The 54,810-nt window shown below is 51.1% G+C and carries 39 protein-coding genes and 1 pseudogene (1 of these 40 cut by a window edge); 14 read left to right on the plus strand and 26 right to left on the minus strand.

Annotation, left to right across the window (positions count from 1 at the left end; genetic code table 11):
- The 4 genes from ACFFK0_RS26800 to ACFFK0_RS26815 all read right to left on the minus strand — a co-directional run.
- Positions 1 to 184: the beginning of an alpha-L-rhamnosidase-related protein gene (locus tag ACFFK0_RS26800; RefSeq protein ID WP_377473761.1), read on the minus strand. 1,514 nt of this gene lie to the left of the window's left edge; only the first 184 of its 1,698 coding nucleotides appear in the window; its start codon is at positions 182 to 184; the stop codon falls past the left edge of the window.
- Between the two features lie 236 nt (positions 185 to 420).
- Complete coding sequence (locus tag ACFFK0_RS26805) at positions 421 to 1,905, minus strand: aldehyde dehydrogenase family protein (protein ID WP_377473763.1); 1,485 nt, start codon at positions 1,903 to 1,905, stop codon at positions 421 to 423.
- A 1,011-nt stretch (positions 1,906 to 2,916) separates the two neighbouring features.
- Entirely contained in the window at positions 2,917 to 4,044 is a 1,128-nt protein-coding gene (locus tag ACFFK0_RS26810; protein WP_377473765.1) for a response regulator, read from the minus strand.
- Between the two features lie 122 nt (positions 4,045 to 4,166).
- Positions 4,167 to 6,047 carry a bifunctional diguanylate cyclase/phosphodiesterase gene (locus ACFFK0_RS26815; protein WP_377473840.1) on the minus strand — a complete coding sequence of 627 codons (1,881 nt, stop codon included), beginning with the start codon at positions 6,045 to 6,047 and terminating at the stop codon, positions 4,167 to 4,169.
- Between the two features lie 437 nt (positions 6,048 to 6,484).
- On the opposite strand from ACFFK0_RS26815, the gene ACFFK0_RS26820 reads away from it, so the two are divergent.
- The 5 genes from ACFFK0_RS26820 to ACFFK0_RS26840 all read left to right on the plus strand — a co-directional run bounded on the left by ACFFK0_RS26820 (position 6,485) and on the right by ACFFK0_RS26840 (position 13,236).
- Complete coding sequence (locus ACFFK0_RS26820) at positions 6,485 to 9,532, plus strand: ATP-binding protein (RefSeq protein WP_377473767.1); 3,048 nt, start codon at positions 6,485 to 6,487, stop codon at positions 9,530 to 9,532.
- A 98-nt stretch (positions 9,533 to 9,630) separates the two neighbouring features.
- Positions 9,631 to 10,893 carry a sulfurtransferase TusA family protein gene (locus ACFFK0_RS26825; protein ID WP_377473768.1) on the plus strand — a complete coding sequence of 421 codons (1,263 nt, stop codon included), beginning with the start codon at positions 9,631 to 9,633 and terminating at the stop codon, positions 10,891 to 10,893.
- A gap of 31 nt (positions 10,894 to 10,924) precedes the next feature.
- Positions 10,925 to 12,052, plus strand: a complete 1,128-nt coding sequence (locus ACFFK0_RS26830; RefSeq protein ID WP_377473769.1) for an acyl-CoA dehydrogenase family protein — start codon at positions 10,925 to 10,927, stop codon at positions 12,050 to 12,052.
- A gap of 39 nt (positions 12,053 to 12,091) precedes the next feature.
- Complete coding sequence (locus ACFFK0_RS26835) at positions 12,092 to 12,913, plus strand: phosphate/phosphite/phosphonate ABC transporter substrate-binding protein (protein WP_377473771.1); 822 nt, start codon at positions 12,092 to 12,094, stop codon at positions 12,911 to 12,913.
- 107 nt (positions 12,914 to 13,020) lie between these two features.
- Entirely contained in the window at positions 13,021 to 13,236 is a 216-nt protein-coding gene (locus tag ACFFK0_RS26840; RefSeq protein WP_377473773.1) for a hypothetical protein, read from the plus strand.
- Positions 13,237 to 13,314: 78 nt separating this feature from the next.
- Here the strand turns inward: ACFFK0_RS26840 and ACFFK0_RS26845 are convergent.
- Positions 13,315 to 13,449, minus strand: a pseudogene (locus ACFFK0_RS26845) (ClpB D2-like domain containing protein); the annotation flags it as partial.
- A gap of 205 nt (positions 13,450 to 13,654) precedes the next feature.
- On the opposite strand from ACFFK0_RS26845, the gene ACFFK0_RS26850 reads away from it, so the two are divergent.
- Entirely contained in the window at positions 13,655 to 14,749 is a 1,095-nt protein-coding gene (locus tag ACFFK0_RS26850; protein WP_377473775.1) for an alpha-hydroxy-acid oxidizing protein, read from the plus strand.
- A gap of 49 nt (positions 14,750 to 14,798) precedes the next feature.
- Positions 14,799 to 15,380 carry a DUF421 domain-containing protein gene (locus tag ACFFK0_RS26855; protein ID WP_377473777.1) on the plus strand — a complete coding sequence of 194 codons (582 nt, stop codon included), beginning with the start codon at positions 14,799 to 14,801 and terminating at the stop codon, positions 15,378 to 15,380.
- Positions 15,381 to 15,497: 117 nt separating this feature from the next.
- Here the strand turns inward: ACFFK0_RS26855 and ACFFK0_RS26860 are convergent, their stop codons facing one another.
- The 15 genes from ACFFK0_RS26860 to ACFFK0_RS26930 all read right to left on the minus strand — a co-directional run bounded on the left by ACFFK0_RS26860 (position 15,498) and on the right by ACFFK0_RS26930 (position 36,289).
- Complete coding sequence (locus ACFFK0_RS26860) at positions 15,498 to 18,374, minus strand: hypothetical protein (RefSeq protein WP_377473779.1); 2,877 nt, start codon at positions 18,372 to 18,374, stop codon at positions 15,498 to 15,500.
- A 458-nt stretch (positions 18,375 to 18,832) separates the two neighbouring features.
- Complete coding sequence (locus tag ACFFK0_RS26865) at positions 18,833 to 20,104, minus strand: ABC transporter substrate-binding protein (RefSeq protein ID WP_377473781.1); 1,272 nt, start codon at positions 20,102 to 20,104, stop codon at positions 18,833 to 18,835.
- The gene (locus ACFFK0_RS26870) at positions 20,101 to 21,675 is read right to left on the minus strand and encodes a response regulator transcription factor (RefSeq protein WP_377473783.1); all 1,575 of its coding nucleotides are present in this window, start codon (positions 21,673 to 21,675) and stop codon (positions 20,101 to 20,103) included. The genes ACFFK0_RS26865 and ACFFK0_RS26870 overlap by 4 nt, the downstream gene beginning before the upstream one ends.
- A 35-nt stretch (positions 21,676 to 21,710) precedes the next feature.
- Entirely contained in the window at positions 21,711 to 23,453 is a 1,743-nt protein-coding gene (locus tag ACFFK0_RS26875) for a sensor histidine kinase (protein ID WP_377473785.1), read from the minus strand.
- A 127-nt stretch (positions 23,454 to 23,580) separates the two neighbouring features.
- Entirely contained in the window at positions 23,581 to 24,420 is an 840-nt protein-coding gene (locus ACFFK0_RS26880; protein ID WP_377473787.1) for a carbohydrate ABC transporter permease, read from the minus strand.
- Positions 24,420 to 25,262: a carbohydrate ABC transporter permease gene (locus ACFFK0_RS26885; protein WP_377473789.1), complete on the minus strand. Its 843-nt coding sequence runs from the start codon at positions 25,260 to 25,262 to the stop codon at positions 24,420 to 24,422. The genes ACFFK0_RS26880 and ACFFK0_RS26885 overlap by 1 nt, the downstream gene beginning before the upstream one ends.
- An 89-nt stretch (positions 25,263 to 25,351) precedes the next feature.
- Complete coding sequence (locus tag ACFFK0_RS26890; RefSeq protein WP_377473791.1) at positions 25,352 to 26,761, minus strand: ABC transporter substrate-binding protein; 1,410 nt, start codon at positions 26,759 to 26,761, stop codon at positions 25,352 to 25,354.
- A gap of 277 nt (positions 26,762 to 27,038) precedes the next feature.
- A complete protein-coding gene (rhaS, locus tag ACFFK0_RS26895; RefSeq protein WP_377473793.1) occupies positions 27,039 to 28,109 on the minus strand; it encodes a rhamnose ABC transporter substrate-binding protein in 1,071 nt (356 codons plus the stop codon).
- Positions 28,110 to 28,222: 113 nt separating this feature from the next.
- Positions 28,223 to 29,218, minus strand: a complete 996-nt coding sequence (locus ACFFK0_RS26900; protein WP_377473796.1) for an ABC transporter permease — start codon at positions 29,216 to 29,218, stop codon at positions 28,223 to 28,225.
- 2 nt (positions 29,219 to 29,220) lie between these two features.
- The gene (locus tag ACFFK0_RS26905; RefSeq protein ID WP_377473798.1) at positions 29,221 to 30,195 is read right to left on the minus strand and encodes an ABC transporter permease; all 975 of its coding nucleotides are present in this window, start codon (positions 30,193 to 30,195) and stop codon (positions 29,221 to 29,223) included.
- An 18-nt stretch (positions 30,196 to 30,213) separates the two neighbouring features.
- On the minus strand, positions 30,214 to 31,740 hold the full coding sequence (locus ACFFK0_RS26910; RefSeq protein ID WP_377473801.1) for a sugar ABC transporter ATP-binding protein: 1,527 nt from the start codon (positions 31,738 to 31,740) through the stop codon (positions 30,214 to 30,216).
- A gap of 135 nt (positions 31,741 to 31,875) precedes the next feature.
- A complete protein-coding gene (locus ACFFK0_RS26915) occupies positions 31,876 to 33,363 on the minus strand; it encodes a sugar ABC transporter ATP-binding protein (protein WP_377473803.1) in 1,488 nt (495 codons plus the stop codon).
- A 54-nt stretch (positions 33,364 to 33,417) separates the two neighbouring features.
- Positions 33,418 to 34,260, minus strand: coding sequence for a DeoR/GlpR family DNA-binding transcription regulator (locus ACFFK0_RS26920; protein WP_377473805.1), 843 nt, complete (start codon positions 34,258 to 34,260; stop codon positions 33,418 to 33,420).
- 176 nt (positions 34,261 to 34,436) lie between these two features.
- A complete protein-coding gene (locus ACFFK0_RS26925; RefSeq protein ID WP_377473807.1) occupies positions 34,437 to 35,663 on the minus strand; it encodes an epoxide hydrolase family protein in 1,227 nt (408 codons plus the stop codon).
- 179 nt (positions 35,664 to 35,842) lie between these two features.
- Complete coding sequence (locus ACFFK0_RS26930; protein ID WP_377473809.1) at positions 35,843 to 36,289, minus strand: MarR family winged helix-turn-helix transcriptional regulator; 447 nt, start codon at positions 36,287 to 36,289, stop codon at positions 35,843 to 35,845.
- A gap of 208 nt (positions 36,290 to 36,497) precedes the next feature.
- Between ACFFK0_RS26930 and ACFFK0_RS26935 the strand changes: the two genes are divergently transcribed.
- Complete coding sequence (locus ACFFK0_RS26935; RefSeq protein ID WP_377473811.1) at positions 36,498 to 36,797, plus strand: aminotransferase class I/II-fold pyridoxal phosphate-dependent enzyme; 300 nt, start codon at positions 36,498 to 36,500, stop codon at positions 36,795 to 36,797.
- A 75-nt stretch (positions 36,798 to 36,872) separates the two neighbouring features.
- Here ACFFK0_RS26935 and ACFFK0_RS26940 read toward each other — a convergent pair whose 3' ends face one another.
- Together ACFFK0_RS26940 and ACFFK0_RS26945 are read right to left on the minus strand one after the other, a co-directional pair.
- Positions 36,873 to 37,685 (minus strand): glycoside hydrolase family 16 protein, encoded by an 813-nt coding sequence (locus tag ACFFK0_RS26940; protein WP_377473813.1) that lies wholly within the window; start codon positions 37,683 to 37,685, stop codon positions 36,873 to 36,875.
- Positions 37,686 to 38,100: 415 nt separating this feature from the next.
- Complete coding sequence (locus ACFFK0_RS26945) at positions 38,101 to 39,147, minus strand: LacI family DNA-binding transcriptional regulator (protein ID WP_377473815.1); 1,047 nt, start codon at positions 39,145 to 39,147, stop codon at positions 38,101 to 38,103.
- Between the two features lie 177 nt (positions 39,148 to 39,324).
- Here ACFFK0_RS26945 and ACFFK0_RS26950 point away from each other — a divergent pair, with 177 nt between their 5' ends.
- The 5 genes from ACFFK0_RS26950 (at position 39,325) to ACFFK0_RS26970 (ending at position 45,201) form a co-directional block, all read left to right on the plus strand.
- Positions 39,325 to 40,653 carry a sugar ABC transporter substrate-binding protein gene (locus tag ACFFK0_RS26950; RefSeq protein WP_377473817.1) on the plus strand — a complete coding sequence of 443 codons (1,329 nt, stop codon included), beginning with the start codon at positions 39,325 to 39,327 and terminating at the stop codon, positions 40,651 to 40,653.
- 59 nt (positions 40,654 to 40,712) lie between these two features.
- Positions 40,713 to 42,026 carry a carbohydrate ABC transporter permease gene (locus ACFFK0_RS26955; RefSeq protein ID WP_377473819.1) on the plus strand — a complete coding sequence of 438 codons (1,314 nt, stop codon included), beginning with the start codon at positions 40,713 to 40,715 and terminating at the stop codon, positions 42,024 to 42,026.
- Positions 42,023 to 42,847 carry a sugar ABC transporter permease gene (locus ACFFK0_RS26960; RefSeq protein WP_377473821.1) on the plus strand — a complete coding sequence of 275 codons (825 nt, stop codon included), beginning with the start codon at positions 42,023 to 42,025 and terminating at the stop codon, positions 42,845 to 42,847. The genes ACFFK0_RS26955 and ACFFK0_RS26960 overlap by 4 nt, the downstream gene beginning before the upstream one ends.
- A gap of 32 nt (positions 42,848 to 42,879) precedes the next feature.
- Positions 42,880 to 44,667, plus strand: coding sequence for a glycoside hydrolase family 13 protein (locus ACFFK0_RS26965; protein WP_377473823.1), 1,788 nt, complete (start codon positions 42,880 to 42,882; stop codon positions 44,665 to 44,667).
- Positions 44,668 to 44,823: 156 nt separating this feature from the next.
- On the plus strand, positions 44,824 to 45,201 hold the full coding sequence (locus tag ACFFK0_RS26970) for a DoxX family protein (RefSeq protein WP_377473825.1): 378 nt from the start codon (positions 44,824 to 44,826) through the stop codon (positions 45,199 to 45,201).
- Between the two features lie 180 nt (positions 45,202 to 45,381).
- On the opposite strand, the gene ACFFK0_RS26975 is transcribed toward ACFFK0_RS26970, so the two are convergent.
- Complete coding sequence (locus ACFFK0_RS26975; protein ID WP_377473826.1) at positions 45,382 to 51,198, minus strand: rhamnogalacturonan lyase family protein; 5,817 nt, start codon at positions 51,196 to 51,198, stop codon at positions 45,382 to 45,384.
- Positions 51,199 to 52,103: 905 nt separating this feature from the next.
- Between ACFFK0_RS26975 and ACFFK0_RS26980 the strand changes: the two genes are divergently transcribed.
- Positions 52,104 to 52,763, plus strand: coding sequence for a stalk domain-containing protein (locus ACFFK0_RS26980; RefSeq protein WP_377473828.1), 660 nt, complete (start codon positions 52,104 to 52,106; stop codon positions 52,761 to 52,763).
- Here ACFFK0_RS26980 and ACFFK0_RS26985 read toward each other — a convergent pair.
- The 3 genes from ACFFK0_RS26985 to ACFFK0_RS26995 all read right to left on the minus strand — a co-directional run.
- On the minus strand, positions 52,716 to 52,970 hold the full coding sequence (locus tag ACFFK0_RS26985; protein ID WP_377473830.1) for a helix-turn-helix domain-containing protein: 255 nt from the start codon (positions 52,968 to 52,970) through the stop codon (positions 52,716 to 52,718). The genes ACFFK0_RS26980 and ACFFK0_RS26985 overlap by 48 nt on opposite strands.
- A 145-nt stretch (positions 52,971 to 53,115) precedes the next feature.
- Positions 53,116 to 53,862: a type I methionyl aminopeptidase gene (gene map, locus ACFFK0_RS26990; protein WP_377473832.1), complete on the minus strand. Its 747-nt coding sequence runs from the start codon at positions 53,860 to 53,862 to the stop codon at positions 53,116 to 53,118.
- A gap of 401 nt (positions 53,863 to 54,263) precedes the next feature.
- Positions 54,264 to 54,810: hypothetical protein (locus tag ACFFK0_RS26995; RefSeq protein WP_377473834.1), on the minus strand; the 547-nt coding region annotated here is incomplete at its 5' end.

The raw sequence follows: 54,810 nt of genomic DNA on the forward strand, positions 1-54,810 counted from the left end.
AGACGCACACCTGTTCCATCGGCAGGCTTAATACGGATTGACCGTCCCGTCCGGCAAGGAGCAGCTCCGGACGTTCAAGTTTCGCTCCCACATCTTCCGATTGCCAGACAATCCGCACCGGATCGACGTAGTATTGGGTCCTCGGTTCTTTATGCAGGTTAAGGCTTTTCCACGAAGGAATCATGGCTGCACTCCCGTTTCTAAATGACATTCCTTTCTTTAATATTGATTTTACCGTCAGTGCTTGGCAGGGACAATCATAAAGTTGTGATCAGGAATATAACAAAATTGATCATCGATTTCAAAATGACGTCGTCCCAACTCCTTCGGCTGATGCGAAACTCATGACAGAAGACTTCCGATGAATAGGGGATGGCAGGTTTCGATCCGAAAATCCAAACCTGCCGGAACGAACGAAACTTATTCGGGGATGTACGGCAGCTCGAGCATCGTCGGAATATTAATGACATGCGTTTCCGTGTACGTGAGCATGCCTTCAACACCGTACTCCCGGCCGACCCCGGATTGCTTGACTCCCCCGAAAGGAAAACGAACATCCAGCCCCTGGACTGCAGCGGTATTAATCATCGTCGTGCCGGCCTCGATCCGCCGGGCAATCCGCACGGCGTCTTCTTCCTTGCCCCATACCGAGCTGGTTAGACCGTATATGCTCTCGTTGTGCAGCGCAATAACCTGCTCTTCGTCGTCGAACGGTAAAATCGGAACGGTCGGGCCGAATTGCTCCTCCACGACAATCGGGTCATTGTAATCACAGCCCAAAACCAGTGTCGGCTGCATGAAATTCCCTTGATCATTAATATCCGGATCGATGACTTTGCCGAGTTTGATAACCTCGGCGCCGCGGCTCTTGGCATCGTCGATCAGACTCTGCACATATTTGACTTGACCGGCGTTATTCACGGGCCCTATCGTAACGTTCGGGTTAAACGGACTGCCTACGCGAATCCATTTGTTGGCGGCATCTATATATTTGGTTACGAATGCTTCATAAATGGAGCGATGCACATAAACACGTTTGGCGATCATGCAGATTTGACCTGCCGTGAGGAAATTGGAGATGACCAGACGTCGCATTGCACGCTCGTCATTCACATCGAAGCTCTTGAGAATAATAGCCGCATCGTTGCCGCCTAATTCCAGCGTCATCTTTTTAATCGTTTCGGAAGCGGCCTTCATGATGCTTTTCGCAGTTTTGGTGCCGCCGGTGAACGCAATTTTGGCTACCTTCGGATTGGATGTCAATTCAACCCCTACGTCGGCTTCGCCATGAACGAGGTTCAGAACACCCGGAGGAAACTCGGAGGAGATGATCTCCACCACCTTGCTGACAGCAAGAGGAGCGAACGGGCTTGGCTTCAACACCATCGTATTCCCTGCCAGCAGAGCGGGTGCAATCTTTATGGTAGACAGTGAGATCGGGTAATTCCACGGCGTAATCGCGGATACGACACCGATCGGGTCGTGCGTGATGATCGTTTTTCCCTTCTCATGCTCCTTCACTTCTTCCTGAAGCACTTCCTTCGCATTGTCGCAGGCGAATTCCATCCACATCAGGGACACGGCAAACTCACCTTCGGCGTCATACAGCGGTTTCCCGTGCTCCAGAGAGAGAAGTCGGGTTAGCTCGGGCATTGCGGCCTTCACTTTAGCAATAGCTCTGCGCATACGCTCGATTCTTTCCTCCACCGGTACCCACTTCCATGTACCAAAAGCATGATAGGCGGCTTCAATCGCTTCGATCGCTTCTTCTTTCGTGTTGACGGGCGCATAGCCTGCGACTTCTTTGAGATTCGCCGGGTTTTCACGGGTATACCGCTTTTCTGTCAGCACCTGTTTCCCACCAATGATGGAATGTACGACGATCGGCTCAGTTGCAACGGTCATAGGGCATGTCCTCCATTCATATGTGCTAAGACTATGGTTTGGTGGCAAAGGAAAACTTATGCAACCATCTCCAACATCCGGCGAATCCATGGGTATTAGTAACAGTTCTTATAAACGAGTGAAACGTTAAAAAAGGCCAAGTGAGTACACTTGACCTTACTTCACCGAAGCCTGTAGTCACTTCTCTTGTCAACAGCCCCGTTCTCACTACACTTTCTCGAAGATGTCGGCTGAAGCCGGCCAACATTTGTACAGAACTCGTGATTTGCTCCAGCAACCGCTTATTTGCATCATTCGCCTCAACCGCTTCAAGCGTCCGTCTTTCCGCATGCAGAAACAACTGTCGATTTAGCCTCGCAACCGTCACTGCAACAGCTGTAAGGAACACGACGAACAGGATACTGCCCGCTGCTGCGGAACTTGGATCAGCAAGAATATCGTTCCATATCAAATCAGCAACTGGCTGAAACCTGTCCACAGGAAGAATCTACTTTCATTGCGACGCACATAAGTCCGAAACCTATCAAATGTACTAGAGCATTCAAGAGATGAGCGCGACTTTGTTCTACGGGGCATGGCGTGACTAATGCGGCTCGTTTACGGATTTGGAGGGCCTTATTTTACCGCTATCGCAATTTTCATTCAAAATAGGAGACTTTGACGGCGCTATCAAATATCAATTGATGAAATCGGGCATGATTTTTCCCGATTCCTGGGAAATAACGCCTTCATAATCCGCTAAACTTGTAAGAGATCAAGTCTCGAGCCAAATAACGGTTTTGGAAACCGTTATAGCTCATAAGAGTTTCCGCCTACCGGGTTGTTTGGACGGATTTGGCTGCGCCGTTCCAATAAATGAATTTTCGGAACCGCGCCGTTTTCGATTGCGGCAGTGAACCGTCCAGCACAAAGAATGGAAAGATATATCTCTTTTCATGCTGGGCTTATCCACGCAGGCTCCATATTTCCCCAAACAAAAAAGCCCCTTTTCAGGGACTAGTGATACTGCGCCTATTCTTGTTTATCCGCTTTCCAATCCCTGTACCACTCGGTTATATAAGGGCTTGGACGCTCGTTTAACTCTTGCTCCAGCACGGACACCAGCAACCGGTATTGGCGATTGACCGCCAAAACATTCCCCTTCGACGCATAAATTTGCATGAGGCAGAAATGGGCTTCTTCCGCCAGTTCATGTCTGCTGCATATGTGAAGATATAACTCTATAGCCTCATCCAAATCATTCGATTTCCAGTACCACTGCGCCATCTGCAAGGAGGTGCGCAACCATAACGTTCTCAATCGGTGACGTTCGCTTTCCGCCCACCAAAGATCAAGCTCTTGTAAATAATCGCCCGTGTATAATTTCATAATGTCCCGATAATCTCGGATCGTTTCCGGAGAGATCGGAGGGGCTGAGTTCAGTTTTCGCTCCCATTCCTCAGCGTCCAGGCGCACATGGTGCAAGGTCAGCACATATCCGTCTGTTGAATTGGCAATTTGAAAATGATCACCGAATAGCTTTAACGATTTACGGACGTGATAAACCGCCGTGTACAGCTGAGAATACACGTTGCCGGATTCATATTCCGGCCAAAGCACCTCAACCAGTACGGACTTACGAACCCATTGACCCCGGTGTTGAAGCAAATATAAAAATAACTCATAGGCTCGCGTGGTCCTCCATTGAACGTGAATGACTTCTCCTTTTGACGTTTCTATGGACACTTGCTTGAGCATAGTCATTCGAATACATTCATTCTTAGCAAGGGGAGCTTTGGCATCTAATCTTGTCTCAATACGGTGCAAAGTTTTAGCTAACCGCTCCGGTGAGATCGGTTTTACAATATAGTCAATCGCCTCCAGTTCAAAAGCTTTCACTGCATATTCATCGTAGGCCGTGACAAAAACAATATGTATATTCGGGTTTATCTCCAAGAGGTGCTCCGCTAGCTGGATCCCGTCGATTTCCGGTAAATTGATATCGAGAAAAATAACATCAATGCCGCCTTCCGCCACTCTTTTCTTGGCAAGCATCGGGTCTTGGAATTTTCCGACAATGGTGATATCTGAAGCTTTCTTCAGCTGCATCTCCAGATAATCCAGAGCCAGACGTTCATCGTCAACTAGGATAACTTTCATTGAGCTCTCCCCGTGGTGCTTTTTTGGTAACTCCAATATATCACTCTTTTTTTGTATCATACAAATTGTGACATGTGATCCGATTGAAGGGTACTAAACGCACATAAGAAGCGGCCCCTCTATCAAGGAGCCGCTTCATCCGGTACGTTATGCTGCTGCGGTAATCCAAAAGCCCTGAACCACTGCTCTAACATATCATTCTTCATTGGTTTTCCATAGTAATACCCTTGCATGACATAACAGCCTAATTGGGTCAAGAAGTCGATATGTTCCTGCTGCTCTACTCCTTCGGCGATAACATCCAAATTCAAATTCTCCGCCATTAAAATAATGGCATGAATGATCGCCCTCTTACTCGGAGTGTCCAAATCGTTGGTAAAGAGACGATCCAATTTGAGAGCGTCGATGGGAAGCCTGTCCAGCAGCCCAATGGACGAATAGCCTGTACCGAAGTCATCCATAGAGACGCGTACTCCCAGCTTCCTGATGCTGTCGAGCTGACGAATAATATCGTTGATATCGTAGAGGACCATGGACTCGGTAACCTCCAGTTCCAGATAGGCCGGATCGAGCCCTACTCTGCTCAAGACGGATTCGATCAGCTCGGTCAAGCTGTCGGTTTGAAACAAGCGAACCGATAGATTGACCGATACGGGCTGCGAGATTCCTTGCAGCTGCCATTCTTTATTTTGTCGGCACGCTTCTTCCAGGGTCCATCGGGTTATGGGAATGATTAAACCGGTTTCTTCGGCAATCGGTATGAACTCACCCGGGGAAATCAACCCAAGCCGGGGGTGCTGCCAGCGAATCAAAGCTTCGAAGCCGTACAATTGATTGGTCTTCACATTCCATTTGGGCTGATATACGATAAAGAATTGGTTATCCTCCAGGCCTCGCTGCAAATCCTTCTCCAGTTCCATTTTACGTACGGCCAGGGTACCCATCTCCTCCGTATAGACGCTGTACTGGTTTTTCCCCTGCCCTTTGGCCCTATACATGGCCGTATCCGCGGTTTTCAGAAGAATGGAACGATCGGAATCCTGAATGGAACCGATGCTTATGCCGATACTTCCTGTCACATAAAGCTCATTACCTTCGATATAGTAGACCTTCTTGATCGAGCGAAGAATATCTTGGGCTAACCGCTCCGCCCGCTCCTGATCGCATCGTTTGACAATGATAAGGAACTCGTCTCCCCCGATCCGGAACGCCTGCTGGTCGCTGCGAACGAACTCGCGCAGTCTTGCGCCGACCTCCCGCACCAGGAGATCTCCGATATTATGTCCAAGGGTGTCATTGATGGCTTTGAACCGGTCCAGATCAAGGAACAGAACGCCGAGGCTTTCCTTGCCGATGTGTGTGTCAAAAAAACGGTTCATTTCGTTGCGATTAGGCAGGCCTGTAATGGAATCTTCGTAAGCCATCCGCTCGAGTACATGCCGGTCGAAGAACATAGCTCCCCATGATACGAAGAGAATGATGAATATCGTGACCGTCACTCCGTACAGAAGAAACATATCGATGTCATGCTCGTGCTCCATCATCGCGCCGGCATGAACATGAAAGCGTGCGGCCTTCATCCCCGTATAGTGCATCCCGCAAATGGCGAAGCCCATTATGACGGCCGACAGCCATTTCAGCCAGCTGGTGGAAGACTGATTGCGGAAGCGCAAAAACAAAAATAAAGCCGCATAGGAGGCCGCAAAAGCGATGAGGGCCGAAAGCGTCCAAAAAAACTTATCATACGACAGATCAGCGGACATGATCATGGCTTCCATGCCCATGTAATGCATCGTCACAATTCCGCTTCCCATAATAAAGCCGCCGAGTGCGATCTTATACCAATTGATGTTCTTAGGCATTGTAATGTAGAACGCGATAAAAGAAGAGATGATACTAGCCGCCATAGAGAGCAAGGTAAGCCAGACGTCATATTGGACCACAGCATGAAGATGGAAGGCTAACATGCCGACAAAATGCATGGACCAAACCCCGTTGCCCATGACAAACGCTCCCGCCAGCAGCCAAAAAAAACGGCTTTTTCCGCTGGAGTACGAAATCTTGGCCGTTATGTTAAGCGCCGAATACGACGCCAGGATCGCGATAACTACTGATAAAGCGACTATGATATAGTTGTAACTTCCTTCTACGTTCACATCAGATCAACTCCTTAATTGCGCAACCGTTGGTAACTCTTCCATTTTCCCGTCACAAGGACAGCCTTTTCGTTCCTGCACGCCGCGGGAGAACATACCCATTATTTTGGAATGTCCGACTCTACAAATTCTCGACAATTACCTTGTGCATTCGGCAATCTTCTATCGAAATTTGCAATTTATTCTAAAATCAGCTAATAGAAATCTTCAGATAATGGTATGATAGGAGGAAATGATGTCCATGAATTGAGGTTGTCCGATTGCCGTTCACGAGGAAATTGCTCATGACTATAGCCCTATTTCTATTCGCAATTACGGGGCTGCGCTTAACCGTGTACAGTATTCTAAGACCGGTCGAGCATCCGCCCGCGATCGAAGGGGTGCTTGATTTGCGCGGCTGGGACTGGCCCTCCGACCGGACCATATCTTTAAACGGCGAGTGGGATTTTTACCCGAACCAGCTGGTAGCTTCGTCCGATCGGCATCAAGATCCCGCGTCGAATACCGGCAACACTTATATCCAAGTGCCTGGCCCCTGGGAGCTGTCTTTCCCTTCTGTTCCCGCTTCCTCCTATCGCTATGGGACTTATCAATTACGAATTTTGCTTGACGAACGCCAAGCCGGGGATTTCAAGCTCAGGCTCTCTTACATCTCAAGCGCAGCAGCCGTCTATCTCAATGGGCAGCTCGTCGGCTCATCCGGGCACCCTTCCGACAAGCAAGGAACCTATACGCCCCGGAAGATGCCGTTTACGGTTAATGTACCTGCCGGGAGCCAAACGCTTGACCTGTCCATACAAGTCGCCAATCACGCCGGTGAGGGCGGAATAACGAGGCCCATTTATTTCGGTACGGATAAAGCGATAGAGAATCGGATCCTGTTGTCCATGGGAATCCAAATTGTTCTGTGTCTCGTGTTTTTCATCCATGGAGTCTACTCCCTCATGCTGTTCTTCTTGGGGGCTGCCAATAGAGGGATCATTTATTTTACGATCGTTATGATGTTCGCCATCGCGAGCGTGCTTGTCGCCGATGACAGGCTGTTGTTCGTTCTATTGCCGATGCCATTCGAGCAAACCGTGAAAATTTCTCTCCTTTCCTATGTCGGCGTCGTGATTTTCCTGCCTTCTTTGCTTCAATTCATGTTTCCTGAGTATAGAAGGCGTAATCTCGTTCGGCTGTATACCATATTCAGTTTGCTTTACGCGCTCTTCGTCTTATTCGGGCCCTCCGTGTATACACTTCCAACCCTGAAAGACGGGAGCTTGCTCGCGGTCCTCTTGTTTTCCGTCTTCCTTTGCATCCATATTCTGTACTTTGCCATCCGCAAACAAGAAGACGTCATCTATGTGCTGCTTGCATGCGTCAGTCTGGGTACGAATATCGTTTGGATTGTGATCATCAATAGGACGAAACTGGATACGTATCATTATCCCTTTGACTTGATTATTACCGTCTTTGCTTTTGCCGCCTTCTGGTTTAAACGATTCATTCGAACCGGCACCCAAGCAAAGCAGCTTGCCGAGAAGCTCCAATTAGCTAACGAGCGAAAAGACGAATTTCTGGTTACGACCTCTCATGAGCTTAAAAATCCTCTTCACGGCATGATGAACATCGCGCAAAGCATCCTCGATGCCCCTTCCCAACCGACGGGCGATGAGCTGAAAAACAAATTGAAGATTCAGGTCGACATTGCGAAACGGATGTCCCTATTGCTGGATGATTTGCTCGATGTAGCACGGTTGAAAGAAGAAACGCTCCGCTTGCAGTTCCAGAGCGTAAACTTACGTTCTGTTGTCACGGGTACGGTCGATATGATTCATTATATGCTTGAGAATAAACCGCTTGCGTTACATATCGAAATTGCGGATCGCTTCCCATCTGTTCGAGCCGACGAAAACCGGTTGATTCAGATTTTATTCAACTTGTTGCATAATGCAGTGAAATTCACGGACAATGGCTCCATTACCGTTAGGGCTCAGGCTGCAAACGGAGAAGCCGTAATTCAAATCATAGATACGGGCATCGGTATGGACGAGGAAACGAAGAACCGGATTCTCCAGCCCTATGAGCAAGGAAGCGCCGATATGGGAGAAACCTATGGCGGACTTGGACTCGGGCTGACCATCAGCCAGCAATTGATTCAACTCCACGGGGGAAGCCTGCAGGTGGCTTCTTCCCCGGGCCAGGGGTCTACCTTCTCTTTCACCCTACTGCTTGCCGATGAAGCGGAAACCGGCAGGGAAGCGGATCGGAGCGCTTCCTCCGAACCTTTCCTCGCTGCTAGCCAGGATGGGAGCGGAGAGACTTCCGGCCATTCCCGACAAGCGACAGGCTGCAATCCGAAAATTTTGGCTGTCGATGATGATAATTTGAATTTAAAAATTCTCATGGACATCCTTGGCCCGGACGAATACGAAATTGACACTGCTACTGGCGGAACAGAAGCCATTGCAAAGCTGGCAAACGCTGCTTACGATCTTATTGTTATGGACGTTATGATGCCTCATTTGTCGGGATATGAAGTCACCAGGACGATAAGGGAGCGATTCTCCATGTCCGAGCTCCCTATCCTATTGTTGACCGCAAGGACCCGTTCGCTCGACCTTGCTGTAGGGTTTCAAGCGGGAGCCAACGATTACGTCATCAAGCCCGTAGATGCCACCGAGTTAAGATCGCGCGTACGAGCCTTGACTGAGCTAAAGCTTTCGATCGAGGAAAGACTTCGAATCGAAGCGGCGTGGCTGCAAGCACAGATCCAGCCCCATTTTCTCTTTAACACGATCAACACGATCGCCGCTCTCGGATCCATTGACATGTCGAGAATGCAGACGTTCTTGGAGCATTTCAGCAATTACCTGAGAACGAGCTTCGATTTCCATAATTCTGACCGCTTTGTGTCGATTGAACGCGAACTGTCTCTCGTTCAATATTACTTATTTATCGAGAAAGAGCGGTTCGGGGAGCGGCTTCAGGTGGAGTGGAATCTGGATACCGGCCTGGTATTCTTCTTGCCGCCGTTATCCGTCCAAACCTTAGTGGAGAATGCAGTCCATCACGGATTGCTTCGTCGTTCCAAAGGGGGGAAAGTATGGATCAGCACTGCTCAGGCTGGCGAATGGATTGAGGTTTCCGTTCATGATAATGGAGTGGGTATGAGTCCGGATGATCTGACCCATTTGCTGGATCATCGATCCAGCACCTCGAAAGGAATTGGCCTTAAAAATACAGACAGACGGCTCAAGCAATTTTATGGCAGAGGCCTTACCATCGTTAGTGCCCCGGATCAAGGAACCACCGTTTCGTTCCGGATACCGAAAAGTAAGGACTGAAATCTAAGGTTGCTTTGCCGCTATTTTTCATGGAAAATAGTAGAAGACAACCGCTAGGTTAGGAGAGATTCGCCATCAACGAGCAACAGGAACATCAAATGGACGTTCACGGTTTGACGCCGGACCGGCAGCTGGATCTGGGTGATTTTTCCTCCGGCGCCGACATGTTTCTTCTTGTCAAAAATGCACTGCAGAGAATGGAACAAGGCCAGGTTCTGGAAATCGTTAGTACGAACCCCGCCGTCAAGGACGACTTGCAAAGCTGGTGCAGGCTGAACCGGCATTCGTTCTTCATGGCGCTCGATGCAGGCGATCACTTTCGCTTCCTGATTCGAAACAATCCCGTCAAGGCGCTGGAGCAGCCCGACTGGGGCATCAAGCTTCCGCTGCGAAAAGGCGGGAGACTCGATATCCGGGACTGGTTTCAAGGCCGGGGCGGCGAATTGCAGGAGCATGCGCCGGCTTATGTCGGCTTCGTTCCGCGCGGGGCCGTGGCGGAGCCGGGGGTCCCCGATTTCGGATTCACCTTGAACAAGAAGGACGACGTATGGTCCCATAATTTGCTCGATTTGTACGAGCAAGCCAAGGAAAACCAATGGAATGCCACGACGGATATCGCTTGGGACCGGCTTCCGGAGCTGCCGGAAGATTTGGAGTGGGCCGTCTGCCAGATCATGACGTTCCTCGCCGAGAACGAGTATTCGGCATTGTACATCCCCGCCAAGTTCATGGCGCAAATCAATCCCCATTATATTGAAGCGCTCATGTATTTATCCACACTGGTCCAGGATGAATCCCGACATATCGAAGCGTTCATGAAGCGTGCATTGGCCGGAGGCGGAGGCTTGCAATATTCGTCTACGCTTACCGAGCGCTCCTTGCTCAGCTTGTTCGTTCAGGAGGACTATTTCAAATCTTCCTTCCTCTTGCATGTACTTGGGGAAGGTACCTTTCTTGACCTGCTGACTTTTGTCGAAGAGTACGCTCCCGATCCGGTCACCAAACAAATCGTCACTTTGGCCAAAATCGACGAAGGCCGCCATGTCGCTTATGGCATCGGGCATGTTCGGCATATTCTCGAGCGAAATCCGAACATGGTGAAATCCTTAATCGAGGCCGCAGAGGAACGCAACGAATATTTGAATGCGGCGGATGCCGGAGAGAACACCCATTTGATGGAGGCTATGGCCATACTTGCGGGCGGCGGCCGCAGCCCGGACCGGCTGAAAGCCGGCTTCGAGCGGGTCAGGAGATTGAAAGCAGTGATGCACGACCATCGCATTCAGCGGCTTCTGCAAATCGGATTGGACCGTGAAACAGCTGAAGCCATTTCACAGACCCATACGCCCAACTTTATGTAATCATTACTTTTGATAAGGAGTTGTTTCCGAAATGTCAACAGCTGTTGAACTCGCCAAGCAGATTACACAGGAAGTGATCGCCCCGCTTGCCGCGGAAATCGACCGCGAGCGGAGATTTCCTAAAGAGGCGATGGAGGCTCTTGGAAAAGCTCGGCTGCTCGGCCTGCTCGTCTCCGAGGAACTAGGCGGATTAGGCGGAAACTTATCGGATTTGGCGGCCGTTACGGAGATTATAGCGGAGGCTTGCGGTTCTACGGCGATGTGCTATTTGATGCATTCCTGCGCAACGATGGTCGTTGCCTCCAAGGCGACCCCGGACCAACAGCAGCGGTATTTGCGCCCGATCGCCCGTGGCGAAAAGCTGGGTACTTTAGCTTTCAGCGAAACAGGAACCGGCGCTCACTTCTATTCCCCTGAAATTAAGGCGGTCAAGGATGGCGGCCAATTTGTGCTCAGCGGAAAGAAAAGCTTTGTTACAAACGGCGATAAGGCGGATTTCCTCGTCGTAGTGACCAATGCGTCTTCTGCAGAGCTGGGACTGGACATGCTGATTGTCGATTCATCGGCTCCCGGGGTTCGGTTCGATGGCAAATGGGAAGGTATCGGGCTGACAGGTAACAACAGCATTGCGCTGTATATGGATCAAGTGAAGGTGCCCGCGGAGCAGCTGGTCGGAGCGGAAGGCGACGGCATGGGGATCATCTTCCAGGTGGTGGCTCCGACGTTTATTCTCGGGGTTTCCGGCGTTAATGCCGGGCTTGCCAGAGGAGCCTATCAAGCCGCGCTTAATCACGCGCAAACGCGGAAATACGCGGACGGCCGCAGCCTCGCGGACATCCAGGCCATTCAATTTTATTTGTCCGATATGTTCGGCAGCGTCGAATCGGCTTCCCTCTTCGTTCGGAATGCGGCAGCCAAAGCCGTTCAAGGCGATGCGGACGCGATCCTGCATGTGATGCAGTCGAAGGTGTTCGCCTCCGAGCAAGCGATCAAAGTGACGAATCTCGCCATGCAGGTATGCGGAGGCCAGGGCTATACGGGGGCGCTGCCGGTGGAGCGTTATTTGCGGGATGCCAGAGCCGGCGCTGTGATGGCTCCGACCACAGAAGTGCTGAAGGAATGGGTAGGCAAGTCGGTGGCTGGAGTTCCGTTATTTTAACGGTATTAATTCTATACGAGAGGGTGCAGTCTGACGCATATGAGCACGCGAAAAGCATTGATGGTAGGAGCGGTCGCATACGACCCTAAAGTGATTCCTATTTGGGATATTATTCGTGATTATTACCAGAAGAACGATTTTCCGATCGATTACGTGCTATTCTCCAATTATGAGGCGCAGGTCGATTCGCTGTTGAATGGATTTATCGATATTGCCTGGAATACGAACGTGGCGTATGTACGCATCCAGCGCCTGCTGGAAGGGAAAGCGAAGGCACTGGCGATGCGCGACACGGATATTGGCTTCACCTCAAAAATCATTGCCAGAACGGATAAAGGCATCTCGTCTCTGGCGGATTTGAAGGGCAAGCGGCTGGCTCTTGGCAGCGCCGATTCGGGCCAGGCAGCGATCCTGCCGTATCATTATGTAAAGCAGAGCGGCATCGATCCGGAAACGGATTTGACGCTGCTGCGTTTCAATCTCGATGTGGGCAAGCACGGTGACACCGGAACGAGCGAGCTTGAGGTCGTGCGAGCCTTGAAGCAAGGAGAGGCGGACGCCGGAGCGATCGGTGAATCGACCTGGATTCGGCTGCTGGAGCAGGGCCAAGTGAATACGGACGAAATCCGTTCCGTGTGGACTTCTCCGGGATACAGCCACTGCAACTTCACGGCACTTCCCAATCTGGACGATACGCTGGCACAGCGGTTTACGGACCTGCTGTTTGCAATGGATCCGACCGAGCCGGATATCCGCAAAATGATGGAGATGGAAGGCCTGAACGAATGGGTGCGCGCCGAAGGGGCAGGCTTGGACGGATACCGCGTTCTGTTTGAGGCGATGCAGGATCAAAAATTGTAGAGGCTTTTTCCTGCGCCGGCGCCAAAAAAATTCAACATGCCCCGAAGCGGTTCTGGGAATACTATCGGTGTCATGTTAAGAATTTGGCCGCTAAGGAGGAAAATGGCTTGTTAACGAATGACCGATCGGACAACCGTAACCGTACAGAGGAAGTCGTCACCTCCTTGAACGCCGATACCGGAGAAGCCTTAGGCTCCGTTAGAAAGGATATGGCGGGTGCCAGTGACGGTATTGTCAGCAACTTTAGTGCCGATACGGGCGATGCTTTAGGGAGTGTAGGCATGCCGGGAATCTCGCAAGTCGAATCGGCCGAAACCGAATAGCTGAAGCGAATAACGACCTGCCGCAAATCATTTTGGGCAGGTCGTTTATTTTCGTTCTAAGATTAAGCTTTTTCAACTTTAGACATCGATTCGGATGCGTTCCACCTTCTCATCCTCGAGCACAATGTCCGTTATTGCGTCCTCCACGTGCCGCTGAATCACGCGGCGCAGCGGCCGCGCACCGAATGACGGATGATATCCGAGCTCGGAGAGTATGAAGGGACGCGAAAGGTAAAAGATATCATGGAAGTCAAGTTCCCATTTATGTGTTCACCACACGTATCAATAAAGGTAACAAGGGCAGACTACCGAAAGCCAAATCGGCACTTACTACGGCTTAGGAGGCATTAGTTTGCACACGGACGGGTCTAAAATCCAAATGTCTTATTATAGAAGGCACGAGGAGGACGGAATCAGCTTGCCGATTGACTTTCACGATTGGGAAAATGAGGCCAGGAAAAAACTGGGTGCAGGCCCTTTCGGGTATGTGCACGGCGGGGCCGGTGCCGGTGACACTATTAAAGCGAATTCGGAAGGTTTTCAAAAATATCGTCTTATCCCGCGGGCTTGCTGTAATGTAGCGAATAGAGATTTAACCATAGACCTTCTCGGGCATAAATTCAAATTTCCTTTAATGATGGCTCCCATTGGAGTCAATTCCATCTGTCATCCTTCTGCTGAGCAAATACCGGCGGAAGTCGCTGCAGAGCTGGAGGTACCTTACATACTCAGTAATGTGTCGACAATTTCTTTGGAAGAAGCGGCGCAGCATAATAAAAATGGGGTCAGATGGTTTCAGTTATATCCCCCCAAGGATAAAGATCTGACCAAAAGCTTCATTGATCGGGCTCAAAAGGCCGGTTATACCGCCATTGTCGTTACCGTTGACTCGAAATTACTCGGTTGGCGTGAGGAAGATCTGCGGAATCAATTCCTGCCTTTTTTATCCGGTCAAGGTATGGGGAATTATTTTTCGGACCCTGTCTTTCGTTCTAAGCTGAAGAAATCACCGAAGGAGGATCTTCACGCGGCAGTAGAACTGGCCTTAAGCGAAGGGAACAATGAACAATTTTCTTGGGAAGACTTTTCGTTGATTTGCCGCTATTCAAAGCTTCCCGTTTTATTGAAAGGCGTTACGCATCCTGAGGATGCATTGTTAGCCGTTCAACATGGTGCTTCCGGTATCATCGTGTCCAATCATGGCGGCAGGCAGTTAGATGGCGCAATCGGCACGCTTGAGGCTCTTCCTGATGTAGTCGAGAAAGTGAAGGACGAAGTGCCTGTTCTCATGGATAGCGGCATTCGCAGGGGGGCCGATGTTATCAAGGCGATCGCGCTTGGGGCGAAAGCCGTACTTGTCGGGAGACCCTATATTTATGGATTGGCTGTAGCCGGGAAAAAAGGGGTCACCTATGTTTTGGAGAACCTCATTGCTGAAACTGAGCTACAAATGGCGATTTGCGGACGCAGCAGCATCAAAGATGTGGATAGCCGTCTGATTAAGAAAATATGATGCTGTTGAAGATCCTGGAACCGTATTCCGCCAAAGGGGATCTTATCAAATGGATATAACATGGAACATCATCTGGAAATGTGCAATGACCGTTTTGACCGGGATTCTCCTCATGCGCCTGTCTGGCCGCAAATCGATCGCCCAAATGACCGTCGCCACCACCGTCATCATGATCTCTATAGGCGAGCTGCTGGCATCGGGCATCATCGACAACAAGATCTGGCGCGCCACGGCCGCCGTAGGCTTGTTCCTGCTCACCCTGGTGATTCTCGAATGGCTGGAGGTAAAGTCGACCCTTTTCCAGAAGTGGATGTCCGGCGAGCCGGTCGTTGTCATTCGCGATGGCCAGGTGGACGAGCGGATGCTCCGCAAGATGCGAATTACCCATCAACAACTGAACATGCGTCTCCGTCAAAAGGGCATCGCCAGCCTTTCCGATGTTAAGATCGGGACCATCGAGGTCAACGGCGAGCTGGGCTTCGAGTGGTCCCCTCACGCAAAGCCGGCAACCTTGGGCGACCTGGAGAAGCTGCTGGCTGCATACCATTTACTGCCGGCGAACGACAATAGTCCGCCCCTAACATCCGATAAGCCCCAGGACGCTCAAGACGGACCATTAACTTTACATTAGCCGCTACTTTGTTACTAATATCACTGTAATCGGTCATATTTCCAGCAACGCTGAAGAGGCCAAGTCTTGTGTATTTGGCCTCCTTTTGCATCAAGATATTCGATTTCCCGGAGTATCCTAAGGGTTCACTTCATATCGAGTTCCATCGATCCTAAGTTCAGCGAAAGACGAAATACCGGGATATGCAGGATCCGTAGGAATACCGGGGTAATCCACTTGGAACTTCAAATATCGAAAGGCTTCGTTCAATAACGATTGTTTCACTCGAAGGGTCTCCATTGCTTCCGTATTGGTCGTGTAAGTTTCCGTTAGCAGTATCCAATTCACTCCATCATTGGACCCGTAAACGTTCATTCCTTCGGACCGGTTTGGGAACCCTCTCCTGGCTTGGAACGAAAATGCTTTCGCCGAGATCTTATACTCCGCTCCAAAATCAAACGTGCTTGGAGCTCTCATATCCCCGCTGAAGGTTGCGGTATCGTTATCGACCAGCCTTTTGAGATTGTCCCTGTTCATCGTGGTTACATTCGATATCATAGAATCATACGCATAATAATTCAAGGTTCCGTCCTCTAATTTCGGATTCAACAGTTCCAGCGCCTGTAAGCTGTTCACGAATCCGCTTAAAGCTGATAAGAAAGTACGATCTTCTACCTTCCCCTTCAACAATGCTTGTATTGCCTCTTTACGTTTCGAAAATTCCAGATAACTTTTGTGTGTGTAAACCTGGTCCGGATCATGCGTGGATAATACCGTTTCATATGCTTGATGCGGATTATTGGAAACAACGAATCCGATTTGCTGTGTATTGATCACCGTGCCGTTATCGGCGGCGACGATAACCGTAATGGGTTCTTCTGTCTTCTTATCCGGCGTCCATCGGAGCATTCCGTCACTGTCTATCGACATGCCATTCGGAGCATTGAACAGACTTAATGTAACGTTGTCGGCATTCTCCAGCTCCACCTTTTGTTCAAAAGGAACTTTTTTAAGAAGATAATGCACCTGTTCCCCATTCCCTTTAAAAGTCGGCACATTCGTGATCAAGCCGCCGCTTGCATTCACATATTGCAGGCGATCGAAGTCTACTTGAACATCCGTATCGGAAATGACGGAGTAAAAGTCCATATTGGCCAATTGTCGAGCCGTCCTGGAAATTTGCTTTTTCTCATTCGTGTTATACACGATATGTTTCCACTGTCCGTTTGTATTGGGGATATTCAATTCCTGATAAGCTTCGCCAAAATAATTATTGCTGCTGATGAACAGCTTGGCCGTACCGGTTGAACGAATCCGCAAGGACAGAAATTCGCTTTCAGGCTTGTTGATCTTGATTAATGAGGGCAATGCAATCTGATTGCCTCCGCGTACCGTTGTTGTGTCGTTCGGGAAATGAGAGTCGTATTCCGTTTCTTTAATCTGATCTTGACTCTTTGCAGATTTTACCCGGATGTAAGTTGCTCCTTCTTCAGTGATCGCAGCAGCCAAGCCTTTATCTAAAATGGCCCCTCTCTCGCCGAATGCAACAGAACTATCTGCAGCTTGTGCCGCAATAGCGATCCCCTTGTCCGCATTACGCTCGCTTGGAAGGGATAACCAATACTCGCATCCGATTTCCGTCATTTTATTATCACTGAAACTTCCCCAAAAATTTACTTTGTTCGTTCCGTTATAAAAGATCGGTGAAGTTAAATGCTTCGCCATTACCGTTAGAGTAGGGGCCCTTGTTTCCAGCTCTTCTTCTGTCATCCCCTCCAAATATCGATAAGCATCGTACAGCTCGCTCATATTAAAATATAATCCCGTTCGGCCGCGATAAGCTTCCGATACTTTTCCGCCGAAATCCTGATAGCCCAGCTCCGTCCAGGGGATCGTGTACCCTGCCATATATCGATAAAAATTTTCGGATCCGTCCAATATACGCTGATTGAGAAAAGCATAAGGAGTCTGGGCATACGTGGCTGTCGATACGGTCCCTTTCTCCGGATCCAGCTTCGTTCTCTGCTGAGTCAGAATACGTGCGATGCCCGTAAAATTGATAACGTCACCGGCACCATGAGCTTGGTCGCGTCCCATCTCCAAATGCTGTACGTAGGTTTTGCCCGTAGGATTTCTTGGATCGTTTGCCTCTATCAAACGGAATTGATTTTGTAAGGCGCCGTTGATGTCCGGCTTTGTCGTCGTAGAGTTGACCATGGCCCATTCGACCGCTTCTTCATAACGTGCCTTATCGTCTTTGAAAATATATCCGGCCATAGCCCCGATTACCGGGTAAAGGTGCTGATTCATATACCGGTAATTGGTATACAAGAATGTGCTGATTACGGGATCGATAAGGTTTGCAGTCAGTTTCTCTGTATCTTCTTCCGTCCATTTCAAGCTGTAATTCATAATACCGTTCGGTATATCATCGTACTCTTCGTCTACGACTGACGTGTAGCGCAGCAGCTCCGCTGCACTGACCATATAGTAAAACGGTGTGCCTACATGAATATGGGAATCGGCATAATACTGATATGCATGCGGGTTCATATTTTCCCATATCCGGACAAGCCTTAAGGCATTATAGCGATATTGGCTGTTACCTGTTAAATAATACAGCACGGCCTGCGTATACGCCCGAAAACCGTCGCTGCTTAAATTCACGTTCGCAGCGGCCTTGGTAAATGTCGAATCTTTAGGGGTATCGATCGTCCCTGCCTTTAAGTTAGCCGATTCGAACTTTAACGAGGCGTATTTCGTTTCTTTCATTGCGTTATAATAGCTAAGCCAAGGATCGTTCCCTTTCATCAATTCTCGTCTCGTATTCTCTAACTTTTGCGGATCGACGCTGATTCCCGGATGAACGAATCCGTCTTTTTCCTCGATAATGAGTTTTACAGCCTCAGTCACATCAGACGTATGTTGTTGTTCAGCGGAGACTACACTTCCTAATTGCAAGCTCCCGATTGCTACAAATATGGATAATAATAACGGAATCCACTTTTTGTCCATAAGTTTTACCTCCACTCGTCATCTAAAACTGCCAATGCAGTTTTCGTCCTTTCCGTTGAACCACCTTACTGATGTTCAATCCGATATAATTTGAAACCGCTTACCGGTTTGTCCGTACTAAATCCCCCCTATCCGTCGTTTCTGTTTCCCGAAAACATCCTGCCTGAAATGTTTCGCCATGGCGTCTTTAGACTACCATACCCCCATTTTCTGTTAAATGCTGTTTTTTAAGCTCCGTGTGCGGTCTTTTAAGATGTTGCGCGGGTACCGATCGGATGCAAAAGGGGGACAGCCTCTTCCGACTGCACGGTGAAGAGGCCAAGCCGGCTGCGCTTGGCCCTTATTTTTTCGCATAGCTGCAGTTCTGCTAAGCTGTCGCGCCCGGGGCGGCGGACATGTTCAAGGTTTGAGCCGCATGTTAATGGCCACTCTCTCGTGCCCCTTCCTGCCGGGCCGGCTCACTCATGGTGAGCTTCCCAGAGGCGCTGCAATTCCGCAACAGCTTGCTCCCGATTCAGGACACCCCCGACATAAGCTTGCAGCGTAGAAGAAAACTCCTGTATCGTCCCCGAAGGCCACCAAGCGTGCGCCCACGGAATCGTCTTCTGGGCGGCGGCATATGCGGTAAGGTCTGCGGCCAGCGGCCCCAGTTCCTCCGTGGTATGCAGATCGGTGAAGGCCGGAATGGATTTGAAGGAATCCACCAAATACTTCTGGCCATTATCATGCAGCCAGTTTAGAAACTTTTTGCTCTCCTCGAGATGCTTGGAGTCCTTATTCACGACATAGTAGCCGGGTACTCCGACCGGCAATTTCGTATCCGCGGGGTCGTCGCTGAGTGGAATCGCAAACATGCCCATGCGGATATTCGGATTGATTTTGCGGATCGACTCGAGGGTCCAGACCCCCTGCTGCATCATGGCCGTCTGACCGGATGCGAAGGCATACACCTGCTCATCGTAGCTAACCCCGACCGACTCCCGCCCTTTCCCGTATTCCAGCGTCATGTCGAGTACATCAAAGAATCCGTCGATCTTGGCTAAATCGGCGATCCGTTTCTCCCCCCGATTGATCTGTTCAATGAAGCCGATCGGCTCCTTCTCGTACGCGAAGGGCAAATTGAGCAGGTGCTGGCCGAGCACCCACCACTCCTTGTAGCCTTCCGAATAAGAGACGATCCCCGCCGCTCTCAGCTTCCGGTTCACCTGCCGCAGCTCGCTGATCGTAGTGGGAACTTGCCTAACGCCGGCTTTAGCGAACAGGTCCTTGTTGTAAATAAAACCGTATGCTTCAACCGACATCGGAAAGCCCAGCTGCCTGCCGTTAACCGTCATCCCTCGGACGGCGGAGGGAGATACCTTGCTCATCCACGGCTCCCCCGATAAGTCGGCCAAGAAAGGCGACCAGTCCTGCACGTCGGTAAACGATTTGATGCTGAAAATATCCGGCGCCTCGCCGGCAGCGAAGCTCGTGACCAAGGCGATATCATAGTCCTTCAGCACTTGTGCGTCGATGACGACATCGGGGTTTTCAGCCATATACTGTTTCGCCATATCCAGCACTTGTTCCGTGATTTCCGCTTTGAACTGCAGCAGCTTGATCGTGACCTTAGGCGCTTCGGCCGCACTGCCGGACGGAACATCCACCTTCGCCGTATTCGTTGTTGTGCATCCTCCTGCGGCGAGAGCAAGTAAGGCGCTAACCGACAGCAGCACGAGCCATTTTCTCATCGCGTATCCCCCTTCTGTTCCTGTCTCCGATATTGAAACGGCGTCACGCCCATATGTTTCTTAAACACTTTGCCGAAATAGTTTTCATCCGTATAGCCGACCGCCTCCGAAATTTCCAGCAGCGACATACCGGTATGAGCCAAGAGCGATCTCGCCTTCTCCATGCGAAGCTCGGTCAAATAGGTCACAACCGTGGTGTTGAACTCTTCTTTGAACTTCTTGGCGATATACTGCGGGCTGAAGTGGAACCGCTCCGAAAGGCTTGTGAGCGAGATGTCCTCTTGATAATGCCCATTGATGTACTGGCGCATCGATTCCACCGCATGATGGCCGTTGCTTTCCGAACCTGAGCTCTCAATCAGCCGCCACCACTGCTGTACAAGCAGCCGTTCCCATTCATCCAAATCGCTGATCCACAGCGGCAGGTACAGATCGGCCAGCTCTTTGCCTGATAAGCCGGCCAAGTTCGCCCGCTCCAGCAGCAAGTTCGCCTCCAAGGTGCAGGCTTGCAGCTCCTTTAGTGTCAGCTTCCCGCGCGCCCGCAAGCTGTCGGTGAATGAGCGGATCAGTTCCGCCGCATACGCCTTGTTGGCTCCGGCCACCGCAGCTTCGAGCAGCAGCCTTTGGTCGGACAGCCTCGGCAGATCATCGGCCGGCTCCGGCGGGGCTTCAACAGCAAGAATGTTGGATTTCAAGAGAGAGGCCTTCGCTTCGCTCAATGCTGCGGGCAAGCTTTCCATCCGCACTTCGCCGCCGGAAGCACCGATGAAGGCGGATAAGCCCAATGTCCGGCACCACGCATCCGCTAAACGGGCGAGATAAGACTCGAATTCGGACGGCGGAATGTCCTGGCTCTGGCGCGTTACCAGCAGCACCCACCGCTGAGGATCAAGCCGGCAAAACAGATGGGGGCCGAACGGCTGCAAAATTTCATGCGCAATGTTGTTAACCGCGAAGATGAACAATTCCCCGTCCCCGTCAAAGCGACCGCTCACCAGCTCGATCCGGTTGCGGGGAACAACAAGTGCAACCTGGAAGCCGCCGTTCGCATCGGACAGCTTGTGCAGAAGGCTGCGGATCCCGTGGTGGAACGGAACTTCCCCCTTCAGGTAGTCAGCCAGCTTCTGCTCTTCCAGCAAGGCATCCCCCTTCTTCAGGCGATATTCCGTCTCCCGGTCGTCGCTCTTGCTGCTCTGTCGATCGTGCCATGCTGCCACGGCGCGGGCAACCGCCTGCTCCAGGTCGCTCTTCCGAAAAGGCTTCAGCAAATAGTCGACACCCCAAGCCCGAATCGCAGCCTGCGTATAGTAAAAATCGTCATGCCCGCTGATGACAATCACTTGCGTCTCGCCATTCTCCTCCCGCAGCTGCCGCAGCAGCTCAGGACCGTCCATGCGGGGCATGCTCATGTCGCAAAATACGATCATCGGATTATGCTCGCGAATAAGGCTTAACGCCTGGGCGCCGTCCTCCGCCATGAGCCGCTGCGAGATGCCGAACTTCTCCCAATCGACGGATAGTTCTATCGCTTCCCGTACGTGCTCTTCATCGTCAACAATCAGCGCTTTCATGCTGTTCCTCCTCTCTATGGATGTCGCCAAGCTCATCACTGAAGGCTGATTCGCAGTGTAATCACGGTAGCTTCATAGGGAACGCTCTTTAGCTCCCACACAAACTTGTCGTCATACCGCAAGCGCAGCCGGGTAAGCACGTTGATCAGCCCGATTCCCCGCTCTTGTCCGCTGGCCGGCAGCCGTCCCTCGTATTCCCATCGGATCTTCGTTATCGTCTCTTCATCAATGCCCTTGCCGTTATCCATGACGCGGATAACAAGCTCATCCGTCAGTTCGATGCCGATATGCAGAGTCCCGAAGCCGTTTCCTTTCTCAATGCCGTGAATGATGCTGTTCTCCACCAGGGGCTGAAGAATCATCTTCGGCACGGGAATGTACCGGGCTTCCTCGGCGCAGGACATGGTGAAGGAGAGCCGATTCTTGAACCGCGCGCCCTGCAGCGACAAGTAGGCTTCCATATGCTCAATTTCTTTCTGCAGCGGCACCGTCTCCGTGTTCAGATCCATGCTATAGCGCAGAATGCTGCCCAGCTCCGCAATCCGGTCATTAATCTCCGAAGCGCCGTGGCGCAGCGCCAGCGTACCGATCGACTGCAGGGAGTTGTAGAGAAAATGGGGATTGATTTGGGCCTGCAGCATTTTCAGCCGGGCGGTCGTCAGTTCCAGCCTGCTCCGATATTCGCGATTCATGAGATCATCGAGTCCCCGCACCATGGACTGAAACCGCTGCTCGAGCACTCCGAGCTCATCTTCTCGCAAAGGGACAGGCTGCGTTTCGAAATTGCCGGTCTCCACCTTTGCCATGTTACGGACCAATCGCTTGATCGGAACGACCAGCTTGTAGGTCAGCGCGAACGCGCATACGAATACGATGACGGTCATGAGAAACGGAACCACGAGCGATTTGCGCAAAGCCTGGTCTGCGGCATCATTAATCATGGCGGAAGGGATAAACTTGACGAGCGTGAGCGGCATACCTTTAAATTCGTCGATGAGGTACAACACGACGCCGTTCTGGCCGTCCAGCGTCATCTGCATCGAGCCGCGTTGACCGATCTCCCCTTCCGCCAGGAGCGGTACACTGTCCCCGGACTGACCGCCCATGGCATACAGCAGCTGACGATCCTGGCGTATCATCAGATACATTCTTTCCCCTTCCGCAGCCGTGGAAGAGAACGGCCGGACCAAGCGCTCGAACAGCTCCGGCCCTACGTAGATGGACAGAACGCCGAGCAGCGTCGGCCGCGGATAATCGAACATCGGCTGGTGAAACGCGAGCAGCTTCTGCCCGTTTAGCGTCACAACGTTGTAGCCGTGCGACCCCGTCCAACCGGCCGGGTCCGTATCCATCGTCGACCCGGTATCCAAGTGGTCGTCCTCGCCCAGCTGCAGAAAATTGACGCTCGTAAATACTAGGCCGGTCGGCGTACTGGTGAACCGCGCCGCGCGAAACTCCGGGCGCGCCTTGGAGACGGTATATACCTGATTGGAGATATACTGCCTCTTATTATAATCCATCTGCGTCTTCGACCGCAGATAATCCATTATCGTCGAATCGTAATAAAACTGTATCGATACGTGACTCAAATCGTCCAAGTAACGTTTCAGCACATACATGCTGCTCTCCATCGCATGCTGGTTCAGGTCGATGACTTGATTTTGCACGGATTGGGTTGTCGTCCGATAAGAGATCGCAATCGTAATTATCAGCGGTACAACGGCCGAGATCAGCATGCCGACGATGACTTTGGACAATAAACTTCTCTTAAACCACATAGGACCTCCTGCAGCCGGTGCTCTCCTATCCTGGCGTACATCTTTCTATTCTACAACAAAACCCCCTTTCCCTTCACTTGGGGTGCCAAGTAAAAGAACAAGGGGTTCGAAGTAAGGAAGCGTCGGATCAGCCTTTGACGGCCCCCGCAACGACTCCTTCAATGATATATCGCTGGCAGAACAAATAAAATATGACAACCGGCACGATAGCCAGCACCAGCATCGCCATCATCGCGCCCATATCGATCGAACCGTAGCCGCCTTTCAGATATTGAACCGCGATCGGAATCGTCTTGTATTCCGTACCGATGACCAGATAGGGCAGCAAGTAGTCGTTCCAAATCCACATCACGTTCAGGATGGCAACCGTTATCGAAATCGGCTTCAGAATCGGCAGCACAATCAGGAAGAAGGACTGCTTCGGGCTGCCGCCGTCCATCATCACGGCCTCTTCGATCTCGAGCGGAATGCCTTTCACAAAGCCGGAATAGAGGAACACCGACAATCCGCAGCCGAAGCCTAAGTAAATCAGGATGATGCCGATCGGATTATCGAGATACAGCACGTTTGCCACCTTCGTCATCGTGAACATCACCATCTGGAATGGGACGATCATCGAGAAGACGAACGCGATGTACAACAGCTTCGTATACTTTGTCTTCACCCGCGTAATATACCAGGCCGTCATCGCCGTGAAACCGACGATCACCAGCACCGAGCACACCGTAATAAATAGCGACATGCCGAACGCGCTGAAGAAATTCGTCTTTTCCAGCCCGCTCGTGTAGTTGTCCAGACCAGAGAACGTCTCGCTGTTCGGGAACTGAAACGGCGTGTCGCTAATGAAGAATTTCCCCTTGAACGAGTTCAAAAGCACAATCAGAATAGGGGATAAGAATACGACAATGACAGCTAGGAAGAAAATGAAAATCATATTGTCTTTGGCAGTCATACGTGGGGTTGGCATCAGTGCTCAATCTCCCTTCTTCTCGTAATGGACACTTGAATCATGGAGATGATCGCCACCAGCACGAAGAAGATGACCGCCTTCGCTTGCCCGACGCCCTCCCAGCCCGGAGTGCCGTAGAACGTGTTGTAAATATCCAGCGCCAGCATCGTCGATTGCTTCGACGGTGCTCCGGCTGTCAGCGCCAAGTTCTGATCGAACAGCTTCAGCGAATTCGCCATTGTCAAGAACAAGCAAATCGTAATCGCCGGCATGATCATCGGGATCGTTACGTAACGCATCACATCAAGCCGTCCTGCGCCTTCGATCTTGGCCACCTCCAGCATATCCTTCGGAATGCCCTGGATCCCTGCAATATAAATGACCATCATGTAGCCGATCATTTGCCAGCTCATCAGCACGACCAGGCCCCAGAACCCGTACGTAGCTTTAAAGGTCAGCGTCACCTCGAAATTGTACAGAATGCCGTTAAGAATGAGCTGCCAGATGTAACCGAGGACAATACCGCCAATCAGGTTCGGCATGAAGAACGCCGTACGGAAAAAATACGTTCCCCGCTTCCCGCGAGTCAGCAGCAGCGCCAGCAGGAACGCCAGTACGTTGACCGTAACGACGGAAACGACCGTAAATTTGCCGGTAAACCAAAGCGCATTCTGAAAATCCGTATTCGAGAACGCCTTTACGTAATTGCTAACTCCGACCCATGTCGCATCGTTGACTGTAGTAAAGCTCGTAAACGACAAATAAATACCGAGTACGAACGGCACGACGAACGCGATGGTAAAGGCCAGCAAGGTGGGAAGGGTAAAGAACAGTACGTGTCTTTTTATTAATCTCTCCATAATCAATCCCCTATCGCCGTCAATCTTGAATAGGGTTCATGCCACCGCGTGCCGGATGGCTGACAGTGGCATGAACTGAGGTGCCGCACTTATTTCTTCGTTTTCGCCTTCTCGCTCTTCCAAGAATCGGTCACCAAGGTAACGACCTTGTCCCAAGTCATGTTTCCTTGAGCGTATACCAACAGAGCGTCGCCGAACTTGTTCTTGAAGTCTTCGCTTGGGAATGCAGCGAACGTCCATGCTACGGAAGTTCCGCCTTTGCCCATCCATGCCAGCACTTCTTTCGCCAGCGGGTCGGAAGGCTTCTCGTTATCGCTGAACGTATTGAACGGAGCGATGAACTTCAGTTCCTTCGATACGTACTCTTTGCCCTTCGGGCTGCTGAACAGCCATTCCAGGAAGGCGATGGATGCTTTCTGCTTCTCCGGGGACGCCTGCTTGTTGATCGAGAGATAGTTCTCCGTGCCGACAGCGAGACCTTGCTTCTCTTCGCCCGGAACACCGGTGTAGATCGGCAGGAACTTGATGTCTTCCGCCTTCACCGTGTTACCCTTTACCTCGTTGATTTGCGACCAAGCCCAGTTGCCGTTCTGCACCATCGCGCTTTGGCCGAGGGCGAATTCCGCCATCGAGTCGGCTACCGTCTTGCTGCCGAGCAGCGAGCCCTTCGTTACCGAGTTATTGATGTACAAATCGAACGTATTCTTGAAGTTGTTCGCGTACTTGAACTTAATCTCGTTTGCGGACAATCCCGCCATCACCGTATTGTCAAAGCCGCTCATGTCTTTGAACTCGTAGTAGAACGGAAGGTTGGCCAAGTGCGTCTGCCATCTCCACTGCTCCCCTGCGGCAAGCGATGTCGAGGAGAATACGCCTTTAATGCCGAGGGCATCCTTCTTCGCCGTCATGTCCTCTACGACCGATTTCAACGTATCGAAGTTGTTGATCTCCGTAGCGTCCTTGATGCTGACCTTCTTATCCGGCAGTGCGAAATATTTCTTCAAGATTGCGTCGTTATAAATGATGCCGTAGCCTTCGACAACGTACGGAATACCGTAGATGCCGCCTCCGCTGCCTACCGCTAAGCTCTTGTCGGACAGAGTGCTGTAAAGCTTCGTGTCCTTGAGGTCCGCCGTGTAATCCTTCCAGTTGTTGTAGCCGACCGGTCCGTTAATTTGGAAAATCGTCGGCGGCTCCGACTTCGCGATCTCCGCTCTCAGCGTCTGCTCGTAGGATCCGGCTGCAGCCGTAACGACCTTCACCTTCACGCCGGTTTCCGCTTCGTAGTCCTTGGCGATCTTGTTATACACTTCCGCGATTTCCGGTTTGAAGTTCAGGAAGTAAATTTCTTCAGCTTTCTTCGATGACGAAGCCGTGCTTCCCCCGGTCGATGCCGGAGCCGCCCCGCTGTCCTTATTTGTTGCATTCGAGCAGCCTGCGGCCAACGAAACGGTCATCGCCGTCCCGAGTACAAGTGCGAGCGCTTTCTTCATTGCCATCTCATATCCCCCTTAGTGATTATCCGTTGAACATTCCGGGGAAATTCACTCCCCGAAAATAGTTATACCACGGCGGAACATTCCAATCATCGAAATATCTTCGCCAATAAAGAGGAGATTTTTAATCTGATTAAGAGATTCAATCTGTGATGACATCCGAGACAGGCCCCTTTGTCTGTGCTTTGTTGCCTTTCGTTTGGTTTATCCGCGCCCAATTATAAAAAAAATCCCTAGCGGTTTAGCCGCTAGGGACACAAATCAATAATAGAATATGATATTAGTACACTTTCTTCCACTCGGCAATATTGGATGCATCGAACTTGAACGGATCGCCCAGCATAATTTGCGTACCTTGTCCGTCCTTGACGACTTCCTTGTCTCCGAGACGGCCGGCCTTGAATTTGTCGCCGACTTTGCCTGTCAGTGTGCCCTTCACTAAAGCGTCAGCAGTATAGCCGGCCAGGTAGCCCACATCAATTGGATTCCACAGGTACATCCACTGGCTTACGCCGCTCTCAATATAAGCCGCCATCTCGCTCGGAAGGCCGAGGCCGGTCAATTGTACTTTGCCCTTCAGGCCTTTGTCCGTCAGCACTTTGCCGGCAGCCGCGATACCGACCGTTGTTGGAGCAATAATGCCCTTAAGGTTCGGATAAGCCTTCAACAGAGCTTCAGTTTCGGATACGCTCTTATCGCGAAGATCGTCGCCGTAAGCCACTTTCACAAGCTTAATGTCTTTGTACTTCGGGTCAGTCAATTCCTTCTTCATGACTTCGATCCACGCATTCTGGTTCGTAGCTTGCGAAGTGGCGCTAAGCACGGCGATTTCGCCGCTGCCGCCAATCATCTCGGAGATGGCTTGAACCTGAACTTTTCCGATTCGCTCCGGATCCGCTTGGTTAACATGCACAATTCGGCTTTGTGCATTGACTGCGGAGTCGAGGGAGAGAACCTTAATGCCTGCATTCATCGCTTTTTTCAAGGCCGGCTGCAGCGCATCCGGGTCGTTACCTGCAATGGCGATGGAAGCGACCTTCTGGGAGATCAGCTCTTCAATCATTTTAATTTGCGCTTCGGCAGTCGGCTGATCGGGCGCCTTCAGAATCGGCTCGCCCCCCAGCTCCGTAATCGCGGTCTTAAAGCCTTCCATCATTTTCTCTCCATAAGGATTGCCCGCATTCTTGAAAATAATGGCATGCTTCTTACTGGCCGCACCGGCGTCGGCCGCTTTGCCGGGGGCAGCTGCATTATTCGTACCGGCAGCTCCGGTAGGTGCGCTTTGGCCGCAAGCAGCGAGCAGCGACATCGACATAACCACAGTAAGACATGCTCCAATCATTCTTTTCATCTGATAGTCCTCCCTTTTTATACATGCATCGGTTATATATAAATCATTTGCCGCCGGCCGACTTGGCCTGCAGGTTCCTAAGCATGCCGGCTTACTATGACTTATAACGAAGGTTATTGCTTTAACGCTTTTCGCTTTCCAAGCTTTAGCTTCGATAAAATAACAGCAACAATGAGCAAGAGACCAATGATGATCAGCAAAACCTGTGCCGGAACGTTAACAAGACCTAATCCGTAGCTGAGCATGCCGATCAGGAAGACGGCGATAATCGCTCCGATCATGCGGCCTTTGCCGCCTGCGGTACTGATCCCGCCGAGCACCACCATGGCGATAACGTCAAGCTCGTAGCCGGTTGCCACGTTCGGTCTCGTGCTTCCCATCCGGGAGGTCAAGAAGATAGCTGTTATCCCCGCCATAAGCCCTGTCAGCGTAAATACAATGATTTTGATTTTGTCGACCTGGATCCCGGAGAATCGGGCCGCAGTCAAGTTGTTGCCCATCGCGTAAACGCGCCGGCCGAACGTCGTCTTATGCAGCAGCAATCCGTAGATGATAGCAAAGAAAATGAAGGCGATCAGGATAAACGGCACTCCGCCTACATACTCCCAGCCGAAGAAGCTGAACCACTCCGGGAACTGCCCCTTCGCCTGGTCCTCCAGAATGATGTAAGCGATCCCACGGAAAATAATCATGGTAGCGAGTGTAATGATAACCGAGGAAAGCTCTTTGAATTTGACGATTAAAAGTCCGTTGATCATCCCGCAAATCGTTCCGACCAAGAGACAGCATAGCATGGCGAGCGGCATCGGTACGCCCATACTGTATAGATCGGCCATCATAACCGAGGAAAGAGCTACGATCGAGCCGACCGAAATGTCAATCTCCCCTAAAATGATGACGAATACCATGGGCAGCACGATAAACGCCTTATCAAGAAAGCTCATCGTTGCGTCGCGAAGGTTATCCGCATTTAAATAGTAAGGTGATAAATTGATGTTCATAATGTTGATCAAGATGAAGAAGACAACGAGCAGCCATTCCCACTGAAAGAAAAAGCTTTTTAGATTGAAGGGACGTTTCGTCTCCAAGGTTCTGAGCATAGGGTCCATGATTAGATTTTCCTCCTCATCAAGTGACTGCGGTCCACGCCGCGCTTCACCATGGCATTCAAGAGGACCGCCACTAAAATAATGGAGCCTTGAATAGCCATTTGCCAGAACGGCGATACGTTGATGAGCGGCAGCGCATTGTTCAGGATGCCGAGCAGCACCGAGCCGAGGATGATGCTCGACATCTTTCCCGAGCCTCCCGCAATGCTCACCCCGCCGAGTACGCAGGCAGCAATGACGCTAAGCTCATAGCCGGAGGCTGTGTCGCCTTGGGCCGAAGCGAATTTGGATACCCACAGAACACCGGACAATCCGGCCAAGCCGCCCATGATCGAGTACACCATCCACAGAATCTTGTCATTGTTGATCCCGCTGATTTTTGCCGAATCCGGGTTGCTTCCGACCGCATAAATTTGTCTGCCTGTTCTGGTGTGATTAATGAAATAGTAGAAAATGATATAAATGATAACAGCGACAATAATCAATGAATTGATGCCGAACACGGAGCTCGTTGCAATCGCTGTAAAGCTATCGGGCATCTGGTGCGCGCTGACCCACTTGCCGCCGCTGATCATGAAGGTTAGCCCGCGCAGCACGTTCATCATGCCCAGCGTGGCGATAATCGGGAGCACGCTGGTTTTGGCGATGAAAAATCCGTTCAGCATACCGCAAGCAATTCCGACCGCAATACCGACTACAATGGCTATCAACGGATGAAGCCCGGGATTCGCGCTAACCATGAGGGCAACAACCATCCCGGAGAACGCCAGTGACGCACCGATCGATAAATCGATTCCTCGCGTAACGATAACGAGCATCATTCCGACGCTGAGAATGCTAAGAATCGCGGTATTCGTCAACAAGTCGCTGATGTTCTCCAGCGAGAGAAAGCTTGGATTGGCGATCTGTACGAAGACAGACAATACGATAATAAATACGAGTAACCCGAGTTCCCGAAATTTGGCAATACTGCTCATGTGTACCCCCACCTCTTGTTAGTTGGCGACTCCGGCAGCGACTAACCCGGCACTGCTGTCGTTCATCGATGCGTCCAGTATCGCCTCTTGCGTAACCTCACGCTTATCGAATTCAGCCGTTACCCGCCCTTCCCGCATGACGACGATGCGGTCGCTCATGCCGATGACCTCAGGCATATCGGAGGAGATCAGGATTATGCCGTATCCCTGCTTAGCCAGCTCGCAAATGATTTCATAGATAGCATATTTGGCCCCAACATCGACGCCTTTGGTCGGCTCATCCAGAATCAAAATATTCAGGTCCGCCATCAGCAGCTTGGCGAATACGATCTTCTGCTGATTGCCGCCCGACAACGAGCTAGCCAGATCGTAAATCCCCTTTGCCTTCACCCTTACTTTCTCCGCAAGCGTTTTCGATACTTCCCGTTCCTTGGATTCGTTCAGCCAGCCCTTGCTCGAAAATTTATCAAGCGTGGGCAGCGTAATATTGCGCCCGATTTCCCACTGCAGCACCAGTCCCTGCTTCTGACGGTCCTCGGGCAGCAGGCCGATCCCCAGCTTGAGCGCATCCTGCGGACTGCGGATCTGCCTCCGGGTTCCACGGACGAAAATGCTTCCCCGGTCCGCCTGCGTGATCCCGTACAGCGCATTGCACACCTCGGTCCGTCCCGCCCCTACAAGCCCAGTCAACCCAAGAATTTCACCCTTACGCAATCGAAACGAGATATCGGCAAAGTGCCCCGTCTGTCCCAGACCTTCGACTCGAAGCAGCTCTTCTCCAATGACCGCTTCTTTCTTTGGGTATAGCTGCGTCACTTCCCTGCCGACCATGGCCACGATCAGCGCTTCCGTAGAAATTTCGCGCACTCCCCACGTTCCTATGTATCTTGAATCCCGGAAAACCGTCACTCGGCTTGCCAATCTATACATGTCCTCGAAGCGGTGAGAGATGAAGATGATGGCAACACCGTTATCCCGCAGCTGCTCCGCGATCAGGTATAACTCTTCACTTTCACGTTTGGTTAAGGCCGCTGTCGGTTCATCCATGATAATAATTTTCGCTTCCGAGGAAAGCGCTTTCGCGATTTCCACAATTTGCTGCTGCGCCACACTCAAGGAACCCATCTGTGTCTTGGGCCCGAAGTTTGCGCCTAATTGGTTCAGCAGCCGTTGAGCCTCTTCATGCATTTCCTTCCACAATATGCGTTTCGTTGCCGGATTTATTTTTTCCTGACCCATAAAAATATTTTCCGTCACGCTTAAGTCCGGATAGCAGGTAACATGCTGGTAAATTGCAGCAATGCCATACTTCTTCGCATCGTTCGGATTTCTAAAATCAACTTTGGTACCGTTTACATACATCTCGCCTTCATCCGGCCGATGAACACCGGTGATTACCTTGATAAAGGTCGACTTGCCTGCCCCGTTCTCGCCCATCAGTGCATGAATCTCGCCTGCTTTTAACTGAAAATGCACTTGGTCCAGTGCCTTGACGCCAGGAAAGACTTTTGTAATCGCTCTCAATTCAAGAACGAATTCACTCATTGCCGTACCCCCTCTACCTATCCTGAAGTTCTATTCATTTCCTCTCTGATGACTAATATAACATAAAAAACACAAAAGACAATACATCTTCTGTGTTTTTATGATCATTTAATTTTATTCTTGTTCGTTTATTGTTCATTTCCCGCCGGAGGCAAAGTATAGGATGTTTTCTTGTGTCGCTTCGCTCCGTTCAAATATCCTTCGAATCTCCCCGTCATACATCACGGCAATCCTGTCCGACATCCCGAGTATTTCGGAAATATCGGAGGAGATCATAATTACGGATGCACCCGACAGCACCAATTCATTGATCATATTGTAAATATCCAGCTTAGAGCTAATATCGATTCCGGCTGTCGGCTCATCGATAATAAGGACCTGAGCGTTAGCAAACAACCATTTGGCGAACATAACCTTCTTCTGTTTCCCGCCGCTCAAATTATCGACGAGCTCCTGTTCGCCTGCTTTAATCTCCAAGCGTTCGATCATATCCTGCGCAGCCTTCATTTCTTGCCGCTTGTTCAAGAAGCCGAAGCGGGACACTCTGCGGAGACTCGTTAACGTAATATTTTCCGTAATCGAAGTGTTCGTCAAGAAGCCTTCCTCCGCATGAATGCCGGTCACGTAGCAAAGCCCATGCTTCATTGCAATATGCGGCGTAATCGAACGAAACTCTTTCCCTTTCATGATAATTTTGCCTTCGTAAGGCCCGTTGATGCCAAACAACACCTTCGCGAGCGTTCGCCGGCCGGAACCGCTTAGGCCCGTTAGGCCGATGATTTCCCCGCGTCTTACTTCGAGGTTAATGTTTCGGATTCGCCCTAAGTACGATAAACTCTCGATACGCAGCAATTCCTTCCCGGGCTTCACCTTCAGCTTCGGGTAGCGGTCCTCCAGCTCCTTCCCCGCCATCATTTTCACGATATTCGTCAAATCCACCGAGTTCACATTGCTGACCTGCACGACCTCTCCCTCGCGCAGAACGGTCACTTGATCGGCGATTTGAATTATTTCTTCAATCCGGTGAGAAATATAAATGATCGTAACTCCACGCCGTTTGAGATCTCGTACGACCTTAAACAACGTTGCAATCTCCGTTTCGGTAAGCGCTGCAGTCGGCTCATCCATAATAATGATCTTTGCGTCTTGCGAAACCGCTTTAATAATTTCAACCAGCTTCTGCTGACCGGAGCTCAGCGCCTTTACCGGCGTCTTCACATGAATATCCAAGCCGAACTCCAGCAAATATTTGCGTGTTTCACGGTATGCTTTGTTCCAATCGATTAACAGGTTCCAGCTTTTGAGCGGCTCCCGGCGGATGAAGACGTTTTCAGCGATGTCCAAATCCTGAAACAGGCGAATCTCTTGATATATCATAGCAATTCCGAGCTCTTGCGAGTGCTTCGGGTTCGCAATCGACACCACCTGTCCCCCGATTTGAATTTCTCCTTCATCCGGCTGATACAGACCTGCCAGTACCTTCATGAGCGTCGACTTGCCCGCTCCATTCTCACCGACAAGTGCGTGCACCTGACCGGCATCCGCGCTGAAATTAATGCCGCTGAGCACAACGTTATCGTGAAACCGTTTTGTAATCCCTTTCATTTGTAAGTAACCGGACACCCGATTTCCCCCTTTTCTTTCAAACCATCTGTCTTTTTACTAAGAGCGAGGGTGTTATTCGAACTCAAAGGCTGTATACAGTTTGATTGCCTTCTCGAAATAATATTTTTTATAATCATTGGGAATTTGCTTATTGGAAATCACTTTCTTCGCCATCGTCAAGTCACCGAGCCGCGCAAAGCCTTTGTTTCCAAACTTGCTGTAGTCGGCCGTAACGATGATTTCGGTTGAAATTCTGGATACTTCTTGAAGCACTTGAGCTTCTTCATAATTGCTAAGCGTATATCCGGCATCCATATGTGCGCCTTTAACGCCAATGAACGCTTTGCTCAAATAAATTCCTTTCAACATCTGTAAGGTAAGCCCGCCGACCAGGATCGTTGTTGACGGTACCAAATCTCCTCCAAGTAAAATGGTTTTCAGTCCGATACTATCCTTCAATTCGTAAGCAATGGAAAGATCGTTGGTCAGCACGGTCAACGACCGCTGCTTAATATTTTTCGCAATTTCCAAACAGGTTGATCCCGGACTTAAATATATGGCGTCCCCATCTTCGATCATTTGAGCGGCGATCTTACCGATCATCGCCTTACTGTCAGCGTACTGATCGTCATTCTCGGCAATACTTGGCACCGCCGCGGTCAATTTTTCGTTCAGCACAGCGCCGCCATAGGTCTTCACAAGAAAGCCCTGCTGCTCAAGCTTGTCGAGATCCCGCCGTATCGTTACGTCAGTCACCGAAAACATATCGCTGAGCTCAACGACATCTACCCTTTTATGTTGAAATAGCAGTTCCTTAATTTTGTTTTGACGTTCTATAGCAAACATGTAATTTGCCCCTTGAATAACGTGAATGTGTATTGTGTTCATAATTATAGCATATTTCAGTTCGTTCATGATCATTTCAAGTTTACGGTTGCGTTCACTATTGGATCAGAAGTGATTAGGAAAGTTCTTAAATGAAACAAAAAGAAGACGCCGCTATATACATGCGTAATAGCTGCGCCTGGTTTGTGTTGTTGCTATTAGAGGTTCGTATGGCAATCGCCCAAAGAGGGGGCGAGCCATAGGTTTCATCGGTATCCGCGAAAAGTGCGGCGCAGGTCCCCCACCCATTCATCCGGAATTTCCCATGGAATGAAATGTCCGCCCTGTTCATGTGCCGTGATGTTGACATGGTTGTACCAAGCTGCCCGATCGCTCTCCAGAAAATGCTGCACGCGAGCGTCAGTCGTGACGCCCGGCGGATTTTCATAGCCGACGAACGTGATGCCGGTTGGCGCCTCGATCACTGGCGAGCGGTCATGTACGGGAGTCCATGGATAGCGATTATTGTTGGCGTAAACGCGCATGGAGGTTTCGATGGTGTTCGTAACCCAGTAGATGGTCGCATGTGTCAAGAGGTCGTTCTTTGAGAAAACATGCTCGATATTGCCGTTATTATCGCTCCATCTGGCCCAGCGTTCCAATATCCACGCCAGCATGCCGACTGGAGAGTCGCTCAGCCCGTAGGCAAGGGTGCCGGGATCGAGGGTGTGCACGGCGAGATGCGAGGCAAACCGGCGGTCGAGTTCGATAATTTTCGTTCGGATATGCTCGGGCAGATTGTCCGGAAGAGGGCGTCCGCCGGTGAGATCCCAAGCGCGCTCCCCATTGAACAAATTCAGCTTTTGTGCGGAACCGATATGAATGGCGTACAGTTCATCGGGATACTTATGTCCTAATTGACCGGTAACGAGCGCCCCGACATCGCAGCCTGCCGCGGCATATTTCGGATAGCCGAGAATATCCGTCATGAGCGTGTGCCATAGATCGGCGATCTTCCAAAAATTCATGTCAGGGTGGTTAGGAAGCGGCGAAGAGAAGCCGAAGCCCGGAAGTGACGGTACAATAACATCAAAGGCTTCGGTTGGGTCGCCTCCGAAGGCCGCGGGATCGGCCAGCGGATCGATCACCTTCGACCAGTGCCAGAAGGTCCACGGCCAGCCGTGGGACAGGATCAGGGGGATTGGGCTTGGGCCCTTGCCAGGCTTATACATGAAGTGCACAGGGACACCGCTAACCTCCACGTGATAATGTTCGTAGGCGTTGATTGCTTGTTCAGCTTTACGCCAATCGAAATCGTTGATCCATTCATCGACCAAGCCTTCGAGATAGTTTCGATTCACGCCGTAAAACCAGTCCTCATTGCCGGCGTCAAGAGGCCATCTGGTAGATTGGAGCCGATGTCGCAGATCGACGAGCACCTCATCCGGTACGAAAATCGGCCGGGGTTCAAGCGGGAATGGAGCGGTTGCCATGAATATTCCTCCCTTAATAAAAACAGGTTAAGGAAATTATATAATTAATTAATATAATTGTCTAATATAAATTTCTAATATAAATAGGCGCAGATGGCTGCATAGTCTATCCCCAAGGCAAGAAGCAACACTTCTTGCCTTGGACGAAAGATATTCTGATGTCAAACGAACTCCCTTATCTAGCTTTGATTTCCAACTTCGGCCAGATGCCTCAGTGCAGGGATTGCGGCTGCAATCGCCGTTTTCTCCTCCTTCGTAAGTCCTTCGAACAATGTTGAAAGCTGAGCCACGCGCTCCGAGCGGCGTGATTCAATGACTTTCGTCCCCTCCCCGGTGATATGCACGAGAACTACCCGCCCGTCACTCGGATCCGGGCGGCGTTCAACCAGCCCGTCACGTTCAAGACGGGTAACCAGCTGCGTCATTGCCGATTGCGTTATTTGTTCCGTGGCCGTTAGTTCCGTTAACCGCATAGGACTCTTGCGGGATAAGGTATGAAGCACGGAAAGGGTGGTAAAACTTAGCTTCTCAATAGATGGCAGCCGAATAATAATCCTCGTCAGTTCCTCGAAGGCCATAGCAAAATCGGCGATATTGATATCGTTGGAATAATCATTAGGTTTCATAAACCGAATTATATCATAAACTTATATAAATGGATGAAGCCTACATGCCTTTGATCCGCCGAATTCGGGAGGAAATCCGCAACAATCCGAATATGATTGATTTCGCCAGCGGTGAATTGTTTTCCGATTTGTTTCCGAATGACCCGCAAGGATATATAGGCCTAAGGGAAACGTTAGTGGAATTATTGCGAAAGCATCACGGGAGGGCTTGAAACAAGAGCTGCTGCTTAAACGCAATATACTGGTGCAAGCCATCCAACAAAAGCTTGATGGACAATTGGAATGTACAGTGCCGAACGGCGGGTTAAATCTTTGGTGCAAAATCTTGAGGAAGGTCGACGCGAACGAGCTGCTCGAGAAAGCCATTCAGCGGGGCATTGTTTTCGTGCCGGGCGGGGTCTACGGTTCCACGAACCATTACGTTCGCTTCTCCTATGCACAGCCAAATCGGGATTCCCTTAAGAAGGGAATAAGCATTTTTGCGGATGTTCTTGGAGGTTGCCAATAAGCTTGTGCTGAATTTGAGCCCAGGAAGCCATGTCAGGCTTCCTGGACGGAAACATGTGCGGAAGCACACTTTCACTTAATCTTTCCGATAACACCGGATATAATCGACTCGGAACTCGCTCGGATACACGGGAGCTTGCCCGCCCTCGCTCACCGGGCGCGGAATTTCATAAATGTTCAGCATCAATTGCATGGGATAGTCCGGCGACTGCTTTGAGTGGTGAATAAGCTCGTTATCGATGTAAAATCGGACCCCCTCCGATGTCCAGTCCACCGCGTAAATGTGAAACCGGCTCGCATCGATAGGGAATTCACGCTCGAAGAACTCATCCTTGATCTTCGGATCGCCGAAGGGGTGCAGGCCGAAGCCAATTGTCGACTTCGTTGCGCCTCCTTCATTCCAGCCCTTCAGCTCGAACGGGCAGATCTCAGCCGAACGTTCCGGGTGGTCCTCGAACCCGATCATCCAAAATGCGCACACGTTATTCGGGCTATGAAGCCCCTTTGCCCTCAATTCCACATAGCCGTAGTGAGGCGTAAACAACCGCTCTGTCGCCTGATATTCACGGACACGGAGGCTTTTGGAAAACCGGTGCTGGCCATATTCGCTGCCGAGCGGACCGGAATAAACTCCGGTTTGGAGATTGCTGACCTTGATCCCCCCGTCGAATTCGGGACTCCAGGGCTCTTGGTCCTCCGTAATTTGCAAGATAAGCTCGCTGTCCTCGAACCGGTAATGGGCCGCGGTTCTCGCGCGGCTGCTCCATTGCGGCAAATAGAAGGGAAACCATTTGCTGCGATCCAGCTCTTCCGAATCAAAGTCATCTGCAAAAACCAGCGTGTACCCCGGCTTATACTCGTCATTCCTTGGAAAATCGTTCTCCGGCATGGATTTGCTGCTCCTTTGTTGAACTTGTCTTGGAATAATTCCCTCTTAAGGGGATATAGAACTTTGCATATGTAAATTCGCCCCCAAATACGAAATTCCTTTATTTGTAAGCGAACGGCAGGCGATCGGTTATCGGTTGCCGGTTGCCGTTGTATCCCATTCAACTATCGTATCTGTTCATCATTTATCCTTTTTTACATCATTGCTTTGGATAAACAATTCCCTGATAAATGCCCCAAGAAACACTGAAATTGCAATTGCAAGAAGCAGATGGATTATTCTTACGAATTGGTGCGGGGTACCGATTACAATGGCTCCGCTCATCATAATTATGATGGCAAACATGCAAATTCCGATCACCAGGTGTTTCCTAGTCGGTCTCATACTCCACCCCCTATTACCGGCAATATAGACACTAGCTACCTAGGATTGTCCCGTTATCCTTCCCGCATCCTTTGCGGGTCGAAGAGCGGACAAACAGCTCCGGCAGCAGTATTTGCGGCTCTACGGAGACGGAAGGCTCCCTGATCCGTTCGAGCAGCATCGTTGAGGCCATGATTCCGAGCTCATGCGTATCCATGTGAATGACCGTAAGCGGGGGGCGCATATAAGGTGCGATCGGAAAATTATCGAATGCGACGACACCGAACGAACCAGGGACGGAAAGCCCGGCTTTTTCAAGCGCCTGCAGGGCCCCGAAGGCTAAATAGTTGTTGGTGCAAACGATTGCATCCGGCCTTTCGTTTTGTTGGAGCAGGTCTGTCATCAGGCGTTCGCCGCTGGCCTCATCCCCCGGACCGGTACGGACCAGCTTCAGAGCGTCATCGGTAACACCGCGCGAAGCCATCGCCCGCTTGAAGCCGTTCAACCGGTTTTGCGAAATAGGATCCCCGGGCATGCCGGTCAACATGCCGATTCGGCGATAGCCCTGTTCGAGCAAATGGCTGACGGCAATTTCGCTGCCTGCGTCATTATCGATATCCACCCACAGGGTGCCCTTCGGAACGGCAGGCCGACCGATCACGACATAGGGCAGCTCAGTTTTCCTGAGCTCTTCGGCCAGCTCCGGCGAGATGATCGAGCTGTGAATCAGCAAACCGTCCGCTTTCTTGCTATATACGTACCGGTTAAGTAACTCCGTATCTCCATAGCTGGCATTGGCGATCGTCAGCTCGTACCCGTGTGCGCACGTAACGCTCTCCGCCCCGCTGAGCAGGCTGAAGAAGAACGGGTTGGAGAAGTCGCTCTTCCTATCCATGTTTATGATGAACGCAATGTTGAAGCTGGCGCTGCGGGCTAGCTGAGTGGCAATGCTGCTGGGCGTGTACTGCAGATCCTTGATGACCTGCCGCACCTTCTCTTTCGTCGCTTCGGAGATGGTCGGAGCGTCGTTGAGCACCTTGGATACCGTCGACTTGGCGACCCCGGCCGCGCGGGCAATATCGTTGATCGTGACTTTCAAGACTAATCAGCCCTTCACTTGGAATACAGCAGTGTTTTCCCTAATTATATCGGCTTTGCAGAAGCCGCGAAACATCGGGAATTGAGAAAACGATTGCACAAACCGGCAATATATGCTAATTTTAGTTCAAGGAAACCGGTTTCCTTGAACTTTCATTTTGAACGGGGAGGCGTGCCCATGAATACGAAGAAGAGCCGATTCGCACGAAGCGCACTAACCGCATTGATTGTATTAACTGCAAGCGGTTGCAGCGTAAGCCATTTGTCCGCCGGCGGCAGTCAGGCCGGAACGGCGGCAAATACGGAAACGACGCCTGCAGCGCCTGCACAGACATCTGGCGCGGCAGTAACGGCGGAAGTGAAGCCCGAGCCCGGGGCGTCACTGACACTTTGGGAAGAGGAGGTGGAGTTCGGTTTCCTGAAGCCGGCGGTCAAGGAATTCGAGGAGAAGTACAACGTACCGGTTCAAATTGAGCATGTGCCGGTCCCCAATCAAGCGCAGCGGCTCTCCAACGACGGGCCGGCGAAGCTGGCCGCGGACGTCGTCCTGGTGCCTCACGACCGGCTTGGCGACATGGCCAGCGCCAATCTGATCCTCCCTAACGACGTCTTCGAGCAGGACACCCGCAATACCATGCTCGACACGGCTGTTCAAGCGGTCACTTTCAACGGTATCCTGTACGGTTATCCGAAATCGATCGAAACTTATGCGCTTTACTATAACAAGGATTTGGTGAAGGAGCCGGCCAAGACCTGGGATCAAATCGCCGAATTCGCTAAAACGTTCAACGATAAATCGAAGAACCGTTATGCTGTCATGTGGGAAAATAGGAGCATGTATTACAATTACGCCTTCATCGGAACAAACGGAGGTTATGTATTCGGCAAGAACGGGACGGACCCGGAGGATATCGGACTGAATAACGACGGAGCCGTTCAGGCGATGAAATATTTTCAAGGCTTGAAGTCGATTCTTCCCGTCAACACGGCGGATACCACCTACAACGTGAAGACGCAGCTTTTCCAGGAAGGCAAATTGGCTTACAACATCGACGGCCCTTGGTCCAGCGGCAGCTTTAAAGGCAAAGTGAATTTCGGCGTCATGCCGCTGCCGCAGCTGCCGGGCGGGAAGAGAAGCGTCTCGTTCTCGGGGGTACGCGCCTACTATGTAAACTCCTATACGAAATATCCGAACGCGGCAAAGCTCTTTGCGAAGTTCCTTACGGATAAAGAGAATGCGCTGAACAATTTCAAAACGACCGGTACGATTCCCGCGAACAAAGAGGCCGGCGAAGACCCGATCATTCAATATGATCCGATCGTCAGCGGGTTTCTGGAGCAATTCAAAGAATCGCAGCCGATGCCGTCCATTCCGGAAATGGCGAACGTCTGGGCGCCGATGGAAGGGGCGATCGGAGCGATCTGGAACGATCAGGCGGACGTGAAGACATCGCTGGATAAAGCAGTGCAAACGATTAAGGACCAGAACAAATCCACTAAAAAATAACCGGGTTCCGGCCCGTTCCAGTAAGGAGCGGGGCAGATCACGCAGGAGGCCATACGAGCATGAAATGGAATCGATCCATGAAGGCGGCGCTTCTGTCCGCCCTTTGGATGGGGCTCGGACAGTTGTACAATCGCCAGGTGGTCAAAGGCTTGCTGTTCATGGGAATCGGTACGGCAAGCGCAGGCTGGATCGTCAGCGGGCTGCTTCGAAGCTTGGTTGGACTGATTACGTTAGGGACCAAGTCGAGGCAAATGATCAAGGTCGGAAATCAATATCAAATGACCGAGGGGGACCATTCGATCTTTCTCATGGTCGATGGGCTTATCGCTGTTCTCCTCCTCCTGTTTATTGTCATCATCTATGTCCTGGGCATTCGCGATGCACATCGGCAGGCAGCTATTGCCGGCAGAAGGGGCCGAACGGAGACGTTCACCGAATCGCTGCGTGCCGTCGGAGGAAGGAACTTTCCTTACGCCATTCTTGCGCTGCCTGTAGCCGTCGCCATTTTCTTATCCATTCTTCCTCTGCTCTTCAGTATACTGCTGGCGTTCACCAACTTCGCTCCTCCCAATCTGCCGCCGGCGAAGCTGGTCCGATGGGTCGGATTTCAAAACTTTGCCGACCTGGTTCAGCTCAAGACGTGGAGCAGCACATTCATCGGCGTATTTACCTGGACGATCGTGTGGTCCGTGTTGTCCACCGTAACGACTTATTTCGGAGGAATGGCGCTCGCGGTTCTCGTTAACCAACCGGACGTAAGACTTAAAGCTTTATGGCGTACGGTCCTGATCATTCCGTTTGCACTGCCGAATCTCGTCTCGCTCCTCGTTTTTCGCAACCTGCTCAACACCGAGTTCGGCCCGATCAATCAGTATTTGCGATTGCTCGGGCTTGGCGGGATCCCGTGGCTGACGGACCCGTTCTGGGCCAAGGTGACGGTTGTCGGGGTTAACATGTGGCTAGGCGTGCCGCTCTCGATGATTCTCATCTCCGGTGTGCTGACGACGATTCCGAAGGATCTATACGAAGCGGCGAGGGTAGACGGGGCATCGCCCTGGCAAATGTTCCGCAATATTACGCTGCCTCTGGTTTTGTTCACGACGGCTCCCGTGCTGATCATGCAGTTTGCGGGCAATTTTAATAATTTCAACGTCATCTTCCTGCTGACGGATGGGAATCCGATTTTGCCGCACTACCAATATGCGGGGGCAACCGACCTGCTGGTCACCTGGCTGTACAAACTTACGCTCAACAATAGGCAGTATAATATGGCGGCTGTGCTGGGCATTATCATTTTTGCGGTCGTGGCCGGCTTGTCCATCTATAATTACCGCAAAACAAGCTCTTACCGGGAGGAGGATATGAACGCATGAAGCCGAGACTGCTGTTCACTTATGCCATTCTTACCGTCGTCTCGCTGGTGAGCCTCTATCCGACACTCTGGATCGTGCTGTCGTCCTTCAAGATCGGCAACAGCCTGTACAGCGAAACGCTGCTTCCCGAAGGCTTGACGCTGGAGCATTACGCGGCGCTGCTTTCAGGCCAAAAATACAATTATCCGTTCTGGTTCTTCAACACGCTCAAGGTGGCGTTCTTCTCGACGCTGTTCGGGACGTTCCTGACGCTGCTCGGATCGTACGCCATCGCGCGGTTCCGGTTCATCGGCCGCAAATACGGATTGATGGGCTTGCTCGTCCTGAACATGTTCCCCGGCTTCATGTCGATGATCGCCATTTATGTCCTTCTCCTGCAGCTCGACCTGCTGAACAGCCATTGGGCGCTCATCCTTGTGTACAGCTCGGGCGCCTTCCTCTCCAACGTATTTGTGGCGAAGGGCTTCTACGATACGATTCCGCAGAGCCTGGATGAAGCCGCCCGAATTGACGGCGCTTCGAATTGGCAAGTCTTTACGCGGATCATGATTCCGCTGTCCCGGCCAATGCTGACGTACGTTTCCCTCGTTATTTTCAACGGGGCATGGATCGATTTTATTTTCGCCAAGCTCATCTTGCGTACAGGTGACAAGACGACGCTCGCCATCGGCCTGTACGATATGGTCAATCAGTTTAATTCCACCGACTTCACCGTATTTGCGGCGGGAGCTGTGCTGCTTGCGGTACCGATCGTGGTGCTGTTTATCTGGCTGCAGCGGTTCCTGATTGACGGATTGACAGCCGGTGCCGCCAAAGGATAGATACAAACGTTACATGGAGGAGAAACTTGCTTATGAATTGGGAAGCCATTTATCACATTGACGATGTTCCCTATGCTTTCCCCGTGCGGCCGGATGCGGTCAAGGTGCGCATTCGAGCGAAGCGCGGCGACGTACGGAAGGCAAACGTGCTGCATTCTGACCGTTATGTCGCTTACAGAAACGAGATGCCGCAGGAGCTGGAGCTGGTTGCTTCTACGGCCAGCCATGATTATTTTGAAGGCGTGATCGTGACGGAGACGAAGCGGATCCGCTATGTGTTCCAGTTGGAAGACGGCGAAGGGAATTCGGTTTGGTTCGGAGAGCTGGGCGCATCGCCGAATCGCGATATGGCCGGTGTATTCAATATCCCTTATGTATCGCCGTCGGAGGTGCACGAGCTGCCGGAATGGGTGTATGATGCCGTGGTGTATCAAATTTTCCCCGACCGGTTCCGCAACGGGGATGAGAGCAACGATCCTCCAGGGACGGAGCCCTGGACACCGGACGCCAGTCCTTCCGCGCAATCGTATTACGGCGGCGACCTGGCCGGGATTACGGAGAAGCTCCCCTATTTGCAAGAGCTCGGCATCAATCTGCTCTATCTGACGCCGGTCTTCGTGTCGCCGTCCACCCATAAATACGATACGACCGATTATCTTGCTATCGATCCGCATTTTGGCGATATCGGGCAGCTGAAAGCGCTGGTCGATGAGGCTCACATGCGGGGCATCCGCGTGATGCTTGACGCTGTTTTCAACCATTCGGGCAACCAGTTTTTCGCCTTCCGCGATGTGGTGGAGAAGGGGGAGGCTTCCCGGTATAAGGAATGGTTTTTTGCCGAGCGGTTCCCGGTTGTGGAGTCGCCCGTGCCGAACTATGTGACATTCGGAAACGCGATCGCGACGATGCCGAAGCTGAACACGGCCAATGAAGAGCTAAAGCAATACTTACTGGATGTCGCGGCTTACTGGATTCGGGAGACAGGCATTGACGGTTGGCGGCTCGATGTTGCGAATGAGGTCGATCGGACATTCTGGAGAGATTTCCGCCGAGCCGTCAAGTCGGAGAAGCCGGATGCGTTGATCGTCGGCGAAATCATGCATCATTCCGGCCCGTGGCTGCGCGGCGATCAGTTCGACGGCGTAATGAATTACATGCTTCGAACGGCGATGGTCGACTTCTTCGCCAAGACGTCGATCGGCGTTCGCGAGTTCAGCGGCAGACTGTCGATGATTCGTATGATGTATACGGATGCGGCCAATGCGGCCATGTTCAACCTGATCGGCAGTCACGACACCGAGCGTTTCATGACGATGTGCGAGCGCCATGGGTTCGGATGGGGAGAAGAGAAAGCCGTGAAGGAGAAAATGATGCTTGCGGTATTCTTCCAAATGATCTATCCCGGAATCCCGCAAATTTATTACGGCGACGAAGTCGGCATGCGCGGAGGAGAAGACCCGGAGTGCCGCCGACCGATGTTATGGCAGGAGGAGCAGCAGGACGGGGAGCTGCTGGCATTTTATCGGAAGGTGATCGCACTGCGCCGTCAGTATGCCGCACTTCGACGGGGGAAGGTTCGAGTGTGGCTGGAGGAAGAGAGCTTGGGAGTGCTGGGCATCGTGCGTGATGACGGAACGCAGCGGGTAGCCGCCCTTATCAACAATAGTCCGCTTGAGGCGGTGGTGAGTGCGGGGTCGCCTTTCGGGTCGGGGCCGTCCGGATTTATCCTGGATGCGATGTCCGGGGTTCGTTATCCGCATGAGGGTCGGCTGCAGCTTAGTTTGCCGCCATATGGCTGTGCGTTGTTGTGTGAAGAGTAGGTTGATTGCGAGCCAGGCGAATATCAATGTTGAACAGGTCGTTCCGTTGTCGGGGCGGCCTTTGTTCGCTGGCCGGTCCATATATGACAGAAGATGACATATTATCATCCTATAATAAGCTCATAATGACAAATGAAGCAGGAGTGGTGATCGTTTGTGGCTAGTAAAAGCTTAAAAATCGCAGTTATGGTACTAAAGGGGATCTTGTCGGCGAATTTCATTATGGTCGGTTCGATGAAGGTTATCGGAGCGGAGGACGCTGTAGGCATGTTCGTACATTATGGGTACCCAATCTGGTTTTGCATGGTTGTAGGGCTCATCGAAATTGCAGGAGGCATTGGCTTATGGATTCGAAAATTGGCAAATTACGCCCTGTTTGCTCTCATGGCTATTATGACGGGGGCGCTTGTCACCCATATCCTGTTTGAAGAATATGTGAGTGTTCTCATCATTATCGTTTACTTATTGCTGCTGATGGCCGTTGCATTTTACGATAGATCAAGAAGCGTCAGACGTTCCGCCTCTCTCGATTAAGAACCATGTGTCCCGTACACAGAATCCCGGGTTTTAGAGAAATAGGGCCGTTGGGTTCGATCTGGGGACCGCCCTTCCTGAGCCCTCATGGAGAAGAGTCCCCCGAATCAACCGGATTCGGGGGACTCTTCGATTTCGGGTGTCCGCTTACTCGCGGCATCCCCATTTCACACAGGAGGATCAGTTCAGCAGGGCATTCGCGTCGCGCAGCAAGTAATTCGCCGCCTGTGCGGAGATATGCTTGCCGCTTTGGGCCTTCACTTCGTTGATGAAGGGCTTCAGATTATTTTTGTCCAGCTTTTGCTGCAGGCTGCTCTCGATTCCGCCGTTGTCAATCCAGCCTATGGAGGCGAAGTACGATACCAGCTGTTTCAGCCCGTCGACACTTGCGTAGGTTTCGAAGGTGACGATCCGGCTCGCTTGATTTCCCGCGAGATCACTTGCGGTTATCGCCAGGCTATGGCTGCCAAGCGGCAGCGTATATAGCGCAATGGTATCTCCCAGGCCATATTCCTGCGAATCCAGTGTCGCCTTTGTTTTGCTTGCATCGACGCCGGATACAGGATCAGTCACCGAAACCAAAGGCAATAACAGAATCGCGCCGCTATAAGAAGAGGAATCATAGACAGTGCCGGTCACAGATAGATTGTAGACACGGCTGGTTACCGTAATCGCAGGAGCTGCTCTGTCGATTGAAATGCTGGTTGTTTTGGCTTCCTCGGCATTCCCCGCGTTGTCTGTCGAGCGGTAGCTGATCGTATGCTGCCCGTCCTGACTTAGTGCAACCGGTGCCGTATACGCCTGCCATGTGACGCCATCCAAGCTGTATTCGGTTTGGGCTACGCCCGACAGTTCGTCAAGCGCGCTCAGATTTACCGTTACATCCTGGCGGTACCATCCGTTTGCCCCATCCGGATCGGCCGGGGAAACAACAGAAGTCGTCACAGGCGCCGTCTCGTCGATTTGGACAAAAGCGGAAAGCGGAATATTCAGCTCTTTCACAAGTCTTGCCACCAATTCGGACACCTTGATGGCGCCATTCATTTGCAAGTGCGTGTTGTCTTCCTTTCCGTCTACCCACAAGAAAATCGTTTTCGTCCCTTCCGGACCCAGCTCCTGGAAATATTCCCAGCTGGCCTGATTCAGATCAATCAATAGAGTTCCGGTTTCCTGTGCGGTTTCCTTCATGGCCTGAACATACTCAGGAAAGCTCTTGTTCAAGGTTTCGCCAGTGAAGTCGCGCCTGTTGACCGGGGTGACCAGAACCGGAATCGCCCCTCTTTGCACGGCGCCGTCGATATACGTTTTCAAATAGACTTTGAACTGCGCCGGTGTGAGATAACGCTCCGGACGCGACGGCGTGGAATCATTATGAGACCACTGCATGAACAGATAATCTCCTTCATGAATATCGAGCAGAAGGTCGTTCAGATATCCGCCCACCAGGAAGGTTTTGCTGCTTAGGCCTCCGACTGCCCGGTTATCGATGCCGACCTGGTCCAGATCGAAGAAACCGCCCAGCGTTTCGCCCCATCCGGCCTGCGGACGATACCCTTCCGCGTAATTGGCAACCGTGGAATCGCTCGCCAAATAAATAACCGGTTTTTCGCTCGTGCCGTTTTCAGGCAGGCGTTCAATCTTCAAGGCGTTAATTTTCGGCGTGTTGCCTGTAAATTCAAAGTTGAATACGCCGTCAATAAGGGCGATGTCATACGTGATTTCCTTGAATTCGCCGGCCGGTACGGTTGTTACCGGCAATTTTGCCATCTGCTCCGCCGTAACGCCGACGTTCGTAGCTTCTTGCGCATCGCCAATAGTCATCGTTACACGGTAATTAGCCGGCTTCATTTCCACCAGGAAGGATGTGCCGTTAACGCGGGTGAAATCCTCCGTCAGCGCATTTCCGGTTTGGCGGTTTCCATTCTCTACGAGCGAGGTATCGGCAAATCCGTAACCGTTTCCTTCCACATAAGCTCTTTTGGCGTCTACTTGAGTATAGCCTTCGGCTGCGTTTCCTGCGCCGAAGTCGAATCGGTATTCGTTGATCTCGGCAACGGGCTCGGTTGTCAGCGAAGCCGTGGCGACCGTCAGCATATTGAACGCATGGTCTACTTGTGCCTGCGTCGCCTCCTCCGATCCAATGATCGTCTCGGCAGCCGCCAACGCTTTGTTGAGCACGGCTTTCGATTGTTCGGTATAGGCCGACAGATCGAGCGCCTTCGCCTCTTCATACAGCGCCGTTAATGCGGTCTTGTCGGCAGCAGCCGGCGGAAGCTTCTTGCCCTCCACTCTCACGTTGTCGATCTGCGTCGTCCAATTCAGCGTGCCGCCGCCGCCCTTTCTCGTACCCAGGAACCTTATCGCCCTTACGTTATCGGCGTAAGCTGTTCCGGCGCTCATCGGAATATCTTCGATCGTCTGCGTGACGCTCGGATCAGCCAAGCTCGTCAATGTCAAATCGATCTTCTTCTCGGCAAAGTTAATGGCCGCATCCACGTTAATCCACTGGTTTTTCTTGATGTTCGTAATTATTCCGCCCGGAATAGCCGTACTTCCCGTACCGTAATCAGGTGCGTAATGGCCAGGGAAATAACCGATTGGCGTGTTCGTACCGCTGGTTGTGTACAAGGTCAAAATCAAATTCTCGTTCGCATCTTGCAGCGACAGATGTCCCTCGGATGGGAACGCCCCCACATTGCCCGAGTTCCAGTCGAAATTCACATTGACAATATCGCCGTTGACCGCATCGAACAATCGGAACACCTTCGCACGATGTCCGGACCCGGAACCGGCAACGGACAGCACTTTGTTACCGTTCTGCTCTACGACCGTTCCCGTCATCGTGCCTCCGATACCTGTGGCATTCACCATCGCATATTTGACGGCGGCAGGATCACCTTCAAAGTTTTCCTCATAGAGCTCGCTCTCCGGCTCCGGCTCCGGTTCGACGAAATCCGGATCAATGACGAACGGCGAAAGGCTGAGCTTCATATCTTTGACTGCTCCCGCTACCAGTCCGGCAATGACCCGAGCGCCGTAACTGCTGAAATGCGTATTATCGCTAACACCGTTCGGGTATTTCGGATATTCGCCCGGATTGGCATAGAGGAAGATTTTCTCGGTAGCGGCCAGGCCCACTTTGTTGTAATACGCGATGCTTAGCTGGCTCAAATCGATCAGCTGCACGCCGAGCTCCTCTGCAACTTCTTTGGCGGCCTCCACATATTCCGGGAAGCTCACGTTAAATTCCTGGGTAATCAGATTGAAGTCCCTGCGTCCTACCGGCGTAAGCAGCACAGGTGTCGCGCCGCGCTGTCTGGCGCCGTTCACATAGCGGGCCAAATACGTTTTATAATCCTCAGGAGACGCATACCGCTCCGGAATTCCGGCGCTGGCATCGTTATGGCCGAAGGAGATAAAGAAGAAATCTCCCGGCTTGATCATGCGCAATACCGTATCCAATCGGCCGTCGACCATGAAGGATTTACTGCTTCTGCCGCCGATCGAATGGTTTTCGACCACTACGCCGTTCGAGAAATAACGGCCGAATTGCTGGCCCCAGCCTTCCTGCGGAGCCTGCATCGCGCTGTAAGATTGCATTGTCGAATCGCCGGCCATATAGATCGTCTTGGAGACGCCCGGCGTTTTGTCCGGATACTTCTCAATCATTATTTCCTGTACATGAATGGCCGAGCCGGAGAAAATAAATTCCAGCTGACCGTCTACCAGCGCGATGTCGTAGGAATAAACCAGAGGCTCTCCCGCTCCCACGCTCGTCACGGCCATCTTCTGAACAAATTCGGATTTGACGCCCACATTGGAATTTTGCACATCATCGCCGAGCTTGACCGTTATCTTATAATTGGCGTTAGGCAGGTCAACGGCGAATTTGGCGTTTTCCGGCAAGGAGACATTGTTTGCGCCAACTGTTATCCCGCTTACATTCTCAAACCCGTAGCCCAATTCTGCCGTATAGAGCGTGTTCTGCACAGCGGTTGTATTCGCTGCAGGCTCCGCGCCGAAATCAAAGTGAAACTTTTGCTCCAGCGCTGCTTCTCCGCCGGTGAGATTGAGATTCGCTTTAGGGAACGTCGTCGCTTCCGCGCCGATATAGAATCCCGTGTGCGGCGGCTGATTGTAACCGACATTTTGCCAAGCGACGCCTAAGCGGTATACCGGGTCCTGCATGAGCGCGGGAATCCGGTAAGCCGTAGGAATGGTCGTTGTGTACAGTCTGTATTCCGTACTGTCTTCACTCCGCAGCAAAATTTCCTCGCGCCAATCTCCAAGTATATCCGCCTGAATCGCCGGATTTCCTTTGGTGCTATTGTTGGTCAGAGTGCCTGTGGCCCTGAAAATTTCATTTAACTTCTTGTTTTCGTAATCCCACTTATACACGAGAGGAATCCCTTTCCCCGTGCTATTATCCCATTGATGATCGAACAGCTCACGCTGAAGGTCTCCGTCCCACCAGATCGCGAAGTTCGTGCTTTTCGGCGCTTCGGCCCCTTCATAGATCACTTGCCCGGTCGCCGAATGTACTCGGGTTACGGGTTCCATTTGTCCCACGACAATGGTGGAAGCCCATGATTCGTAGCCGGGATAAGTAGGGTCGATATCCGCCGACATGCCGCGTCCGGTGTCTATGCCCGTATACTCGCCCCAGATGATTTCTCCGGTTGCGGCGTCGCGCATCTCGAGACCGTATTCGGCGTTCGTATGTTCATGCACGCTTACGATCTGGTAGCCGTCCCGGTTCGGATCCAGCTTGCCGGCATGCATGGCATCCCCGTGACCGAGTCCGGTGCTGTACAACACGGTTCCGTCGTCGTCAATCGCCAAAGCGCCGTACATGATTTCATCTTTGCCGTCGGCATCGACATCCAGTACGCTGAGCCCGTGATTGCCTTGTCCTTCATACTGTTTGCCGGCTGCATTCGTATCGAAGGTCCAGCGCTTTACCAGCTGACCGCCGGCATAATCAAAAGCAGCCAGCACAGTGCGCGTATAGTAGCCTCGGGTCATAACTACACTGGGCTTCACGCCGTCCAAGTAGGCGATGGCAGCCAAGAATCGGTCCACCCGGTTGCCGTAACCGTCGCCCCACGAGCTCACATCGCCTCTTGGAGGATCGTAATTCACAGTGGAGACGGCTGCTCCGGTTTCACCGTCAAACAGAGTAAGGTATTCCGGGCCCGACAGAATATATCCGCTCTCGTTGCGGTAATCCTTCGTGCCGTCGCCGATCACTTGGCCTTTGCCGTCCTTCGTGCCATCCGCCGTTTTCACGACGACTTCGGCTTTGCCGTTGCCGTCCAAATCATAAACCATGAACGGTGTATAATGCGCGCCCGCACGGATGTTGACGCCCAGATCGATTCGCCAAAGCTTGGTACCGTCCAGCTCAATGGCGTCGATATACACATTGCCGGTATAACCGGCCTGCGAATTGTCCTTCGAGTTGCTCGGGTTCCAGAGGAAAACAATTTCATATTCGCCGTCGCCGTCCACATCCGCTACAGAGGCGTCGCTGGCTATGTAGGAATACGTGCCGCCATCCTTGGTTCTGCCGTCGGCCGGCTTATCTAGCGGAATAGGCAAATAATTGTTATGCCAGACAGAGACCGTCTCCGGCTGCATCTCTTCCTTACCGGCAATGACAGTAGAAATTTGGTATTGGGAACTGTCCGCGCCGGTCGTATCTACATAATTCGTCGCACCGCTAATAGGAGCTGCATTCACTTTACGTCCGTTTTTATAAACATTGAAGGCGATCTCATCCGGATCCGTATTCAAATAGCGCCAGCTTAGGAAAACGCCGTTATCCACCAATACGGCAACCAAGCCGCGGTTCAGATACTCCCCCTGACGAGCCGGCAAGCCCCCCGATGAATCCGCGTGACCCGGATTTGGCGAAATAACAAGCGCGAATACGATGAGAAAAGACATAACGAAGGTAAACAGCGATTTCTTTATGGAAAATGTTTTGGCATTCATGGCTATATTCCTCCCTCCTTAACTCGGTTCTCTAAAGCTATTCCAACAACCCGATTTTTATCATACTTTTCAATTTGTTCACCTCTCTTTGAACGGGAATCGTGCTGCACCCATACCAGATGACTTACTTCAATCGGCATCACCTCCTGAATTGGTACCGCTTACATTCAAACTTGTCGCGTATACAACGATCGATGCCTAAAACACCTCGAGAATGGCGCAATACGAGCTTTTTCAAGTTTAATGTAGATGCGGACATCGGTGCTTAATTAATGCCAATGCCATCGCTTATGGAACAATCGGTGAGACGTAGAGCTGCCAATTCCGGCGCTATATGTACAAGATCCCCTGTTCATTCTCATAAATTTTCCGTTAAAGCGTTTTCATTTCTGTTATTAGTAACAACTTCATCTCTTACCTATTTACATCCACAGTTTACATAGCCATGGAATCCTCCGTTTTCGGATGTTCCGGGGCTGATCCCATCTTACCGTTACGTCTGAGTTCCGGTAAACCGGCATTTTTGATAATCCCTTATCATTATTGATACATTCCCCGCCATTCAAGGGATCCGAGCGGAACAAATGATCAATTTCTACCATAATGAGCAAAAATAAACGGCCGCCGTCTTGCAGCTGCTCGGAGCTTTTCACAACCTACCCGGGTAGAAACGGCTGGAGCAAAAGATTCATTCGCAGATCAGCGCCAATCGTTGGCATTGAATTGCCGGCGTTACGTTGATAGACTGTATAATGTACAGAGTCAAGCGACGCGGTAATCGGATGAGTAGGCAAGCGCGTAAACCAGTCACTGCGGTCACGGCTTGGATTGGGGATAACGTGACAGAGCTCAAGCGGGACAATTCGGGGTCGATCGTGCGCATCATAGAGGAGGTCGAGTCAAATATGCGAAAATACATCATCGGCGGCATTGTGGGCTTCACGCTCGCCTTCTCGCTGTCGGCCCATGCCGAGGAGGCGGCGGCGTTGATCGGCCGAACGGTGCAAGGCGCCTTCCCTGTCAAGCTGAACGGCCAAACGCTGCCAAACCAAGCGATCGTTGTGGACGGCACGTCTTACTTGCCGGTGCGGGCGATAGGCGAAGCGCTCGGCTACAACATCATGTTCGACCCGGACATGGGGATTACACTCGAGAGGCGAACGGGGCCCGAAGCGCAGGCGACTTCTCCTGCGGCTCCGGTAATCACAGAAACGGGGACAAGCCCGGAAGCCGGCTACAAAAAGCTGACGAAAGCTGTGTTCACACTTACGATCGGCGATACGGTAAAGACGCTCAAAAAGTCGGGAGCCTTCGACTACATCGACGTCGACGGCAATCAATACTTATCTATCATTTCACTCAGCAACATCTACACAGTGTCTTGGAGCGACCCGTTGTTCAGCATTTCCTTGAACAACCGGCTTGTGGCGTCCGTAACGTCCGGAGCCGCTTATGCGGAAGGAACGAACGCCTTCAGCTATGACGGTACCACGTTCGTTAACTTATCCGCGCTAGGATTACATGCAGCAATCGACGGAGATACGCTCGTGATCGGTGAGGAGTAGACGGGCGCTCGATGCGCTCATAATACTCTTCCGTTCCTGACTCACCAGCCCATCCTCACCGTAGAGCTTGTAGCGACGTTGCCATTTCATCAAAGTCGTTTTATTTATCCCATATTTTTTTGCAGCGGCCAGAAACCCGATTTTATCGCTTGATACTTCTTGAATTACAGCGAGCTTCTCCAACGCATTATATTTTCCTCTTGGCATAAAAAAGGCTCCCCTCACAGTAAACAGGTTTTTATTATTTCACCTGTCCACCGTAAGGGGAGCATATCACCGCGGCAACTGCTCCCTGTTTTTGCTGAACTAACATCCCCCAGTTAGCGTAACAATGGCACAATTGTCCGTGTGGTTATGCCGCAGTCACGATGATGGGCTTATTCTTTGTGATAATGATAGTATGCTCGTGCTGTGCCACATAGCTGTTGTCGGGTACACGTAATGTCCACCCATCCTTTTGCTCAACGACGTACTCGGCGCCGGTGGATAAAAATGGCTCAATTGTAATTACCAAACCCTCTGTCAATACACGTTTATCGTGCTTGTTATAAACAGGGAGAATTTCTTTGGGTGTCTCGTGCAGGGATCTCCCAATTCCGTGACTGCACAAATTCCTGATCACATTATAACCGCCTTTAGCAGCCTCGAGTTCAATGATCCTTCCAATTTCGTTCAATTTAACTCCATGTTTAAGCGAAGAGATGACTTTCATCATCGTATCGTGTGTGTATTTACATAGACGCAATAAGGAGGGATTGTATGGGGTTATCGGAAAAGAATGTCCCGCATCGGCGTAATAGCCTCCCAGTTCTGCCGAAACATCGATGTTTATTAAATCGCCGGGCTGGATGATTCGATTTCCCGGAATTCCGTGGGCAACTTCATGGTTAATGCTAATACATGTATTGCCGGGGAAATTATAAGTTGCCTTTGGTGCCGGTATAGCACCATGCCTTTTCAAAAACCTGCCTCCGATATCATCAAGTTCCTCTGTTGTGATTCCGGCACGTGTGTGACGTTTCATTTCGCTAATCGTCATTGCAACGATTTTCCCAATTTTCTTCAGACCCTCGATATCGTTTTGCGATCCTATTGTCATAAAAGCCCCCCATTTCCAGCATACCAGTATTTTATCCAAATCAGGGTGGAAATTCCACAATCCTGCTCGTTTCTTCAGCGACAAAGCAGACTGCCGCGGCAGACACTTATTTTGACTATCATCTTTCGTTAGCGGAACTCTTGAGTTTGTTACTTTCCAATATGAAACATACCAATTACGGTTTCACCATCAGCGTCGTACAGGGGAATATTACGGCCACCTTGGCGGCCTGCTCTTCTGGATCGAAATGGCTTTCTCAGGTGATTTTGGCAGTTTACCGTCCAAGTCTTTTTTCAAAACCTATCCTTTGGTGCCATCCACACCTCAGCACTGATTAATTCGGGTACCGTTTCCGGAGAAGTTGCACTCATCGTCCGGTTAGTTCAGCCCGCAAACTTGTTTCAGTACGAACCGTAGCGAATTTCCTGTACAATATCGTTCCAATGCCAAAACTCCATAAAGCTTCTTTTATCAACATAAACAATGATCCCTGCTCCTTGTTCATGTCTACGATAGAAATTCTCACCGTAAGCGGCTTTGACCTTTTCCAATGAATCCCCAACAGTAATTCCTCTACTTGTCTTCACACTTTTGCTTGTATTATGCGTGATGTCAATACTTTTAAATTTGCCGCTAGTATCCGAAGTGACCCTTACTCCGTTAAGAAAATAATAAGTATTGGGATTATGATGATCCTGTGAAAAATCTTCTTTCGAATAATCAATTATTTTTTTGCTTAGGGTAACACCTGCGATATTCTCAGCCTCGAGATTTGTTTTTGGAGTTATTATTGTATAAATAAATTGTGGAGCAAAGAGTATGAGTGCAAACCAAATGATGACCAAGCTAAGAGCAGCAATACCTATTGAAAATTTCTTTTGTATTACTCTAGAAGTCCGGTGATTTAAGTCAGTTGTATCCGTCTCTTCGGCATGAAAAAAGAGGAAA

The sequence above is a fragment of the Paenibacillus chartarius genome, from assembly GCF_042432825.1.
Classification (GTDB): domain Bacteria; phylum Bacillota; class Bacilli; order Paenibacillales; family NBRC-103111; genus Gordoniibacillus; species Gordoniibacillus chartarius.

Bases quoted from the DNA above. Each gene is read 5' to 3' on its own strand.
- ACFFK0_RS26805 (WP_377473763.1), bottom strand. From the start codon at position 1,905: ATGACCGTTGCAACTGAGCCGATCGTCGTACATTCCATCATTGGTGGG.
- ACFFK0_RS26810 (WP_377473765.1), bottom strand. From the start codon at position 4,044: ATGAAAGTTATCCTAGTTGACGATGAACGTCTGGCTCTGGATTATCTG.
- ACFFK0_RS26815 (WP_377473840.1), bottom strand. From the start codon at position 6,047: ATGGGCAACGGGGTTTGGTCCATGCATTTTGTCGGCATGTTAGCCTTC.
- ACFFK0_RS26820 (WP_377473767.1), top strand. From the start codon at position 6,485: ATGACTATAGCCCTATTTCTATTCGCAATTACGGGGCTGCGCTTAACC.
- ACFFK0_RS26825 (WP_377473768.1), top strand. From the start codon at position 9,631: ATGGACGTTCACGGTTTGACGCCGGACCGGCAGCTGGATCTGGGTGAT.
- ACFFK0_RS26830 (WP_377473769.1), top strand. From the start codon at position 10,925: ATGTCAACAGCTGTTGAACTCGCCAAGCAGATTACACAGGAAGTGATC.
- ACFFK0_RS26835 (WP_377473771.1), top strand. From the start codon at position 12,092: ATGAGCACGCGAAAAGCATTGATGGTAGGAGCGGTCGCATACGACCCT.
- ACFFK0_RS26855 (WP_377473777.1), top strand. From the start codon at position 14,799: ATGGATATAACATGGAACATCATCTGGAAATGTGCAATGACCGTTTTG.
- ACFFK0_RS26860 (WP_377473779.1), bottom strand. From the start codon at position 18,374: ATGGACAAAAAGTGGATTCCGTTATTATTATCCATATTTGTAGCAATC.
- ACFFK0_RS26865 (WP_377473781.1), bottom strand. From the start codon at position 20,104: ATGAGAAAATGGCTCGTGCTGCTGTCGGTTAGCGCCTTACTTGCTCTC.
- ACFFK0_RS26870 (WP_377473783.1), bottom strand. From the start codon at position 21,675: ATGAAAGCGCTGATTGTTGACGATGAAGAGCACGTACGGGAAGCGATA.
- ACFFK0_RS26875 (WP_377473785.1), bottom strand. From the start codon at position 23,453: ATGTGGTTTAAGAGAAGTTTATTGTCCAAAGTCATCGTCGGCATGCTG.
- ACFFK0_RS26880 (WP_377473787.1), bottom strand. From the start codon at position 24,420: ATGCCAACCCCACGTATGACTGCCAAAGACAATATGATTTTCATTTTC.
- ACFFK0_RS26885 (WP_377473789.1), bottom strand. From the start codon at position 25,262: ATGGAGAGATTAATAAAAAGACACGTACTGTTCTTTACCCTTCCCACC.
- ACFFK0_RS26890 (WP_377473791.1), bottom strand. From the start codon at position 26,761: ATGGCAATGAAGAAAGCGCTCGCACTTGTACTCGGGACGGCGATGACC.
- rhaS (WP_377473793.1), bottom strand. From the start codon at position 28,109: ATGAAAAGAATGATTGGAGCATGTCTTACTGTGGTTATGTCGATGTCG.
- ACFFK0_RS26900 (WP_377473796.1), bottom strand. From the start codon at position 29,218: ATGGACCCTATGCTCAGAACCTTGGAGACGAAACGTCCCTTCAATCTA.
- ACFFK0_RS26905 (WP_377473798.1), bottom strand. From the start codon at position 30,195: ATGAGCAGTATTGCCAAATTTCGGGAACTCGGGTTACTCGTATTTATT.
- ACFFK0_RS26910 (WP_377473801.1), bottom strand. From the start codon at position 31,740: ATGAGTGAATTCGTTCTTGAATTGAGAGCGATTACAAAAGTCTTTCCT.
- ACFFK0_RS26920 (WP_377473805.1), bottom strand. From the start codon at position 34,260: ATGAACGAACTGAAATATGCTATAATTATGAACACAATACACATTCAC.
- ACFFK0_RS26925 (WP_377473807.1), bottom strand. From the start codon at position 35,663: ATGGCAACCGCTCCATTCCCGCTTGAACCCCGGCCGATTTTCGTACCG.
- ACFFK0_RS26930 (WP_377473809.1), bottom strand. From the start codon at position 36,289: ATGAAACCTAATGATTATTCCAACGATATCAATATCGCCGATTTTGCT.
- ACFFK0_RS26940 (WP_377473813.1), bottom strand. From the start codon at position 37,685: ATGCCGGAGAACGATTTTCCAAGGAATGACGAGTATAAGCCGGGGTAC.
- ACFFK0_RS26950 (WP_377473817.1), top strand. From the start codon at position 39,325: ATGAATACGAAGAAGAGCCGATTCGCACGAAGCGCACTAACCGCATTG.
- ACFFK0_RS26955 (WP_377473819.1), top strand. From the start codon at position 40,713: ATGAAATGGAATCGATCCATGAAGGCGGCGCTTCTGTCCGCCCTTTGG.
- ACFFK0_RS26960 (WP_377473821.1), top strand. From the start codon at position 42,023: ATGAAGCCGAGACTGCTGTTCACTTATGCCATTCTTACCGTCGTCTCG.
- ACFFK0_RS26965 (WP_377473823.1), top strand. From the start codon at position 42,880: ATGAATTGGGAAGCCATTTATCACATTGACGATGTTCCCTATGCTTTC.
- ACFFK0_RS26975 (WP_377473826.1), bottom strand. From the start codon at position 51,198: ATGAATGCCAAAACATTTTCCATAAAGAAATCGCTGTTTACCTTCGTT.
- ACFFK0_RS26980 (WP_377473828.1), top strand. From the start codon at position 52,104: ATGCGAAAATACATCATCGGCGGCATTGTGGGCTTCACGCTCGCCTTC.
- ACFFK0_RS26985 (WP_377473830.1), bottom strand. From the start codon at position 52,970: ATGCCAAGAGGAAAATATAATGCGTTGGAGAAGCTCGCTGTAATTCAA.
- map (WP_377473832.1), bottom strand. From the start codon at position 53,862: ATGACAATAGGATCGCAAAACGATATCGAGGGTCTGAAGAAAATTGGG.